This window comes from Tamlana carrageenivorans, assembly GCF_002893765.1.
GTDB classification, from domain to species: Bacteria; Bacteroidota; Bacteroidia; order Flavobacteriales; family Flavobacteriaceae; genus Pseudotamlana; species Pseudotamlana carrageenivorans.
The window spans coordinates 980,417-1,038,087 of the sequence record NZ_CP025938.1 but is presented as its reverse complement, the minus strand read 5'-3'; the positions used below and the strand labels follow the sequence as shown (position 1 = coordinate 1,038,087).

General features: G+C 36.5%; 43 protein-coding genes and 1 tRNA gene (2 of these 44 running past the window's edge). 17 read left to right on the top strand and 27 right to left on the bottom strand.

Features of this window, described 5'->3' with window-relative positions:
- The 3 genes from clpP to C1A40_RS04750 form a co-directional block, all read left to right on the top strand.
- Positions 1-150, top strand: partial view of an ATP-dependent Clp endopeptidase proteolytic subunit ClpP gene (clpP, locus tag C1A40_RS04760; protein ID WP_067145023.1) — the 3' end only. 525 nt of this gene lie to the left of the window's left edge; only the last 150 of its 675 coding nucleotides appear in the window; the start codon falls outside the window, past its left edge; the stop codon is at positions 148-150.
- A 73-nt stretch (positions 151-223) separates the two neighbouring features.
- Positions 224-1,456: an ATP-dependent Clp protease ATP-binding subunit ClpX gene (gene clpX / locus C1A40_RS04755; RefSeq protein ID WP_102994895.1), complete on the top strand. Its 1,233-nt coding sequence runs from the start codon at positions 224-226 to the stop codon at positions 1,454-1,456.
- Positions 1,457-1,631: 175 nt separating this feature from the next.
- On the top strand, positions 1,632-2,027 hold the full coding sequence (locus C1A40_RS04750; RefSeq protein WP_102994894.1) for a hypothetical protein: 396 nt from the start codon (positions 1,632-1,634) through the stop codon (positions 2,025-2,027).
- Between the two features lie 27 nt (positions 2,028-2,054).
- On the opposite strand, the gene C1A40_RS04745 is transcribed toward C1A40_RS04750, so the two are convergent.
- Positions 2,055-3,056 carry an NAD(P)H-dependent glycerol-3-phosphate dehydrogenase gene (locus tag C1A40_RS04745; protein WP_102994893.1) on the bottom strand — a complete coding sequence of 334 codons (1,002 nt, stop codon included), beginning with the start codon at positions 3,054-3,056 and terminating at the stop codon, positions 2,055-2,057.
- 133 nt (positions 3,057-3,189) lie between these two features.
- On the opposite strand from C1A40_RS04745, the gene C1A40_RS04740 reads away from it, so the two are divergent.
- Positions 3,190-4,122, top strand: a complete 933-nt coding sequence (locus tag C1A40_RS04740) for a nicotinic acid mononucleotide adenyltransferase (protein ID WP_102994892.1) — start codon at positions 3,190-3,192, stop codon at positions 4,120-4,122.
- A 128-nt stretch (positions 4,123-4,250) separates the two neighbouring features.
- On the opposite strand, the gene C1A40_RS04735 is transcribed toward C1A40_RS04740, so the two are convergent.
- The 11 genes from C1A40_RS04735 to C1A40_RS04685 all read right to left on the bottom strand — a co-directional run bounded on the left by C1A40_RS04735 (position 4,251) and on the right by C1A40_RS04685 (position 15,505).
- Positions 4,251-4,649, bottom strand: a complete 399-nt coding sequence (locus C1A40_RS04735) for a hypothetical protein (RefSeq protein ID WP_102994891.1) — start codon at positions 4,647-4,649, stop codon at positions 4,251-4,253.
- A gap of 186 nt (positions 4,650-4,835) precedes the next feature.
- A complete protein-coding gene (gene nadD, locus C1A40_RS04730) occupies positions 4,836-5,414 on the bottom strand; it encodes a nicotinate (nicotinamide) nucleotide adenylyltransferase (RefSeq protein WP_102994890.1) in 579 nt (192 codons plus the stop codon).
- Between the two features lie 13 nt (positions 5,415-5,427).
- Positions 5,428-6,018 carry a guanylate kinase gene (gene gmk, locus C1A40_RS04725; RefSeq protein WP_102994889.1) on the bottom strand — a complete coding sequence of 197 codons (591 nt, stop codon included), beginning with the start codon at positions 6,016-6,018 and terminating at the stop codon, positions 5,428-5,430.
- A 39-nt stretch (positions 6,019-6,057) separates the two neighbouring features.
- Positions 6,058-6,915, bottom strand: a complete 858-nt coding sequence (locus tag C1A40_RS04720) for a YicC/YloC family endoribonuclease (RefSeq protein ID WP_199287741.1) — start codon at positions 6,913-6,915, stop codon at positions 6,058-6,060.
- A 93-nt stretch (positions 6,916-7,008) separates the two neighbouring features.
- A complete protein-coding gene (gene mgtE, locus C1A40_RS04715; protein WP_102994887.1) occupies positions 7,009-8,382 on the bottom strand; it encodes a magnesium transporter in 1,374 nt (457 codons plus the stop codon).
- A gap of 20 nt (positions 8,383-8,402) precedes the next feature.
- On the bottom strand, positions 8,403-9,197 hold the full coding sequence (gene rsmA, locus C1A40_RS04710) for a 16S rRNA (adenine(1518)-N(6)/adenine(1519)-N(6))-dimethyltransferase RsmA (protein ID WP_102994886.1): 795 nt from the start codon (positions 9,195-9,197) through the stop codon (positions 8,403-8,405).
- Between the two features lie 55 nt (positions 9,198-9,252).
- Positions 9,253-9,576: a DUF4286 family protein gene (locus C1A40_RS04705; protein WP_102997134.1), complete on the bottom strand. Its 324-nt coding sequence runs from the start codon at positions 9,574-9,576 to the stop codon at positions 9,253-9,255.
- Positions 9,577-9,614: 38 nt separating this feature from the next.
- The gene (locus tag C1A40_RS04700; protein ID WP_102994885.1) at positions 9,615-11,390 is read right to left on the bottom strand and encodes a tetratricopeptide repeat protein; all 1,776 of its coding nucleotides are present in this window, start codon (positions 11,388-11,390) and stop codon (positions 9,615-9,617) included.
- A gap of 531 nt (positions 11,391-11,921) precedes the next feature.
- Entirely contained in the window at positions 11,922-13,193 is a 1,272-nt protein-coding gene (gene serS, locus C1A40_RS04695) for a serine--tRNA ligase (RefSeq protein ID WP_102994884.1), read from the bottom strand.
- Between the two features lie 73 nt (positions 13,194-13,266).
- Positions 13,267-14,577 (bottom strand): HTTM domain-containing protein, encoded by a 1,311-nt coding sequence (locus tag C1A40_RS04690; RefSeq protein ID WP_102994883.1) that lies wholly within the window; start codon positions 14,575-14,577, stop codon positions 13,267-13,269.
- Positions 14,567-15,505, bottom strand: a complete 939-nt coding sequence (locus tag C1A40_RS04685) for a bifunctional riboflavin kinase/FAD synthetase (protein WP_102994882.1) — start codon at positions 15,503-15,505, stop codon at positions 14,567-14,569. The genes C1A40_RS04690 and C1A40_RS04685 overlap by 11 nt, the downstream gene beginning before the upstream one ends.
- Before the next feature lie 72 nt (positions 15,506-15,577).
- On the opposite strand from C1A40_RS04685, the gene C1A40_RS04680 reads away from it, so the two are divergent.
- The 3 genes from C1A40_RS04680 to C1A40_RS04670 are packed head-to-tail and all read left to right on the top strand — an operon-like array spanning position 15,578 to position 19,483.
- Complete coding sequence (locus tag C1A40_RS04680) at positions 15,578-18,274, top strand: zinc-dependent metalloprotease (RefSeq protein ID WP_102994881.1); 2,697 nt, start codon at positions 15,578-15,580, stop codon at positions 18,272-18,274.
- A gap of 17 nt (positions 18,275-18,291) precedes the next feature.
- Positions 18,292-19,173 (top strand): restriction endonuclease, encoded by an 882-nt coding sequence (locus tag C1A40_RS04675; protein ID WP_102994880.1) that lies wholly within the window; start codon positions 18,292-18,294, stop codon positions 19,171-19,173.
- A gap of 7 nt (positions 19,174-19,180) precedes the next feature.
- Positions 19,181-19,483: an HNH endonuclease gene (locus C1A40_RS04670; RefSeq protein WP_102994879.1), complete on the top strand. Its 303-nt coding sequence runs from the start codon at positions 19,181-19,183 to the stop codon at positions 19,481-19,483.
- Between the two features lie 173 nt (positions 19,484-19,656).
- Here the strand turns inward: C1A40_RS04670 and C1A40_RS04665 are convergent, their stop codons facing one another.
- The 4 genes from C1A40_RS04665 to C1A40_RS04650 form a co-directional block, all read right to left on the bottom strand.
- Positions 19,657-20,850: an IS256 family transposase gene (locus C1A40_RS04665; protein ID WP_102994202.1), complete on the bottom strand. Its 1,194-nt coding sequence runs from the start codon at positions 20,848-20,850 to the stop codon at positions 19,657-19,659.
- Between the two features lie 218 nt (positions 20,851-21,068).
- The gene (gene pth, locus C1A40_RS04660; RefSeq protein ID WP_422395601.1) at positions 21,069-21,695 is read right to left on the bottom strand and encodes an aminoacyl-tRNA hydrolase; all 627 of its coding nucleotides are present in this window, start codon (positions 21,693-21,695) and stop codon (positions 21,069-21,071) included.
- Positions 21,696-21,769: 74 nt separating this feature from the next.
- Positions 21,770-22,393, bottom strand: a complete 624-nt coding sequence (locus C1A40_RS04655) for a 50S ribosomal protein L25/general stress protein Ctc (RefSeq protein ID WP_102994878.1) — start codon at positions 22,391-22,393, stop codon at positions 21,770-21,772.
- Between the two features lie 65 nt (positions 22,394-22,458).
- Complete coding sequence (locus C1A40_RS04650) at positions 22,459-23,400, bottom strand: ribose-phosphate pyrophosphokinase (RefSeq protein ID WP_067145000.1); 942 nt, start codon at positions 23,398-23,400, stop codon at positions 22,459-22,461.
- 145 nt (positions 23,401-23,545) lie between these two features.
- On the opposite strand from C1A40_RS04650, the gene C1A40_RS04645 reads away from it, so the two are divergent.
- The 5 genes from C1A40_RS04645 (at position 23,546) to C1A40_RS04625 (ending at position 30,315) form a co-directional block, all read left to right on the top strand.
- A tRNA-Leu gene (locus C1A40_RS04645) sits at positions 23,546-23,625 on the top strand.
- Between the two features lie 97 nt (positions 23,626-23,722).
- On the top strand, positions 23,723-24,343 hold the full coding sequence (locus C1A40_RS04640; RefSeq protein WP_102994877.1) for a hypothetical protein: 621 nt from the start codon (positions 23,723-23,725) through the stop codon (positions 24,341-24,343).
- A gap of 523 nt (positions 24,344-24,866) precedes the next feature.
- On the top strand, positions 24,867-27,080 hold the full coding sequence (locus tag C1A40_RS04635; RefSeq protein ID WP_102994876.1) for a beta-glucosidase: 2,214 nt from the start codon (positions 24,867-24,869) through the stop codon (positions 27,078-27,080).
- 80 nt (positions 27,081-27,160) lie between these two features.
- Entirely contained in the window at positions 27,161-28,057 is an 897-nt protein-coding gene (locus C1A40_RS04630) for an SMP-30/gluconolactonase/LRE family protein (protein ID WP_241910483.1), read from the top strand.
- An 11-nt stretch (positions 28,058-28,068) separates the two neighbouring features.
- Complete coding sequence (locus C1A40_RS04625; RefSeq protein WP_102994874.1) at positions 28,069-30,315, top strand: glycoside hydrolase family 3 N-terminal domain-containing protein; 2,247 nt, start codon at positions 28,069-28,071, stop codon at positions 30,313-30,315.
- Between the two features lie 690 nt (positions 30,316-31,005).
- Here C1A40_RS04625 and C1A40_RS04620 read toward each other — a convergent pair.
- From C1A40_RS04620 to C1A40_RS04610, 3 genes are all read right to left on the bottom strand, one after another.
- Positions 31,006-32,544, bottom strand: a complete 1,539-nt coding sequence (locus C1A40_RS04620; protein ID WP_102994873.1) for a RagB/SusD family nutrient uptake outer membrane protein — start codon at positions 32,542-32,544, stop codon at positions 31,006-31,008.
- A 20-nt stretch (positions 32,545-32,564) separates the two neighbouring features.
- A complete protein-coding gene (locus C1A40_RS04615) occupies positions 32,565-35,591 on the bottom strand; it encodes a SusC/RagA family TonB-linked outer membrane protein (protein ID WP_102994872.1) in 3,027 nt (1,008 codons plus the stop codon).
- 308 nt (positions 35,592-35,899) lie between these two features.
- Positions 35,900-40,072, bottom strand: coding sequence for a hybrid sensor histidine kinase/response regulator transcription factor (locus tag C1A40_RS04610; RefSeq protein ID WP_102994871.1), 4,173 nt, complete (start codon positions 40,070-40,072; stop codon positions 35,900-35,902).
- 299 nt (positions 40,073-40,371) lie between these two features.
- Between C1A40_RS04610 and C1A40_RS04605 the strand changes: the two genes are divergently transcribed.
- Both C1A40_RS04605 and C1A40_RS04600 read left to right on the top strand, forming a co-directional pair.
- Entirely contained in the window at positions 40,372-41,307 is a 936-nt protein-coding gene (locus C1A40_RS04605; RefSeq protein ID WP_102994870.1) for a 2-hydroxyacid dehydrogenase, read from the top strand.
- Between the two features lie 21 nt (positions 41,308-41,328).
- Complete coding sequence (locus tag C1A40_RS04600) at positions 41,329-41,787, top strand: DUF1801 domain-containing protein (protein ID WP_102994869.1); 459 nt, start codon at positions 41,329-41,331, stop codon at positions 41,785-41,787.
- Positions 41,788-41,870: 83 nt separating this feature from the next.
- On the opposite strand, the gene C1A40_RS04595 is transcribed toward C1A40_RS04600, so the two are convergent.
- Positions 41,871-42,875: an IS30 family transposase gene (locus tag C1A40_RS04595; protein WP_102994224.1), complete on the bottom strand. Its 1,005-nt coding sequence runs from the start codon at positions 42,873-42,875 to the stop codon at positions 41,871-41,873.
- A 165-nt stretch (positions 42,876-43,040) separates the two neighbouring features.
- Between C1A40_RS04595 and C1A40_RS04590 the strand changes: the two genes are divergently transcribed.
- Positions 43,041-43,454 carry a TM2 domain-containing protein gene (locus C1A40_RS04590; protein ID WP_102994868.1) on the top strand — a complete coding sequence of 138 codons (414 nt, stop codon included), beginning with the start codon at positions 43,041-43,043 and terminating at the stop codon, positions 43,452-43,454.
- Here C1A40_RS04590 and C1A40_RS04585 read toward each other — a convergent pair.
- From C1A40_RS04585 to C1A40_RS04570, 4 genes are all read right to left on the bottom strand, one after another.
- On the bottom strand, positions 43,383-43,646 hold the full coding sequence (locus tag C1A40_RS04585; protein ID WP_102994867.1) for a DUF805 domain-containing protein: 264 nt from the start codon (positions 43,644-43,646) through the stop codon (positions 43,383-43,385). The genes C1A40_RS04590 and C1A40_RS04585 overlap by 72 nt on opposite strands.
- Positions 43,647-43,901: 255 nt before the next feature.
- Positions 43,902-45,746 (bottom strand): GNAT family N-acyltransferase, encoded by a 1,845-nt coding sequence (locus C1A40_RS04580; RefSeq protein WP_102994866.1) that lies wholly within the window; start codon positions 45,744-45,746, stop codon positions 43,902-43,904.
- Positions 45,747-45,768: 22 nt separating this feature from the next.
- A complete protein-coding gene (locus C1A40_RS04575; protein ID WP_102994865.1) occupies positions 45,769-47,019 on the bottom strand; it encodes an aspartate kinase in 1,251 nt (416 codons plus the stop codon).
- Between the two features lies 1 nt (position 47,020).
- Entirely contained in the window at positions 47,021-47,500 is a 480-nt protein-coding gene (locus tag C1A40_RS04570) for a GNAT family N-acetyltransferase (RefSeq protein WP_102994864.1), read from the bottom strand.
- Between the two features lie 121 nt (positions 47,501-47,621).
- Between C1A40_RS04570 and fbp the strand changes: the two genes are divergently transcribed.
- Entirely contained in the window at positions 47,622-48,635 is a 1,014-nt protein-coding gene (gene fbp, locus C1A40_RS04565) for a class 1 fructose-bisphosphatase (RefSeq protein ID WP_102994863.1), read from the top strand.
- Positions 48,636-48,747: 112 nt separating this feature from the next.
- The gene (locus C1A40_RS04560; RefSeq protein WP_102994338.1) at positions 48,748-49,947 is read left to right on the top strand and encodes an IS4 family transposase; all 1,200 of its coding nucleotides are present in this window, start codon (positions 48,748-48,750) and stop codon (positions 49,945-49,947) included.
- Between the two features lie 177 nt (positions 49,948-50,124).
- Here the strand turns inward: C1A40_RS04560 and C1A40_RS04555 are convergent, their stop codons facing one another.
- From C1A40_RS04555 to gltB, 3 genes are all read right to left on the bottom strand, one after another.
- Positions 50,125-51,852, bottom strand: a complete 1,728-nt coding sequence (locus tag C1A40_RS04555) for a carbohydrate-binding protein (protein ID WP_241910527.1) — start codon at positions 51,850-51,852, stop codon at positions 50,125-50,127.
- A gap of 366 nt (positions 51,853-52,218) precedes the next feature.
- Positions 52,219-53,682, bottom strand: a complete 1,464-nt coding sequence (locus C1A40_RS04550; protein ID WP_067144983.1) for a glutamate synthase subunit beta — start codon at positions 53,680-53,682, stop codon at positions 52,219-52,221.
- A 4-nt stretch (positions 53,683-53,686) separates the two neighbouring features.
- Positions 53,687-57,671, bottom strand: the 3' portion of a protein-coding gene (gltB, locus tag C1A40_RS04545; protein WP_241910482.1) for a glutamate synthase large subunit. The gene runs 530 nt beyond the window's last position; only the last 3,985 of its 4,515 coding nucleotides appear in the window; its start codon lies off the right edge, out of view; the stop codon is at positions 53,687-53,689.

Genomic DNA, 57,671 nt, shown 5'->3' with positions numbered 1-57,671 from the left:
ACCTTAAAAGAGGAACTTTATCAAATTATTAGTAAGCATTCTGGGCAGGATTACGACAAAGTATATCAGGATAGTGATCGCGATTACTGGATGAAAGCCGATAAAGCCAAGGAGTACGGTATGATCGATGAAATTTTAGCTCGAAATTAAATAAAAATTTGTAATTTTAAATAATTGTTATCTAGGGGTTTATGGTATTTGAAATCCTCTCAAAATAAAATTAATGGCAAAAGAAGAATTAGAATGTTCGTTTTGTGGTAGAAAGAAGCCAGAAACAAACCTGCTTATTGCTGGTCTAGATGCGCACATATGTGATCGCTGTATAGAGCAAGCACACGGCATTGTTTTGGAAGAATCTAAGCAAAGTGACAGTAGTGATTTATCTGCAGAATTAAAGCTAAGGAAACCACAACAAATCAAGGATTTCTTAGATGAATATATCATAGGGCAAAATGTGACTAAAAAAGTCATGTCTGTGGCCGTATACAACCATTACAAGCGTTTATTGCAACCGGTTACCAATGATGATATAGAAATCCAAAAGAGTAATATCATGATGGTTGGTCAAACAGGTACAGGAAAAACCTTAATGGCAAAAACCATTGCGAAAATGTTAAACGTGCCTTTGGCTATTGTCGATGCCACAGTTTTAACAGAGGCGGGTTATGTAGGTGAAGATGTAGAAAGTATTTTAACCCGCTTATTACAAGCTGCCGATTATAATCTTGAAAAGGCAGAAAAGGGTATCGTTTTTATTGATGAAATTGATAAAATTGCGAGAAAAAGTGATAACCCTTCCATAACACGTGATGTGTCTGGGGAAGGTGTACAACAAGCTCTTTTAAAACTTTTAGAAGGTACTGTAGTTAACGTGCCACCAAAAGGCGGAAGAAAACACCCAGATCAAAAATTTATTGAAGTAAATACTGAAAATATTTTATTTATCGCTGGTGGTGCTTTTGATGGTATTGATCGGGTTATATCGAAACGCTTAAATATGCAAGCCGTTGGTTATAGTGCATCAATTTCTGATGATGTCGTTGATCATAACCACTTATTGCAGTACATTATTCCAAAAGATTTAAAAGATTTTGGTCTAATTCCAGAAATTATTGGTCGATTACCGGTGCTAACTTATATGGATCCGTTGGATGCAGAAACTTTAAGAGCCATACTTACTCAGCCTAAAAATGCTATTATTAAGCAGTATAAGAAATTGTTTAACATGGACGATATCGATTTCTCTATTACAGACGGAGCACTTGGTTTTATAGTTGATAAGGCCATAGAATATAAATTAGGAGCAAGAGGTTTACGTTCTTTATGTGAAGAAATATTAACCGATGCCATGTTTGAACTGCCAAGCAGTAAAGAAAAAACATTACATGTTACTAAGGCCTATGCCGAAGATAAATTAACAAAGACGACGTTAAAGAAGCTAAAAGCAGTTTCATAATGGTTTAAGTATACACAATCAGTATTTAAAACATAGTTGTAAAAGCAAGTTATTTGAAAGTCTAAATAACTTGCTTTTTTTTATGGATTTAATTTAAATCAGTTCTTTATCTCAATGCTCAATTTTGAAATAGCACTAAATAGGTGTCTATTTAGGAATTTGTTATTTTTGCAAGATGAAAGAAGATATTAAAATCCCTAAAGTCGAATCTGTATACATAGCAGTAGTCAATGAATACAACGACATTTATAAAACTCAAGATTGGAACGCTTACATCATTAATGATAAAGATGTAGATTTGGAGATGGTTCTTATTGTAACCAGTGGGTATTCTGAAGATAAAACAACTTCCGTTTTTAGAAAGAAAATAGATAAGCTACCTAAAAAAAGTTACGCCAAAATAGAACTGATGCAAGAAGAATTATTTGCTTTAAATAACACGTTTAAAGTGACTTTTTTTGAAGGCAACCAAATGTATGATAAAACGTATGTATTCCGTAAAAACAGCATTAATTTAAAAGCTTTACAGCCTGTGCCGCTCATGTCGGTAAAAGGTGTGCTAGTGAAATAACCGATTCCTGCGAAAGCAGGAATCTTGTTAGTCTAATTTTTCTGTGAGTTTCATAAACACGGTCTTCGGATTTTTATTTTCATATAAAATCTCGTAAACAGCATTTATAATAGGCATTTGTGTTTTCTTGGTATTTTTAAGATTGAGTTCATGCGCACTCTTAGTGGCGTAATAACCCTCGGCCACCATGTTCATTTCCATTTGCGCCGATTTTACAGTATAGCCTTTACCAATCATATTGCCAAACATGCGATTGCGTGAAAAAACAGAGTATCCGGTTACCAATAAATCTCCTAAATACGCCGAATTATTAATGTTACGTTTCATTTTATGAACCTTTTTTATGAACCTTTTCATCTCCCGAATGGCATTACTCATAAGAACACTTTGGAAGTTGTCTCCGTAACCTAAACCATGGGCAATTCCGGCAGCGATAGCGTAAATATTTTTAAGCATAACGGCATATTCCACACCAATGACATCATCTGTAATTTTAGTTTTTATATAGTCACTGCTTAAGCTATTGGCAATAGCCGTGGCTTTATTCTGGTCGGCACAAGAAATAGTCAGGTAGGACAAACGTTCTAGAGCCACTTCTTCAGCATGACAAGGACCAGCAATAACCGCTATATTTTCGTAAGGTACTTTATAGATGTCATGAAAATGCTCACCTACCAAAAGCTCGGTTTCAGGCATAATGCCTTTAACTGCCGATACGATAATTTTGTTAGAAATGTCTACTTTCAGTTTTTCTAATTCACTATGAATAAAAGCCGAAGGTATCACGAATATAAGAACATCGGCATATTCTGCAATTTCATTAATGTCATTACTTAATTTAAGTTGTTCTATATGAAACTCTACAGAACTTAAGTAATTGGGGTTGTGCTGCTCGCGTAATAAGTGTTCTTTGGTATAAACACTACGCATGTACCATCCAATTTCATTCAAATTTTCAGAAAGCATCTTTACAATGGCAGTAGCCCAACTTCCTGCTCCGAAAACGGCATATTTTAATGGTTTATCCATGAAATTTCTATCTAATTTCTGTGTCAAAAATACATAAAAAAATAATGATGTGGTTGACTTTTGATGATAAGCCTTTGTGATTTTGGCACGTGTTTTGAAATTGAGTCGATAGAAATCCTTAACTTGTATAGATATGAAAGCGATAAAATTATTTTTAGTAGTGGTATTAAGTGGCGTTTTTTTGACGTCCTGTGATAATTATAGAGAGGATATTGATCCTGGAATTTCTTTAAATCAATTATTAGGGTCTTACGAGTTATGGTACGTTGATATTAATGCTACCTTAGGCTATGGGGAAACCCCGTGGTTACAAAAGGCTTTTACCTTGTCATTTCGTAACGGTGTGCTTTATGCAAATAATAATATTGCTGGTATTGGCGAAACAGGTAATGGTTTTGGTATTGATGTAGGGGTTTATGATGCCTACCAAATGATTTTAGATGTAGATCATGATGTTGATGGGTTTTCTACCTACGATGTTTATCAAATTTCTGCAAACCGCATTGAGTTATACAATCCAGATAACGATACCTCTTATTTTTTAGATGGTTACCAACGCTCTAATTTTGATTATGATTTTATTTTTTACGACAACATTCATTATTTCTTACAGGATTATGAAGCTTGGGAAAAAATATTTACCAGTAACACAGGAGCAACTAATCCCTTTGATGCCGAAAATTATTTGCGCTTTTTAGCTGGAGGAAATGATGAAACCTTCCAGAGCTCACAGGATGCCATTGGATTAAATCCTAATCAAGTTTTTTGGGATTATACAGGTGTTTATGGCGTAGGTGATGTGGCTAACGATTTCTATTTAAAAACTTTAACATTAAATTATGATCAGTACGGCAATGAGTTTTTTGAATTGAGCGTTATAGATGACGAGACCATTTCGCTGTATCAGCCATCGTCTAATACAACTTATGAGTTTGCTGGTAGAGGTTATATCCAATATATAAAAGCGACAGATACCAAAACGGGTAAAACAGTCTTAAAAGAGAAAAAACGTAAATTTAAAAAAGAAAGAAAAGATAACCCACGAGATAGTTCAAGGGTTTTATAAGAGTTTTTTGGTTGGTTATTTAGTTTGAAACCGTTTAAAGTCCATAGCTTTGAGCGGTTTCTTTTTTTTTTTTCTGATTTAAGGGGAGTTTCGGCTACATATAGAAATTTTGTATGTAATAGTCGTATTCACGATTCTATGGAGTACAAAGCAGAATTATTGCCGTGAGTTAAGATATGTTTTAGGTTTTCATATCTGGTAATATGAGTCACAGACCAATAGGTCGTCCATAATACCAAGCAGAAGAAAACGATAGCTCCAATTTTAAAATTAAAAAAAGCAATGATAATGCTTAATATCATACTGCAAACAAGGTTTAGTATAATGGCTTTTCTAATACTCATTTTTAGAACACCAGTTATAAAATTCCACGTTACCAACTGATCTTTGATCGTTATCTTATTCGGATTTTTAAAATCCATAAAAATTCGGTGATTATAAGCCAAGATAATGGTTAAAGTGTTGCCTTGGCGTGTATACTTGTAGTCAAAATTTTCTAAAAATTCGGCCGTTTTTTCTAGATTCATTTAATCTTTTTCTTAGCCTGTCCAAAAGAATTGGAGTCTTAGACCAAATTAATAGAATAAATATATAATGGATACCTAATAGTCAGGTTAACAGTGTGTTAAATGAATGTGGATATTTTAAAAAGATAAAGGCGTCTCTAAATTTTTATGAGTGTTTTGTTTGAATTATGGAATAATTTTTAAGTTTTATCTGTAAAAATTCATTTCATCCATATATTCCCAAACGTGTTCCGGAAGCATGGGTTGGATATTTTTGCCAGCGGCAATAGATTTTCTTATAAAAGAAGAGGACAGTTGCATAATCGGGGCGTTGATATGTATGATTTTCTCGTGTCCATCAAAAGGCGTTTCTATTACGTTTTCAGAAATTCTGGGGTAAACATAAACAAAATGGTTTTCAAGAATAAGTTGGTGGTTTTTCCACTTGTGAAAACTTTTTAGATTGTCTTCTCCCATAATTAAACAAAACTCTTTATTAGGGTACTTTTCCTGTAAATGTACCAAAGTATTTATGGTGTAGTTGGGCTGAGGTAGGTTAAATTCAATATTGCAGGCTTGTAGTTTATCATAGGGTTCTGTAGCTCGATATACCATTTCTAACCGATGATGGTTTGCTAGCAGTGTTTTTTTCTCTTTAAAGGGGTTATGTGGGGTTACAACAAACCATACTTCATCTAAATTACTATATTCTGCGATGTGATTTCCAATAACCATATGTCCAATATGAATGGGGTTAAAAGAACCAAAGTACAATCCAATCTTCATTTACAAAAAAAGACTAAGAGTTAATAAAATCGCTAATTTTTTGATGCGCTTCTTCTAAGGCATGCTCTAGGGTGTCGTTAACCACAATGGTATCAAACAAAGGTGCTGTGGCCAATTCGGCCGAGGCTTTTGCTACGCGCATATTAATTTTATCCTCGGTTTCAGTTTTACGTTTTTTTAAACGAATTTTTAACTCATCAACACTTGGTGGTTTAACAAAAATAGCCAGAGTTTCATCGGGGAACTTGCGTTTAATACGGAGACCTCCAGAAACATCAATATCGAAAATAACATTTTTACCTTTGGACCAAATGCGTTCTACTTCCGATTTTAAAGTGCCATAAAAATTATCGCGATATACTTCTTCCCACTCTAAAAAATCGTCATTTTTAATGTGTTGCTTGAAGTCGTCGGTCGATAAAAAATAATAGTCTTTGCCATCCACTTCGTTACCGCGTTTTGCTCTAGATGTTGCCGATATGGAAAACTCTAAATTTAAAGATTCTTGACCCAGTAAGTGTCTTACAATTGTTGTTTTACCTGAGCCTGATGGTGCAGAAAATACAATAAGTTTACCTTTTTTTGTTTCTTGTTGTGCTGTCAAACCTTGTTGTTTTTTATGGCTAAATACCTCTTTATTTTATTAAAGCACGTTTAATAGTTGTTCTTTAATTTTTTCTAATTCGTCTTTCATTTGAACCACTAACTGTTGCATAGGGGCATAGTTGCTTTTAGAGCCTATGGTGTTAATTTCACGTCCTATTTCCTGACTAATAAAGCCTAATTTTTTACCGTTAGAATCCTTAGAGTTTATGGTTTCAGTAAAATAGTTTAAGTGGTTTTTTAAGCGCACTTTCTCTTCGGTGATATCAAATTTTTCGATATAATAAACCAATTCCTGCTCGAAGCGGTTTTCATCATATTTTTCTTTTAATTCTTCAATACCTTTTAATAAACGTTCACGCACCCCTTCAACACGTTCGGGATCCATGGTGATCACCTTTTCGAGAATGTGATCAATGGTATTAATACGCTGGTTAAAGTCTTTTTCTAAAACTTTACCTTCATTTAAACGGTAGCTGTTTAAATCGTTTATAGCGTTTTCAATATGGGATTCTATAGTTTTCCATTCCGATTCATCAATTTCTTCTCTTACTGTATTTAGAGCGTCGGGAAAACGAACCGCCATTTTAAGTAATTCAACGTCGTTTCCATCTACAATGTTTTTTAACTGAGCCATGTACTGCTTTACTGCAGGAATGTTTATTTGTGTAGAAGTGTCTTCAGCAGTAGTTTCTACATAAATAGAAAAATCTACCTTACCTCTAATCAATTGATCGGCTAAAACTTTTCGAATGGCAAGTTCTTTTTCACGATAAATTGCAGGCATTCTAGCATTTAAATCTAAATTCTTACTGTTTAAAGATTTTAGCTCTATGGTTACTTTTTTAGTAGGTAGTTGCAAAACAGATTTTCCGTAACCCGTCATTGAATATATCATATGCTGAAGTATTAAGTTATGCAAAGGTAATTAAAACCATAGGTATAGGAAACAGATAAATGTAGTAAAAGGGGGTAACTCAATAAATGGAGCTTAAAATCCTAAAATAAGCTTAGCAATTAGAAAGTAAATAAAAATTCCGAAAATATCATTGCTCGTGGTGATGAATGGCCCTGTTGCTACAGCGGCATCTACCCCTTTTTTGTCTAAAAAAATTGGAATAAAAGTTCCAATAAGTGCTGCCATAATAATAACGGTAATTAAAGCGACACAAATAGTTATAGACTCTAGGTAGGAGGTTTGAAAAATAAAATGGCTAATTAGTAAAACAATGGCTGCAATGGCAATACCATTTACAAGGCCTAAGGCAAATTCTTTTAATAATCGGCTAAATATTTTACCATCAATGCTGTTGTTGGCTAGTCCTTGAACAACAATCGCAGAGGATTGTACCCCTACATTTCCCGCGGTAGCTTGAATTAATGGGATAAACATAAGTAATGCAGGGTATTTAAGCATGGCATCACTAAATCCGTTAATAATACTAGCAGCGCCTATACCTCCAAACATACCAATTAATAACCAAGGTAATCGTGCTTTGGTAAGCTCCCAGATGCTATCGTCATGTTCGACATCACTAGTAATACCAGCCGCTAATAGGTAATCTTCTTCGGCTTCTTCTTTCATGACATCTACGATATCATCAATAGTAATGCGGCCTAAAAGGGTGTGGTTGTCGTCTACAACAGGAATGGCTTCCAAATCGTATTTTTGCATGATTTTTACAACCTCTTCGGCATCATCATGAACATTAACAAAGTCTACATTTGAAATATAAATATCGGCTATTTTTTGATCATTTTTGGCAACAATCAAATCTTTTAGGGAAAGCCTGCCAACGAGCTTTTCTTGCTTATCTACCACATAAACCGAGTGCACGCGGGTTACCTCTTCAGCTTGCCCACGAATACGACGTAAACAGCCCGCTACGGTCCACGTATCGTAAACTTTTACCAGCTCTTTCGCCATTAAACCTCCCGCGGTATCTTCATCATAGGCTAAAAGTTCTTTAATTTCGGCACGATGCTCGATGTCTTCAATGTTAGAAATTACTTCTTGCTGGCGCTCTATGGGGAGCTCGGCAATAATATCGGCGGCATCATCGGTGTCAAGTTCTTCAACCTCTTCGGCGATTTCTTTGGCTGAAAGATTTTTTAATACTTTTTCGCGATTGTCTTCATCCAGCTCCATAAGAATATCGGAGGTGGTTTCAGAATCCAGAAGTTTAATTACATACATGGCGTCTTCTAGATTTAATTCATCTAGAATTTCGGCAATATCAGCGTAGTGAAACTCTTTTAAAAGCTTTTGTAGTTCTTTGTTGTTTTGTTGTTCAACAAGATTTTCTACCTGCTCAATAAGGGCGTGGGTTAGTTGAAATTGTATGTTTTCTTTTTCTTCTGCCAAATTAAGGGGTTTTAGGCGGTTTAAACGTCGTTTTCAATCAATTGGGTGAGTGCTATAAAGTCTTCTACACACAATTGTTCTGGTCGTTTGCCAAAGATAGGGTTTGCTTTTAAATTATCGGATATGTTGAATGTTTTTAAACTGTTACGAAGTGTTTTTCGTCGCTGTTGAAAGGCTGTTTTTACCGTTTTAAAAAACAATTTTTCATCACAAGGTAATGTGAAATTTACTTTTCTTTTTAATCTTAACACCCCAGAATCGACTTTTGGGGGCGGATTAAAAACGTTTGGTGGTACGGTAAACAAATATTCAGCATCATAGAAAGCTTGTGTTAACACCGACAAGATACCATACACCTTACTGCCTTCTTTAGAGCAAATACGTTGTGCGACTTCTTTTTGAAACATACCCGAAAACTCTGGAATTTGATCGCGCATTTCAAGCGTTTTAAATACTATTTGCGTAGAAATATTATAAGGGAAGTTTCCAATAATGGCAAAGGGCTCGCCTTTAAAAACATCGTTTAAATCGAACTTTAAAAAATCCTTTTCAATAATGCGCGGAGCAAGATTTAAGTAATTGGCTTGTAAATAGGCTACCGATTCGGTATCAATCTCAATAACATAGGTTGTAAGATCCTTTTTAAGGAGATACTTGGTAAGCACGCCCATGCCTGGTCCAATTTCTAAAACCGTTTTGTAGTGCTCTAAGGTGAGCGTATTGGCAATTTTTTCGGCAACAGATTCATCATTTAGAAAGTGCTGACCTAAATGTTTTTTTGCTTTTACTTGATTTTGGTTTTGATGGTGTGCCACGAATTCGGATTTATTATTAGTAAAAAGCGCTTACAACTTACTATGCAAAGCTACGTTATTTAAAGTTTACGGTATATTCGTCTACAATTTGTAGCTCTGTTTTGAAAGTTAACATTTTATCGGAAAATTTTTTTAATGCTTCTAATTGAAATTTTTCGGCTTCATCGCGATAAAAAGCATCTAAAGCTTCACGGGAATAGCTTCTGTATTGTACCGAATAAGTTTGTCCGCCCAACTCTTCTTCAACCATAACCTTCGTTAAAGTGGCTTTTTCAAACTTTCCGGTCGATAAAACCTTTGGGATGTGTGCTTTTATCCAAACGAGCCATTCATCATGAACGGCATCATCAACATTCATGGTTTCGTTGTATATGTACATGTTGTATATGTTTTTGTAATCGATTTTGTTTTTAAACATTAATTAATGGCATCGCCACGTAATGCCCTAAAACGTTTTCTAGATTCTACGAAAAAAATACTATCGGCGTGATTAAAAATGATTTTTTCGTACAACGCTTTGGCTTTCTCGGGCTGGTTAAGCTTATTTTCATAAATTTTTGCCAGATGAAAATAAGCGTCGTCAATTAATAAGCCGTCTCTATAATTGGTAATAATGGCTTCGTAATTATGCCGTGCCTTGTCGTATTGTTCTTCTATTTCAAACAATTGGGCTTGCTTGTATAAAGCTTGAGCTACGATAGGTTCGGTTTTGTGTTCCTCTAAAATTTTATTTAATAAAGTAATGGCTTCGTCGTTTCTGTTTTGAAAAGCCAACAAATCGGCTTTAGCATAGAGTTTTAAAGCTGTATGAAGGGAATCTTCATATTTATTATCGCTAATAAGTAGTTTTAAATCTAAGGCATCGTTGGCGGTGAGTTGCGAGGTTGAAGATTTTAATATTTTAAGTTGAGATTCGGCCCATTTAAAATCACCTTTGTAATAACTGGCCTTTGCCACTTTAAAACGCGCTTCTTGCGATATGGTGCTGTTTTTTAAATTACGCTGAATTTGTGAATAATAAATTAACGCCTTGTTGAATTTTTCCTGAAGCACCAATACATCACCTAACTTAAGTTTAACTTGTGCCTGTTCTAATTTTGATAAGGGTGCCTTTAAAACATCTTCTAAAAAGCTAACAGCTTCACTGGTTTCATTAAGGTAAAAGGCTAGAAAATTAGCGTATGAAATTTGTAAATCTAGAGTTCTATCATTATTAGGATATTCAGATAAAAGCGTTTGGTAATCAGATTTTATACGATCATAGTCGCCTTTTTTACTATTTTTCACCTCTAATTCTAGCAGATTAAAATGGGCATCTAATTTGGTGTCCTTGCTTGTTGAGGTGTCAATAATATATTGGTAAATATCTTTAGCGATGTCACTATCTTCATCGTTTGCGGCAATTTGAGCCAATTCAAAAATGCGATAAAGACTTTTTTGTTCTCTGTTATAAATAGCTTTTTCTTGAATAAAAGCCTTGTTGTATTCCTTTTGCTGAATAAATAACCAGCTTAGAAGTGCGTTCCATAGTGTTTTTGGATCTTGCTGCATTTTTTTTAACAAGATTTTTTTAAACAGGATGTTGTTTTCGTTTGAAGCATCCTCACTAATAAAATCATTTATAGCGCGTTTAATGTCGCTTATCGCGGAAGGATTGTTTTCGGCATAATTGATATAACTGGTGAACATTTTGTCGAGTAAACCTTGTTCGCCATAAATTTGAGCCAATTGAATACTGAAATTAAAATTCGAGTTTAAGGCCATGGCTTTTTCATAAGCCTGAGCTGCTTGATCCAAAAGGGAATGGGTTTGAAAAGCTCGCGCGATCGCAAATACCTGGGTGGGCTGTTTGTCTAAAGCTAAAAGCGCTTTTTGATAATACGATTCGGCAGTCGTTTGGTCCTTTTTAAGCTGATAATTATAGCCCATTTCAACCAGGAAAGCGGGGTAATGCACCCGTTTCATAATGCTTTCTAAAAAAGCATGGGTTTCATCATACTGTTCCAATTGTTGTTGGGTACTAACAATTTGATTGATGTAATTGATGTTTGAAGGCGATTTGTCGTAAAGCTTTTTATAAGCGATTAGCGCTTTTTCGTATTCCCCATTTTTGTAATATTCCTTAGCTAAAATATCTTCCTGCGCAACTAATGAAGCGCTAAGGAGTAGAAATAAAATTAGGAATGTTCTCATGGCGGTAAAGATAAGCAATGTGCTGTGTTGTATGTATGGGAATTAGCATTTTTTAAGATTTACAGGGCCTAACCGAATGGGGTGAGGTAAAAAAAATGCCCGAATAAAATCCGGGCATTAACCAATCAAAATAATTTGTATTGCTACTATTAAATTAAACACTCGATTGGGGACAGTCTTTAAGCTCTTGTATGCGCAAGAAAGACTATTTTATTAAACTTTGAAAAAAAACACACAATGGTTATAACTTACCAGTAATCTTGGTGGTCTTATTGTTTGATTTTGTAGATTCAAAACCAGATGACAACAATAGACTTGCAAAAACGATGAGGGCAATTAATAACACAAGGCGTATTAAGTTTTTCATGTCTTAGAGATCTAGTAGGTTAGTAAGGCTAACTTGAAGATTTTAATTGTAAAACACAAAAAAACCACACTTTTATCGTTGAATAACGTTTAGAAGGTGTGGTTTGTCGATAATTTATTAAAAATCTTATTTATGCTGTAATCTTTTACTTCTTTTTAATAGGCCTAGTTAATAATTTTAAACCCCGTGTAAGGTTGTAGTACTTCTGGAATGACAATACCTTCTGGAGTTTGACAATTTTCTAAAATACCTGCAAGAACACGTGGCAGAGCTAATGAGCTTCCATTAAGTGTATGCGCTAATTCGTTTTTACCATCGCTGTTTTTAAAACGTAGTTTTAAACGATTGGCTTGAAAAGTTTCAAAGTTTGATACTGAAGAAATTTCTAACCAACGGTCTTGGGCTGTAGAGAACAATTCAAAATCGTAAGTTAGGGCAGAGGTAAATCCTAAATCGGCACCACATAAACGTAAAATACGGTATGGTAATTTAAGGTCTTCTAAAATTGATTTCACATGATTTACCATGCCGTCTAAAGCTTCGTAAGATTTGCTTGGGTGTTCTACACGAATAATTTCAACTTTATCAAATTGGTGTAATCGGTTTAAACCTCTTACATGAGCACCGTAACTTCCTGCTTCACGACGGAAACATGGTGTGTAACCAGTAATTCCGATAGGTAAATCGCTTTCATTTAAAACCACATCTCTAAAAATGTTGGTTCCAGGAACTTCAGCGGTTGGGATTAAATATAAGTTGTCTTCAGTGATGTGGTACATTTGCCCTTCTTTATCTGGCAATTGACCTGTTCCAAAACCTGAAGCTTCATTTACCACGTGTGGTAATTGATATTCTGTATAGCCTGCAGCTGTATTTTTATCTAGAAAGTAAGCAATTAAAGCACGTTGTAAACGCGCGCCTTTTCCTTTATAAACAGGGAAACCTGCACCTGCAATTTTATTTCCTAATTCGAAATCAATAATATCGTATTGCTTTGCTAATTCCCAATGAGGTAAGGCGCCTTCATGTAAAGAAGGAATCTCTCCAGCTTTAAAAACCTCTTCATTGTCGTCTTCAGAGTTTCCTTGAGGTACTAGTTCATTAGGGACATTTGGGATTTTGTACAACAATTCATTTAAAGCATCGGCTTTGGCATTTAGCAATTCCGAAAGTTCTTTAGATGTTTCTTTTAGTAAGCTTGTTTTTGCCTTTAACTCGTTGGCTTTTTCGGCTTGACCAGATTTAAATAAGTTTCCTATTTCTTTGGAAAGGGTGTTGGATTCGGCTAAGGTATTGTCTAATTCTGCTTGCAAACGGCGTCTGTCTTCATCAAAAGTAATAACATCTTCAACCAGTTGAACCGCATTAAGATTTCTCTTTGCTAAACGCTCAACGACCAATTCTTTGTTTTCTCTAATAAAAGGAACTTGTAACATGTTGTAAAAATTTAAGCTGCAAATTTAGGGAATTACGAAGAATTCTAAACGAAAGCACTCACGAATTTTACGATTACTTAGCAGGTAATAGCCAAGGACTGTGTTTAAAGACTTCCCAAGGTTGGTTGGCGATGTCGATATCAGGATTAACAAGGGTTTGGTAAGCTTTGCCATTCACGCTTACTTGGCAATCTACATAAACCCCAATATCCATTCCCGAAGATTTATAATGGGATTTAAGATATTGAGAAAACTGCCAAATAACATCGGGTTTAGCGCTAGCGGTTCGCACTTGTTTTCGTGTTAAATGGTCGCGAAGATTCATTTTTAGTCGTTTGCCATTGGCTTTGTTTTCAATCCAATAGGTGGTTCTTGCACGTTTCGTTCTAAGCATCATTCGCCAGGATAAACGATGACCTTCTTCCGTCCATAGGACATCACTAGCAATAAAATGATGACGAAGCGGCAGGCCTATTTGTATGATGAAATAGATGAAGAAAATGACTAAAAAAATCGGTTTGTAATGGGGTACAACGATTTCCGAGGCATCGTAATGGGGTTTTTTCTTTAAAAATATTTTTTGAATGACTTCTGAAGGAAAAAAGAACAGTGTAAAAGCCAGCGATAAATAAGGGAAAATACCAATTTGAAACACAATCGAATTAAAAAGATGAAATACGATTGAAGCGGCAAAGGCATATTTTCGAGTTGGCTTATAGAGCAGAAGCGGTACAATAAGGCCGTCAAATAAAATACCGCCGTAGGCTAAAAAATACTGCACGCCTTTTTGTTGCAGTAATTTGCCAATTAGCAAATAATTGCGTTTACCACTCATTAAGGTCTCCATGGCCGTTGCATCCAGCCAATCGGGATATAATTTTGCTATAGAAGCATAGGTGTACACAATGAATAACTGTAAAATAATAACAATGCGACACCATTGCGGCATGCTGTTGCTTTTTAGTTTTGGGTTTAGCTTGGCATCTACCGAGGCATAAGTGTTGGCAGGAAGAAACACCATGAGGCTGCTAATAAGGATTAACAAATAATAGTGGTTGTTATACGAGGACTTCTGCATGAGGTAGCTGGCTGTCCACATGAGTGTAAAACAAATCATGCTTAAGCGGTACTTATACCCAACCATAATGAGTAAACCTAAAACCCCCATAATGGCATAGTAATAATACATGCCATCGCCAGGAAGTGGTTGTAGCCACTCGAAACCTATAAAATTAAAAGTAAAACGGGGTTCGACTAAGGTGCGTTTAATCCATCCAGTAAAAATAGCTCCTACGGTTTCTAAAAAACAAAGACCCCCGAAAATTATTCGAAAAACAATTAAAGCCGAGTTGTCTATATGTTTAAAAAACCACTTATTCAGCATGGTTTTCGGCGATGTATTCAAGCGCAGTTTTGCGGTCTTTAATGAGTTGCTGTGTGAGCGCTTCAACCGAATCGAATTTTTCCTCGTCTCTTAATCGGTGTAAAAATTCAATTTTTAAGGTCTCACCATACAGGTTCTTGTCAAAATCGAAAAAGTGGACTTCAACCGATTGTTTTTTGCCGTTTACGGTAGGGTTGGTGCCAATATTCATCATGCCAAAAACCGTTTTTTCGTCTATTGTGGAACGCACAATATAGGAGCCTTGTTTTGGGATGATTTTATAATCGGCCGTCAATTTAAGGTTTGCTGTTGGGAAACTTAATTGTTTTCCTAAGCCTTTACCTTTAATTACTTCGCCCGAAAGCATGAAGGGATATCCTAAATAGGCGTTGGCTTTTACAATATCACCTGCTTCTAAAGCTTTTCTTATTTTAGTTGAGCTTACCGAAACATCGTTAATATCTTGTGCCGATATTTCCTCAACTTCAAATCCATAAGTTTTACCATAAGCTATTAAGTCGTTAATGTCGGCATTTCGGTTTCTACCAAAGCGGTGGTCGTAGCCAATAATAACCTTTTTAGCGTTTATTTTATCTACTAAAATGTCTTTAACAAAGTCTTCGGCAGAAATTCTAGAAAATTCTTTAGTGAATTTTTTAATGATTAAATAATCTAAGCCTAAGGAGTCTAGGATATCATGACGCTCCTCGATGGTGTTTATCAGTTTGATGTTAGCATCTTTTTGTAAAACCATTCTGGGGTGCGGGAAAAAGGTAAGAATAACAGATTTTAAACCTTCTTGTTTACCGGTTGTTATTAAGCGTTTTATTATTTTTTGATGACCGATATGAACGCCGTCAAAAGTACCAATAGTAACAACTGCTGGCTCAACAGAATGGTACGTTTCTATATTTTTAACTTTTCGCATTTAATGAATTAAAACCTAATACTTATAGTTTTTGCTATATTTGAGATTATTATATAGTTCCAAAAATTGTTTATGAGAACAAAACTACATTATGTTTTAACAACCGCAATACTTTTGTGTGCATTTTCGGCAGTAGCTCAAACTAATTTTTTTGTTAAAGTTGCTGATAGTAAATCGTTACATAAGGGTAGTTTATCAAAACACCAAGGAAAAGGGGCGTACTATCAATTCGATTATAAAGCCCTAACAGAAACCTTAGCGGAAACATCTAAAGTTTCGGGTGTATCAAAATCGACAGGGGTTATTTTAAGCTTTCCTGGTAAAAATGGCGGTTTTGAGCGTTTTCAAGTTCAGGAAGCTTCAGTTTTACATCCCGAATTACAAGCCAAATATCCAGAAATTAAATCCTTTGTTGCTCAAAGTTTAGAGCACCCCAATGTACGTATGCGATTTAGTTTGTCGCCGTATAACGGACTTTCAGCCGTGGTTTTTGGTTATGAAAAAACCCTTGTTTATCAGCCAGTAAAAAACAATCCTGATGAAATATTAGTGACTTCAAAGTCTAATATTACTGAAAATGTTTTTTTAAACTGTGATAATTTGGAGCGCGATTTGGCTAAAGTTTCAAAATTAGTAACTCAAAAAGATGCTAACGATGGGGTACACCGTAAATATAGAATCGCCATTTCTGTAACTGGTGAATACGCTCAAGCCAATGGTGGTACTATGGCATCGGTAAACGCAGAAATAAATAGTACGTTAACACATATTAATGCGGTTTTTGAAAATGATTTCAATGTCACCCTGGAGTTAATTGCAGGTAATGATGCGATTGTTTTCTTAAATCCGAATACCGATCCTTACACCGCTTTAGGGCGTTATAATCAGCAATTAGCAAATACTTTGGATGCTGTTATTCAAGAAGCAAATTATGATATCGGACACCTTTTAGGAGGGATAAATGATACCAATGGCAACGGTACTGGTGATGCTGGATGTTTGGGTTGTGTGTGTAATAACGGCGGATCCTATGCTGCAAAAAACCACAAGGGCGCAGGCTTTTCCACCAGTTCGAATCCGAGTGGTGTTAATTTCGCTATTAATTATGTTGCTCACGAGGTAGGGCATCAATTTGGCGCGACCCACACCTGGTCCCACAATGGGAATGAGGGCTATGATTCGCAAATGGAGCCTGGCGGAGGTTCTACCATTATGAGTTATGCTGGTATTACGGGGTCCTACAATTTACAGCGTAATAGCGATCCTTATTTTCATGCGATTTCTATTCAACAGGTTATGAAGTTTGTAAAATCTACCACTTGCGCTATGGAAACTGATACTGGAAATAGCACACCACTTGTTGATGCAGGCGAGGATTTAACCCTTCCTATTGGAACGCCTTTTATGCTTAGAGCTAAAGCTAGTGATGGCGATGGAGATATACTCAGTTATTGTTGGGAGCAATTTAATGAAAATAATGCAGCGACCACCTATCCAGACCCTAGGTCTTCCAATTCTAATAGTATTCTCTTCCGATCGTATTTGCCAAGTGAGGTATCAACGCGTTATTTTCCTAATCTTTCCGATTTAAGATTTGGTTTTAATAGTACCCAATGGGAAAAAGTGCCTACTGTAGCCCGCTCAGCCGATTTTAGATTAACCGTTAGAGATCAAAGGGTTGGTGGCGCCAGTAATAGTCATGATGATATGCGCGTCACTTTTGACGCTAATTATGGGCCTTTTGAAGTTACGTCGCAGAATTCTGAAGGGGTTTCATGGACCTCTGGTACTACCGAAACCATAACATGGCGCGTGAATAATACCAATAACATGAGTGGTGCGTCGCAGGTTAATATTTTATTATCTATCGATGGGGGGATGACTTATAATCAAGTTTTGGCTTCCAATGTACCCAATAACGGGGCGCACACCTTGGTGGTTCCCGATACCCCAGCACCGTATTGTAGGCTCATGATTGTGCCTACAAACCATCACTTTTTTAGCATTAACACGCATGATTTTACTATAAATTACAAAGTGGAAACAACGTGTACCCAATATGCTTCGGGGACTAATTTAGGGATAAATATTACCGATAATGGCAAAGCCTTTACCGAAAGTCATACCATAAATATTGGGGCCTCTAAAACCATTTCTGATGTGAATATTGGTATTAATATTTCCCACGACTATATTGGTGATTTGGAGTTTGTAGTGGTGAGTCCTAGCGGAACAGAAGTGATGCTTAAAAACCACGAAGATTGTAGTGATGAGGTAAATATGTTAGGAGTATATGATGATGAAGCCGAACCTTATAACTGTTTCAATTCGGGAGCAGGTTTATCCTTTAAACCGCCAAATGAATTGTTATCGCAATTTGATGGTAAAAATATTACGGGCGATTGGACGATTTATTTGGGTGATTTTGAAGCTGGCGATGGAGGCACTTTAAATTCGTGGTTTATTGAGGTTTGCGATACCACAGAAACCGCCTTGGATAGCCCAGAAAACCCTAATAAAAATGAGAATTTAGTTGTGTTTCCTAATCCGAGTTATGGCGATTTTATTTTAAAAATGTACAACCCTTCTCAAAACCCTATTGAGATTCGTGTGTTAGATATTAATAACCGTGTGGTGTATAAAGAAACTTTAATAGGATTAGCCAATTTAGAACATGAATTAGATTTAAACCAGTTAAAATCGGGTATGTATTTTCTAACCGTTTCAAATTCGGAAAAAAACTTCACCAAAAAGCTTGTTGTTAGGTAGTTTTAATATTTAGATCTATGGAGATACCAAAATTTCACGAGACTTTCATTCCTATTTTAAAGATTTTAGAGAACGAAGAAACATTACAGACTAGAGAATTGTATCAGAAAGTTATTGATAAATTTTTTTCTAAGCTTTCAAAAGAAAAATTAGATAAAAAAACCAAAAGCGGCGAACTGTTAATTATTAACAGAATTGCCTGGGGGAAATCCTATTTAAAAAAAGGAGGTTATATTGAATTCCCTAAAAGAGGATTTGTGAAAATCACCGATAAAGGTAAAAAGCATAATTCTAATACTCTTACACTAAAACAGGTTGAAAGTTCGGATAATTTTTTAGAATTTTATAGTGAAGAAAATCCAAAAGAAAATTTAACACCAATAAAGACTTCAAATGCTTCGCCTCAAGATTTAATTGACGAAGGGTTTAACTCAATTGATGTACAGGTTAAAGATGAACTTCTCGAAAAGTTAAAAACCATAGATCCTTTTTATTTTGAAAAGGTTATACTAATTCTGTTAAAAAAAATGGGGTATGGTGATTTTGTCGAGACAGCTAAAACTGGAGACGGAGGAATTGATGGGATAATTAATGAAGATAAACTAGGTCTGGATAAGATATATATTCAAGCAAAAAGATACGGAGAAAATAAAGTTCGGGAAAAAGATATAAGAAATTTTATTGGAGCTATGAGTGGAGATACTCAAAAGGGAGTATTTGTTACAACTTCAACTTTTGATAAAGGAGCTGTAAAGAAAGCAAATGATGCTCATCATACAATAATATTAATTGATGGTTCGAAATTGGTTGATTTGATGCATCAGTATGGAGTTGGTGTTCAGATCAAAATAATTTACGAAGTCAAAGAGCTTGATAATGATTTTTTTGATAGTGAATAACTGAGATATGGCTAATAAATGGGGGATTCCTAAAGATGTTGAAGAACTGGTTTTATTGAGAGATAAATCCTGTGTTTACTGTGGAGTAGCTTTTACTAAAAATGATACTTCTAGAAAAACAAAACAATCGTGGGAACATATTGTAAATGATATTAGAATAAATCAAGCTAATAATATCGCTCTCTGTTGTGTATCATGTAATGCTAGTAAGGGCGCAAAATTATTGGAAGATTGGTTGAATACCAATTACTGTAAAAACAAAGGAATCATTAAGCTGTCAGTGAGTTTATCCAAAATTTTGTGTTTTTGAAAAATAATTTCAAAATTCATAGGTTAAAATAATATAGATTATAACCTGTTTGGAAAACAAATATACAATTGATTGTAAATTTGGCCCCATTTAAATCGTGTTTTCTTGAGTTTATCCAAAATTTTGTGTTTTTGAAAAATAATTTCAAAATTCATAGGTTAAAATAATATAGATTATAACCTGTTTGGAAAACAAATATACAATTGATTGTAAATTTGGCCCCATTTAAATCGTGTTTTCTTCCATTTTTTGCTGATGCTTTGAGCTGCTAAATATATGGATTTCAGTGCTGCATCATCATGAGGAAAGACTTTTTTGTTGCGTGTATATTTTCTTAAACTGGCATTAAAACTCTCAATGATATTGGTAGTATATATAAGTTTTCTAATCTCTTTTGGGTAGTTTAAAAACGCGGTCAAATTATCCCAATTGTTTTCCCAAGACTGTACGGCAGAGAGGTATTTATCTTCCCAATTTTGTTTAAAGACTTCGAAAGCCTCTAAAGCGAATTTCTCATTATCGGCTTGATAAATAGCTTTAATATCGACCATTATTGATTTACGGTCCTTATAGCTCACATATTTTAAAGAGTTTCTAATTTGATGTACGATACATATTTGACGTATACTACCTGGAAAAATAGCTTCTACAGCTTTATCTAATCCAGAGAGGTTATCCGAACACAGAAAGAAGATATCTTTTACGCCTCTAGAGCGCAGATCGTCTAAAATGGACATCCAAGCAGCTGCCTTTTCTGTCTCCACAATACTCATGCTCAAAATATCTTGTTGCCCTTCGGTATTCACCCCTAAAACTATCATACAGGCTTTAGATATTACCTTGCCTTCTTGACGTATTTTATAATGAATAGCATCTATCCAGACAATGGGATATACGTCTTCTAAAGGTCTATTCTGCCATTGTTTGATGTCTTCCAATAATTGATTGGTGATAATGGATACCTGTGATGTGGAATACTGCACTCCATAGGTACTTTCAATAAAATCAATAATATCGCTATTGCTCATACCTTTGGCGTAAAGCAGTTGAATACAATCTTCTAATTCTTGACTAATCGATTGATGTTTGGGGACAATAACAGGCTCAAAGCTCGCTTGACGATCTCTGGGGATTTTGATGCGTTGTTCGCCGTTATGAGTCTTGATAGTTTTCTCTGAGAAACCATTGCGCTGGTTGTTCTCAATTACAGAACCTCCTTTTTGAAACCCTAAGTGGGCAGTCATTTCTGCTTTTAAAAGTGATTCAATACCACGTTTAAGCAACTGTTCCTTGACCTGGTCAAAGTCCTCCTTGTTGCTGATTTTGCCGATCAAGGCGTCTAATTGTTTTTCTAAGTCTGAGTTCATAAAATAAAAATTTAAAAGTAAATTTTTTGCCTATGAATTTCAAAATCATTTTTAAACTAACTAACAGCAAAAACACAAAATAGTTTACAGTCCCTATTGGAAGATTGGTTGAATACCAATTACTGTAAAAACAAAGGAATCATTAAGCTGTCAGTAGCCCCTGTTGTAAGAGAGGCGATTGACAACCCTCCTAAATTGAAATAATACCTTTTAAAGGTTTATTTCCCGTTAAAACTATTCATAGTATTATTAATACCTGCTAATCCGAAAGATTTAATAAGTTCTACAGACTTTTCTAAACGTTCTTTCAATTGGTTACTTTCTTCAGGTGTCCATTCGCCAAGAACATAATCAACTTGACTCCCTTTAGAAAAAGTATCGCTTATACCAAATCGGAAGCGGTTGTATTTTGTGGTGTTTAACTTGTCCTGAGTATCTTTTAATCCGTTGTGTCCACCATCACTGCCCTTAGTTTTTACACGAATGCTACCAAAGGGTAGGTTTAAATCGTCTGTAATCACTAAAAGGTTTTCTAAGGGAATTTTTTCTTTTGTGAGCCAGTATAAAATGGCTTTTCCGCTTAAATTCATGTAGGTATTAGGTTTCAGAAAAATAAAGGTTCTTCCTTTTAGCTTATACGTGCAGATATCGCCTAGTTTTTGAGTTTCAAAAGTTAAAGCTTCTTTATCAGCAAAGAAATCTAAAATTTTAAAGCCAATATTATGGCGTGTATTTTCGTATTTATCACCTATGTTTCCTAAACCAACGATTAAAAATTTTTTCATGGGATCTGTTTCTTCTATAAGGGTGTTATTCTTAATAAAGTATTTTAAAAACGGCCACATAAACGTTTTTATGTAAAAATAAAAAAAGCATCCTGATGTATCAGAATGCTTTTAAATAAGTTATAGAATAAAATTTATTCTTGAGTTGCTTCAGCAGCTGCTTCAGCACCTTCTTCAACATCTTCATTCTCATCATCAACATCTGCAACAGCAGTTCTAGATGTTCTAACTTGACAAACTACAGTGTTGTTAGTATGTAAGAATGTGTAATCATCGTTTAATAGATCACTTACAGATACTTTATCACCAATTTTAAGTGGTGTAATATCGATTTCGATAAAATCTGGTAAGTTAGCAGGAAGTGCTTTAATACGTAATTTACGGTTGTTTCTTCTTAAAACACCACCGTTTTTAACACCTCTAGAGTTACCTACTAATTGTACAGGAATGTTAAGCGCGATTTCTTTATCTTCAAATAATTGGTAGAAATCGATGTGTAAAATTCTGTCTGTTACAGGGTGAAATTGAATGTCTTGTAAAACAGCGTTTAAAGTTTCACCGTTGTCTAAATTAATCACAACTGTATGCGCATTAGGCGTGTATACAAGTTTAGAGAAAGCTAATTCTGGTGCAGAGAAATGCACTGGTTTATCTCCTCCGTATAATACGCAAGGAACCTGACCAGCATTACGTAAGGCTTTTGTTGCTTTTTTGCCTACGCTTTCTCTTTGAGATCCGTCGATTGTAATTGATTTCATTTGTTATATATATTAATTAAAAAATTCTTTTTTGGGGTTCTGGTCTCTTTGTGGTGATAGAACCTTTACATTACAAAATTTGAACTGATAGATTGGTTGTTGTGAACCTTTTCCATAACCTGAGCAAATAAATTAGCACAGCTTAAAACTCTAATCTTGTCGCTTAAAGGCTTTACAGGAATAGAATCGGTTACTATTAATTCTTCTAATTTTGAGTTGTTAATATTATCGTAAGCTGGACCCGATAAAATAGGGTGCGTACAAATAGCTCTAACGCTTAATGCACCACGCTCCATCATTAAATCGGCTGCTTTAGTTAAAGTTCCAGCGGTATCTACCATATCATCTACTAAAACAACATTTTTACCAGTAACATCACCAATAAGCTCCATGTGAGAAATCACATTAGCTTTAGCACGTTGCTTGTAGCAAATAACCACATCGCTCGATAAAGCTTTAGAGTATGCATAAGCACGTTTAGAGCCTCCCATATCTGGAGAAGCAATAGTTAGGTTTGGTAAATTTAATTCTTGTAAGTATGGTAAAAAAATAGTCGATGCAAATAAGTGGTCTACCGGTTTTTCGAAGAACCCTTGAATTTGATCGGCGTGTAAATCCATGGTAATAATACGTGTAGCTCCTGCAGCTTCCAACATTTTAGCCACTAATTTAGCTGCAATTGGAACACGAGGTTTGTCTTTTCTATCCTGTCTTGCCCAACCGAAATAAGGTAAAACAGCGGTAATGTGTCTTGCCGATGCGCGTTTTGCAGCGTCAATCATTAATAACATTTCCATTAAGTTTTCGGCACCAGGATTGGTAGAACCAATAATGAAAATCCTTGTGCCACGAATAGACTCTTCGTATGACGGTTGAAACTCACCATCGCTATAAGTAGACGTTATAACATTTCCTAATTCTGCTCCAAAGGCTTTAGCAATGTTTTCTCCTAAAGCTTTACTTTGGGTACATGCAAAAATTTTTGCTTCTGTGATTACAATTGGCATAGTTAACTTGTTGTTTTAGAGTGTTTAAACGCTACCTGTTTTTTAACGAGGTGCAAATTTATGGATTTATTTTTACCTAAAAAGCATATTGAACGGTATTTTTATGATTAATTATGGAAAAAATATATATTTTTGCAGTCCATTTGCTCAAGTGGTGGAATTGGTAGACACGTCGGATTCAAAATCCGATTCTTCGGAGTGCGGGTTCGATTCCCGCCTTGAGTACAATTTTAACCGTAATAGCCTTTGTTGTTACGGTTTTTTTTGTGCCTTACTATTTGGTATAGCGCATCAATAAGATTAACCAATTTAACTTACCATAATGAGAATTATTAAAATGACCTTCATGGTTTTTGTTGTATCCATGCTAACCAATTGTGCTTCGGGATACAAGGACATTCAGTTAAAATCCCTTAACTATATTTCTAAAAATGAGCAATCAGACATTATTTTAGAGTATAAATATGATTTACTGGATAAAAAATATGCTAAAAAAGAAGTAAAAAGAGGTGTAAAACTTGTTGCCGTTAGAATAACCAACAACTCCAATGAAGATATTATTTTCGGTAGAGATGTTAAGTTAGGCTATGTTAACGGACAAGAACTTTACGTTTTAGATAACGATAAAGTTTATAAAACACTCAAGCAAAGCCCTGCTTCTTATTTATGGTATTTATTGTTATCGCCAATAAATCTTTATACGTATGAGACCAATGGTTATGGCGGACAAGAAACAACCAATTCTTTCCCTATAGGTCTTATTTTAGGTCCTGGAATTGCTGGTGGTAACATGATTGCTGCTGGAAACGCTAATAAAAAGTTTAAAACCCAAATGTTAGATTACAATTTATACGGAACCGTTATTAAGTCTGGTGAAGTTAAACACGGCCTGATTGGTATTGAGGCTGATTCCTATGAGGCGTTAACTCTAACAGTGGAATAGATACAAAAGCCTACCTCAGTTTAATTAATGTATAAAGAGGTTGCATTAAAAGTCGATTTACGTCAATCTGAATTTATTTCAGATCCTCATAACCATGGAACTTCAATGTTATGAGGTTCTGTGCCGAGCAGAGTATGAGGATTGTTTCAACTTTTAATTCAGCCTCTTTTTTTTGCTTTTAATGCATTCAACTTTGGATTTTACATTTTAATTATTGAGTTGATCGGCTTCTTAATTTTTTGGAATTAAATCTGAATCACAAAAAAATCAACCTTATAATCCCTTCCAAACTTCAATAAATTCATGCTGCAAATTTGGGGCATGCAACAGATTTTCTCCACATAATTGTTATTCACACTTAGCGAAAGCCTTTCCTAGTCTAGTAAAACTGGCATTTGCAACAAATGTTTTACAAGGTGCTGTATTTGTTTTAAAGATATTTTCTATTTCTAGATAGTTTTATTTTCTCAAACCAACTCAAAAATTGCGTTCTGCATTTTGGCTTAAAAAGTTTAACTATTTTATGAAAAAGAAATTTCCATGCCTCTTGATATTAGGAATTGTGCTGCTCCTAGCTTCCTGTAATAACACAAAAGAGAAAGAAGAGAGTCCTACAACAAACGCTAATCAAGACATAGAAGCTAAAATCGATAGTATTTTACCACTGTTAACCTTAGAAGAGAAGGTCGATTTATGTCATGCGCAATCGAAATTCAGTACTAAAGGTGTCGCCCGATTAGGGATTCCAGAAATCTGGATGTCTGATGGTCCGCATGGTGTTCGTGCCGAAATTAGTTGGGATTCCTGGGACTATGCCGGTTGGACAAACGATTCCATCACCGCTTTTCCTGCATTAACTTGTTTGGCAGCGACTTTTAACCCTGATTTGGCAGGTGAATTTGGTTTCAATTTAGGAGAAGAAGCCAGATACCGCAAAAAAGATGTCTTATTAGGTCCGGGAGTAAACATTTACCGAACGCCGTTTAACGGAAGGAACTTTGAATATTTGGGTGAAGATCCCTTTTTAGCATCGACCATGGTGGTACCATATATTCAAGGGGTGCAAAAAAATGGCGTGGCCGCCTGTGTGAAGCATTTTGCTTTAAATAACCAAGAACATTGGCGCGATGTCGTGAATGTAGAAGTGAGCGACAGAGCGCTTTATGAAATCTATTTACCCGCTTTTAAAGCGGCCGTTCAAGAGGGGAACTCTTGGGCCATAATGGGTGCCTACAATAAATTTAGAGGACAATACACTACGCATCACGAATTGCTAACCAACAAAATATTGAAACGCGATTGGGGATTTGATGGGGTGGTTATTAGCGATTGGAGTTCTGCACACAGCACACTAGAAGCCGCAAACAATGGTCTGGATATTGAGATGGGAACGGGCACCGATGGTTTGGGAACCACAACTGAAAATCATTATCAGCATTATTATCTGGCCAATCCTTTTTTAGAGAAACTAAAAAGTGGTGAAATATCTGAAGCGGTTTTAAACGATAAAGTAAAACGTGTTTTAAGATTACGGTTTAGAACCAATATGAAAGATGATCGCCCTCTAGGAAGTTTAAACACTCCGGAACATCACGAAGTGGCTCGTAAAGTGGCAACCGAAGGGATTGTGTTACTTAAAAACCAAAATAATTTCTTTCCTATAGAAGATAAAGCAGGACTTACCATAGCTGTTATTGGTGAAAATGCCACACGCTCCATGACTGCTGGTGGAGGATCTTCGGAGCTGAAACCGCAATTTGAAATTTCACCCTTGGAGGGGCTAAAAGCACGGTTCAAAAAAGCTAAAGTGCTTCATTCGATGGGTTACGAAACGGGTGTTTCTGAATATGATGTGGTTCATCCACCAAAATTAAATCAAGATTCGCTTAAAGCGGAAGCCATCAAAATAGCAAAAACGGCCGATGTGGTGTTGTTTGTGGGCGGACTAAATAAAAGCCATTTACAAGATAGTGAAGGGGACGACCGACAACAATACGGTTTGCCTTTTGGGCAAGAAGCCCTAATTAATGATCTCAGTCATGTGAATGAAAATCTTGGATTTATCCTGTTAACAGGAAATGCCGTGGCCATGCCTTGGTTAGGCCAAGTGAAGGGTTTGATAGAGTCTTGGTATTTGGGGAGTATGGCGGGCCATGCCATTGCTGACGTGGTAAGTGGTGATGTCAACCCATCCGGGAAATTGCCGTTTTCTTTTCCGAAGCAATTGGAGGATAATGCGGCACATGCCTTTGGAGAAACCTCATATCCTGGTGTAGATATGACTCAGCATTACAAAGAAGATATTTTAGTAGGGTACCGATGGCATGACACGAAAAATATCGAGCCGCTTTACGCCTTTGGTTTTGGCTTGTCGTACACCAATTTTACTTTAGAAAATATATCTTCCGATAAGGAAAATTACACGAAAAACGATCTTATTAAAATAAATGCAGCAGTTAACAATACAGGAGATTTGGCTGGTGCCGAAGTGGTACAAGTGTATGTTGGTAAAGCGGATTCGAAAGTAGACCGCGCTTTAAAAGAATTGAAAGGTTTTACTAAGGTGTTCCTCGATAAAGGTGAAAACAAATCGGTAACTATAGAAATTCCTGTTGAAAAACTAGCTTTTTATAATGAAGAGCAATCCGATTGGGAAATTGAAACTGGTGATTACCAAGTTTATGTTGGGAACGCTTCTAATGATATTTCGGAAACTTTAAAAATCACTGTGAAGTAATGCTAAACATTCTGAAGCCGCTCGTGTATTTGTTGGTTTGTTTTTGTGTTTTTGGTTGTAATACAGAAAAAAATAAGGATTTGGATATTAACCTTAAAGCGGATTTGGTATATAACATCCATGCGCAATTGGGTGAAGGGGCGCTTTGGAATTACAAAACCCAAGAATTGTATTGGGTGGATATCGAAAACAAGACCTTGAACATTTACAACCCAAAAACGAAAACGAATACAGTTTTTAAAACCAAATCACGTATAGGAACCGTCGTTCCAGTATCTGAAAAAGAAGTTTTAGTAGCGCTAGAAGACGGGGTCTACAGTTTGAATTTAAATTCCGGTACCACTAATAGGTTTGTTAACATGGAAAATGAATTAATAGGTAGCCGATTAAACGACGGGAAATGTGATCCTTCCGGACGCTTTTGGGTGGGGTCTATGCACTTAAATCAAGAGACTGGAAAGGCTAATTTATATTGTATAGATGGTCGTGGCGAACTTGATAAAAAATTGACTAATAGAACCATTTCTAATGGTATTGTTTGGACTTCAAACAAGAAAACCATGTATTACATTGATACGCCAACTTCACAAATTAAAGCTTATGATTACGACGATGCTACCGAAGCGATTTCTAACGAACGTGTTGTTGTTGAAATTCCGGTAGATTTTGGTTTTCCCGATGGGATGACCATCGATGAAGAAGACATGCTTTGGGTGGGAATGTGGAATGGTAATGGCGTGATACGCTTCAATCCTAAAACAGGAAAAGCAATTCAAAAAATAGAAGTGCCCGCTCATAATGTCACTTCCTGCGCTTTTGGAGGTGAAAACTTAGATGTGCTATATATCACAACCGCTTCGGTAGATATGACTGCCGAGGAAATACAAAAATATCCGCACGCAGGTTCCTTGTTTTCGGTGGTTCCTGGAGTAAAAGGCGTGCGCGCTAATTTTTTTAATAAACCCACTAATCACTAATCTCAAAACTTATGAAAAAGATAGTTTTTCTTTTATGCATACTAAGTGTCTTTTTGTTTTCTTATACCAACAAAACGTCGAATAATAGCAACGATGAAGATCGCTTTGTAAACGACTTGTTGGCTAAAATGACCTTAGAAGAAAAAATTGGACAAACCAATTTAAGAGGTACTTCGAGTATGACAAAAGCCTTACCTGAAGACCTAAAAAGAGCCGTTAGAAACGGGGAAATTGGAGCGTTTTTAAATATCTCTAATTTAGATTATGTTGATGAGCTACAACGTATTGCCGTAGAAGAGAGTCCGAATAAAATTCCATTAATTTTTAGTCGCGATGTGATTCATGGTTTTAAAACTGTTTTTCCTATTCCTTTAGGTATTGCGGCCTCTTGGGATACCGAAGTGGCTAAAAAATCTTCCGAAATTGCGGCTTTTGAAGCCTCGGCTATGGGTATACGTTGGACTTTTGCTCCTATGTTAGATATTGCCAGAGATAGTCGTTGGGGACGTATTGCAGAATCACCAGGGGAAGACCCGTACTTAGCGAGTCTTTTAGGAAAAGCTTATGTGGAAGGTTTTCAAGGTGATGATTTAAGTAGTCCTACAAGTATTGCGGCTTGTGCTAAGCACTATATTGCTTATGGAGCAGCCATTGGTGGTAGAGATTACAACACCGTAAATCTTAGTGAACCTTTGCTGCGTAACGTGTATTTACCACCTTTTGAAGCCGCTATCGATGCTGGAGCGGCAACGGTAATGTCGTCCTTTAATGAGATTAACGGGATACCGGCCTCAGGAAATGCCTTTTTACTAAAAGAGGTGCTTCGTGACGAATTAAAGTTTGATGGTTTTGTGGTGAGTGATTGGGATTCTACTGAAGAAATGATCGCTCACGGCTTTGCAAGAGATAAAAAGCACGCCGCAGAACTTTCTGCCAATGCGGGGATGGACATGGAGATGAATAGCACCTGTTATGCTGATAATTTGAAGCAACTTATTAAGGAAGGTAAATTTTCTGAAGCAGAACTAAATACCTTCGTGAAAAACATTCTTCGTATTAAATACCGATTGGGTTTGTTTGAAAAGCCGTATCGTGATAAGTCGCATACAGGAAATTATTATGCCGAAGCGCATATGGAAGAGGCTAAAAAGGCAGCTATAAAAAGCTCGGTTTTATTAAAAAATGATGGCGTTTTACCTTTAGATAAAAATACGAAAGTCGCTTTAATTGGCCCTCTAGCCCATGCGCCACATGAGCAATTAGGTACTTGGACTTTTGATGGCGAAAAGGAACACACCATCACACCGGTAAATGCTTTTAAATCCGCCAAGGTAAATGTCAATTTTGCAGCGGGTTTTACGCACAGTAGAGATCGATCAGATAAGGGGTTTAAGGAAGCGATTCAGGCCGCAAAAGCTTCCGATGTGATTTTGTTTTTTGGGGGTGAGGAGGCTATTCTTAGTGGGGAAGCTCATAGCCGTGCTTACATCAATCTGCCTGGCGCTCAAGAGGCTTTAATCCACGAATTAGCAAAACTTAATAAGCCTATTGTTTTAGTGATTATGGCAGGAAGACCCATTTCAGTGTCTAATATTATGTATAAAACTGATGCGATTTTAATGGCATGGCACCCCGGAACTATGGGGGGCGAAGCGCTTTATGATATGATTTATGGAGTTGCCGAACCTCAAGGACGTTTGCCAGTGTCCTGGCCTAAAACCGCTGGACAACTACCGTACTTTTACAATCATAAAAACACAGGAAGGCCTGCAACAGCCGAAGAATTTATTGAAATGGATTCTATCCCTATTCACGCGTGGCAAAGCTCGCTGGGTAATGATTCACATTATTTAGATGTTGGCTTTACGCCACAGTATCCTTTTGGTTATGGTCTGGGGTATTCCAAATTTCGTTATGAAGACTTGTCAATTTCTAAGGATACCATTGACTTTAATGAAAAAATCACCATCAAAGCAAGAATCACCAATGTTGGGAAAAGGGCAAGTACCGAATTGGTGCAATTATATATTCAAGATGTGGTTGGGAGTATTACAAGACCTGTTAGAGAGTTGAAACGCTTTGAACATGTGTATTTAAAACCTGGTGAATCTAAAGAGGTTCGTTTTTCAATAAGTTCTAAAGACCTAGAGTTCGTAAATCATAAGATGGTTAAAGCTGCCGAAGCAGGGCGTTTTAATGTGTGGATTGGTGAAAATGCAGCTTCTGGGCTTAAAACAGCATTCTATTTAAAGGAGTAGTTATATTTTACTCAAAAAAAGGGTAAGTTTATTTGTTTTTTTTAGTTTATGAGATTAAGGTGGGGTTAAACCTGCCTTAATTTTTTTTTGTCTTTTAGTTCGAGGAGAAAGGCATTATTTTGCTTTCATTTCGTATTACATGATGCGTGGTCTATTATGGTTTAAGGCGTTATGCTGGAAGTACTTTCTTCTTTATAAATACATAGTTAGTAGGCGCGTGATTTTGCTTAGGGTTTTTAGGTGGTAGATTTTTTTGGTTTAAAACATGTTGGTTAAAATGATTGATGTACTGAATTTTTGTCGATTAAATCGTCTTGAAGATTGGTTTTAGATCGATTCTCTTGTTGGTTGTGCTTTTACCTGTGGTTGTTTGGTTGTTTTCTTCAACGGCTTCCAGAGACCAAAATATTACGGATTAAAAGGGGGATTTCTGCTGAATAATTAGCTTTCTTTTGCTTAATCAAGCGTCCTTTATTTGATGCAGATGTTTCTTATTGATGGGTGAAAAAGAGGGCTTAATATAGAGTCATTTCAAATCCAAATATCACTTAAAAATTTATTAAGGCTTTTATGCAAAAGAATTTTAACGTGTAATAAGCAAAGTGAAGGGTAAAAAAATAAGGCAGCAAGGAAAGTATTCCAGCTGCCTTATTTAACAAACAAACTAAACCAATTAATTATGTTTTTATATTAGTAACCCGGGTTTTGGTCACTTTCATCTAATTCTGAATTTTTATCTATTTCTGTAATCGGAATGGGGAATAAGTCGTTTTTCGAAGAATATCCTGTTCCTGCTAATTCTGTTGCGGCTAAATCCCAACGCACCAAATCCCAAAAGCGTTGACCTTCAAAAGCGAGTTCTAGGTATTTTTCGTTAACAATCGCATCAAACAATGCATCTCCTGATACAGAAGGGTCGATATCGCCTAATCCAGCTCTATTTCTTACTTTGTTTAACTCTGTTCTAGCTGCAGCATCTTGCCCAAGTTTTTGATAGGCTTCTGCTGTTAGTAATAAGACTTCCGCGTAGCGCAATAATCTATAGTTGGTGCTGTAATTTAATTCTCTAACACCGTCTGGGCTAGTATCTTCTGCTTTAGTGGCGTATTTAATTCTAATGGCCCCTTCATAATCCCAAATTTTACCTCCTGTAGCGGCATCAGCGTTTACTCCACCACCAGCAGCAATAAGTTCGGCTTCTGTCATGAGTGAAGCTGCTTTTCTTTTAGTGTCTCCAGCTTTCTCAAAAGCATCGGCTAGTTTGGCTGTTGGCAGGTTAAAGCCCCAACCATTAATTAATTCGGTGCCCGTGAGATCAAAAATGCCGTCACCACGAGGGCCCATCAATTGGATGTGTATATTACTTTCGTTTCTTCCGCCCCAGTTAAAATTACCCCAGTCTCTTTGTGAAGTCGATATAAATCCTAATTCAAATAAGGACTCGATACCAAACTCGTGGTCTATGCTCCAAACATCTTCTGGGTTAGGTTCTAAGTCGTGTGCAGGATTAGAAATAACACTGCTGAAGAACGGAATAGCCTCGGTATATTTTTCTTGGAAAACTAAAACCTTGCCCATTAAGGCTTGTGCTGTTCCTTTTGAAACTCTGAAATTTTCGGTAGCCGATTTGTCTGGAAGCGAGGCTATGGCATCGTTTAAATCGGATTCTATTTGTGTATAAATTTCTTGGCGTGATGATTTTGGAATCCCAAATTCATCGGCTTCCGAAGGAATAGTTAATCGTAAAGGCACATCACCAAACATGGTAGTTAATTCGAAATAGCACCAAGCTCTCATGAATTTTGCTTCGGCTAAGGCTTTATCTTTATTACTTAAGCTACTGTCTTTAATGTTTTCAATAACCAGATTAGACAGTGCAATGGTACGGTAATATAGATCCCAAATACTGGTAATGGATGCGTTAGACGATGATACGTCGGAATAGTCATCAATATCCTGTAATTGCTGCTGGTCACCAGAGTTTCCTCCTGCAGCGTTAGAATCGTCGCCAGGTAGTAATTTTACAAAAAATGCGCTACTCCAGTCCTTGCTGTAGTTGTGTTGCATTAAATCGTAAATACCTATAATAGCTGTTTCTACATTCTCTTCTTCAAGAAAATAGGTGTCGAGGTCTTCTACATTTAATCTCGGATTGGTTGTAAAATCATCGCTACATGAGATCATTCCAATACAGATTACTGCTATAAGAGTTATAATTGTTTTTTTCATAAAATGTTAATTTTTTAGTATTAAAAGTTTAGCGATAATCCGAAAAGTGCTTTGGCAGCAGTTGGATAAAAACCTCTATCTACACCTATAGAATCGTAATTGAAGTTTCCAATTTCTGGATCTAAACCACTATAATCTGTAAAGGTGAAATAATCGTCTAATGAGATATATAGTCTCAGGTGTTTAATTTTCAACTGACTTAAAAAGGCCTCAGGAAGGGTGTAGCCCAGTTGAATTTGTTTGATTCGCATATACGACCCATCTTCTACCACTAAATCAGAATCATATGAATCGATAACATTAGCGGCTCCAGGATAACTGGCGTTATCACCAGGTTGTTGCCATCTGTTTTCGTAAAAATGCACGGGTTTATTAGTGATTGGTCTAGACGGTTGGTGATATACCGATACGATATCGTTACCTGCAGTACCTTGAAATTGTAAATTGAAATCGAAAGCTTTGTACGCTAAGTTGATGTTTCCACCGTAAAGCAAATCTGGATGCGGTGAACCAATCATGGTTTTATCTGAATCGGTAATGTTTCCATCATTATTTTTGTCCACTTTAATAACCTCACCCGTTGCCGAATCAATCCCTGCTGTTTCATATCCGTAGAAATACCACGACGGTAAGCCTTCAGTAAAACGGGTAATGCCATCTGCGTTTTGAGGGGCTCCAGCTCCTACAAGTGAGGCGCCATCTGGTACGAATAAAATTTCTGTCACTTCATTTTTAAGGGTCGATAGGTTCGCATTTATACTGTAGCTAAATCCACCTTTGGTGGTGTCGTTAAAACCAAGTTCAAATTCAAAACCAGAATTCTCAATGGTTCCTGCATTAAATTCATTGGATAGAAACCCTGCAGATCCTGGTGTAATTAACGATCCATCTTCTACAATCGCATCTCTGGTGGTTTTTTTGTAGTAGTCGGCCGTGAAAGAAAGTTTACTATTTAAAGCTCTAAAGTCGATACCAACATCAAATTGTTCGGAGGTTTCCCATACTAAATTCGGATTAGCATATCCGGTGATTTCTGCACCTTGATTGCCTTCATATATAATAGGAAGTCCGTTAACGATGTTGGTAATATAGGTTTTATCTGAATTACCTTTTAAGTTCGTTCGGCTACCATTTTGGCCCCAACTTGCTCTAAATTTAAGATAGTTGAAACCTGCCTGGGTATTCCAGAAGTTTTCGTTAGAAATGATCCAACCGGCAGAGAAAGATGGGAAAACCCCTGTTTTGTTGTCTGTTGGGAATTTATCTGATTTATCCGACCTTACAGAGGCTTCAAAGAGGTATTTGTCGGCATAATCGTAAGAGAATCTGCTGTAAATAGACACCATGTTATCATAGTATGGATCTACAATATCTTGTTGTGTGTTAAAACCTGGTAAATTATAATCCCATTCTGTAAAATCTGCAATAGCTATCGAACCACTATTTTTTGTTGGGGTTAAAACTTCTTGATCTTCGGCAGAGTATCCTGCCATTAATTTGAGGTTATGAGACCCAAAAGATTTTTCATAGGTTAGGAAGTTTTCCCATAACCACCTGGTGCGCTCTACTTTTTCGCGTGAACCGGTATAGGTGGTGTTTGCAGCTTCTGAAGATACATAATAGGGAATGACGCGGGTTGTAGTTTCGGTGTCTTCTTGGTCGATACCAAATCTTGACGTTACCGATAAGCCTTCAGCTAAATTTAATTTTAAGTAAATGGAAGCTAAAAGTTGTTCGCCGTCATAATTGGTTTTATCAATTTCATTAGCATAGGCAACCGGATTGATAACTTCCCCTGTTGAAAACGCTGGGTAGCCGTAAACGTTTCCGGCGCCATCGGTTAATAAAGGCACGCCATTATTGTTGGCATTGTCGATAACCGATTGTGGTACCTGTCCATCTGGATAGGTTACTGGGGTTAATGGATCGATGATTAACATGTTTTGAATAACCCCTCTAGTGTCGCTATTTTCTTGAATCCCATTTCTATCGGTTAGGGAATAAGTTGCGTTAAGTCCGATTTCAACAACCTTACCCAATTTGCTTTTTAAATTGGTACGAAAAGTGGTTCTTTTAAAGTTGGAGTTTGATCTTCCAACCACCCCATCTTGATCTAAGTGAGAGGCCGAAGCATAATACATGAATTTCTCACTACCACCAGAGATATTAAAATCGTAACGTTGTAGCATAGCCGTAGAGAAGGTTTCATCAATCCAATTGGTATTATAGCCGTTATCGGAAACCGTTCCAATTCCCGCTTCGTTCATATAGTTTACAAATTGTGAAGCATCCATTAATTCCATGCCTGTATTTACAAACTGGACACCTGTTTGGCTGTTAAACGACACTCTAAAATCGCCAGCACGCCCACTTTTTGTGTTTATAATAATAACCCCGTTAGCACCTTCGGTACCGTAAATAGAGGAGGAAGCCGCATCTTTTAAAATTTCAATATTCGCGATGTCTGAGGGGGCGATATCTTCTATCGATGAGGTTTTCATGCCATCAACAATATAAAGGGGCTCAGAATTACCACTGGAACCAGCGCCACGAATTCTAATTTTCGCACCAGAACCGGGTGCTCCTGAAGATGAAGATACCGTTACACCAGAGGTACGACCTTGAATAACTTGCTCGACTCTTTGGTTAGAAGAGGAGCCAATACGCTCACTGTCTATACTAGAAATGGCGCCTGTAACCAAGCTCTTTTTCTTTGTACCATAACCAACAACTACAACTTCATCTAGTACCGAAGTATCCTCGGCCAAGGTGACGTTTATTGTGGGTTGTCCCGTAAATTTAATTTTTTGTGATTGATAACCCACGAAGGAAAATACTAGAGTACTTCCTGCAGTGGTGTTTAATTCATAATTTCCGTCAAAATCTGTTACAGTTCCAATGGATGTTCCTTCAACGACAACATTCACTCCTGGTATAGGAAGTCCTGTTTTGTCGGAAACGGTTCCTGAAACTGATTGTGCATAAATGATACTGCCAAGAAATAAAAAGGCTGGAAGTATCAATTTTTTAAGTAATCTGTTTTTCATAAAGTTTAGCTAGTTTTTAAGTTATTACTATACTTGTTTTGTTTTAAAACACATAGACAATGATGAAAAGAAGCAATGCAATAATGCATAGTATTAAAAGCACTTCTCCTATTTTTTTGTATCTATTGGTTTTAAACATATCTCAAATGTTAAAAAATTATTAAATAAAATATGTAACCTTTAAAGCATGTATTAGAAATTTTGTAGCAAAAGCCCTTCGTAATGGGGGTTTGCGACATTTGAATCAAATGGTGCAACAATTTTACTAGCAGTGTGTTAAGGGCTATGTTTAACTTCTTAATAATTTTTCACGAAGCTGTTTTAGTCTTAACTTCCGTAGGTAAAAAGCCAAAGTAATTTTTAAAGCATTTGGTAAAATAGGAATGGGATGAAAAACCGGTAGCGTAACAAACTTTGCTAATATTGGTTTCTCCCATTTCTAAAATTTGTTTGGCTTTTTGCAGTCTAATGTTTCTTAAAAACTCACTAGCTGTTTGATTAGTAAGCGCTTTAATTTTACGGTAAAACTGACTTCTACTTAAATTGAGTTGGGTGGCTAAGGATTCTACGTTCAGGTTCGGGTCGCCAATATTTTTGTTAATGTGGTTTAATACGTTTTCAATAAATTCTTTATCTAAAGGGGTGCTGTTTACATCCTGTGGGACTTCGCTAATCACACTAAAGTATTTATTGAAAATAAGTTGTCTGCTGGTAATAAGCTGAGCCAGTCTTAGTTTAAGTAAGCGTATATTGAAAGGTTTTACTAAATAAGCATCGGCTCCGGTTTCTATACCTTCAATACGGTCTTCTACTTTTGCCTTAGCGGTAAGCATTAACACGGGAATGTGACTGGTACTTAAATCCTTTTTTAAATGTTTACAAAACTCCATACCGTCCATTTCGGGCATCACCACATCGGTAAGCACCACATCTGGAAAGGTTTCTTTAGCAATTTTTAATCCGTCGACACCATTATTAGCAACGAGCACTTTATACAACTTGCTTAACTCAAGTTTTAAATAAGTTCTAAGTTCTTGGTTGTCTTCAATAATTAATAAGGTGTGTTTTTGAGAAGCCACGACTTCTAAATGTTCTTCGGTTTCTTCTTCTAAGGTTACTGTTGGTACATAGGAGAAGTCATCATCGTTAAGAAATTCGGAGGCATCATCAAAAACAATTTGATTTTCTTCGAAGTGATTATAACCTGTGGGTAGTAGTATTTTAAAGGTGGTGCCTACACCAACTTTACTGCTTACTTCAATATTGCCTTTGTGTAATTTTACAAAACTCTGTACAACTTCAAGGCCAATGCCTGTACCTCCAAAATAGGTTTTACTTTGGTTTTCCACCTGATAAAACCGTTCAAAGATTTTATCGGCCTCTTCGGGGTTTAGTCCAGGTCCTGTATCTGAAATAATGATTTCTACGGCTTGCACGTCTTCATCTTTATTGGCCAAAGGCAAATGGTATAATTGCTCGGTGGCTAATAAGTCAATGTTTATAGCGCCACCTTCAGGAGTAATTTTTATAGCGTTGGATAGTAAGTTGAATATGATTTTTTCTAACATTTTTACATCGGCCCAAACGGTTGCATTGGGGTTGTCGGAATCGACACTTAATAAAATGTTTTTATTGTTAGCTTCTTCTTTAAAATAGCTTACGATATTTTTTGTGAAATCAAGAAGGTTTATTGCTCTCGCTTTTACATGAAGTTTATGCATTTCCAGTTTTCTAAAGTCCATGAGTTCATTAATAAGGCGGTATAAGCGATCGGCATTTTTATTAATAATGGCATGTTTGTTTTTTACATGGTGTGGTAGGTCTAACTTCGTGTCGTGAATGAGATCTTTTAGAGGATTCATGATTAAAGTTAGTGGCGTACGAAACTCGTGGGAGATATTGGTGAAAAACTGAATTTTATTCTGATTTAGTTCCTCTTGTTGTATGCGCTGCATGCGTTCATTTCTAATAAGCTCTTTTTCTTTTATTCTGCTCTGGGTAAGGTGGTTGAGGTAATAGAGGCTAATTAAGAACAGGATGATGTATAGGATAATGGCCCAGTTAGATTTCCACCATGGTGGTAGAATTTCTATGCTTAGTTCTAAAGGGGTTTCGGTCCAAACGCCATCATTGTTTGATGCTTTTAATTTAAAAGTATAGTTGCCCTGATCCAGATTGGTATAGGTGGCACTGCGTTTTTGTCCTACATAATTCCAGGAATCTTCATATCCTTCTAAATAATAGGCATAGTTGTTTTTTTCGGGTCTAGTAAAGTTTATACCAGTGTATTCAATAGTGAATACCGATTGGTTGCTGTTTAGGGTAATGCTTTGTGTTTCAGAAATGGTTTTATTTAATGGCGAGTCTTCTTGGTTAGGGGTTACCTTTTCATTAAACAATTTTAAATCGGTTAAATGCAAAATAGGAACCTTAGCATTGGTTTTTAAATTGTTGGGATGAAAATAATCGAGACCTTTTAAATTGCCAAAGTAGAGCACACCCTGGCTGTCTTTTAAAACGGCACCAGAATTAAAATCGTTAGAAAGTAAACCATCGTTAATGGAATAATTGGTATACGCTAAGGGGTTTAATGTTATTTTTGTTAAGCCCGAATTACCGCTAACCCATATGTTGTTGTCGGCATCTTCGATTATGGCAGCAACGTTATCTTCGTCTAAACCATTTGATTTATTAAACCATTCAAATTGCTTATTGGATGGGTCGTATTTATAAAGACCTGTACCTCGTGTACCCACCCAGATATTAGCTTTAGAATCTTCGTAAATGCTTAGTATGTAATTGGTGTTGGCCGAACTGTTGAATGTTTTGTTTATTTTATCTGAAAAAGCATATATTTTATTGATATGCATGCCATCTTTTTCAATTTTAAAAAGCCCGTCTACAGAGCCAAGCCATAAATTATCGTTGGTGTCTATAAGTACTTTTGAAACGTCGGTAGTGTTTAGTCGATGCCTTACAAAAGCTTCCGAATTGAAATGTGTGAAATCTTGTGTTTGCGGATTGAAGGCATGAAGGCCCTGAAAGGAAGTGCCTACCCAAATAACCCCTTCAGCATCTTCGGTAATACTTCTAATGGTGTTGGATTGTAATTCTTTGGCATTCTCGGTCGTGTAGCAAATAAATTTTCGGCTTCCTTTTTTTAAAAAAAACAAACCATGATCCCAACTACCGGCCCAAATGTTTCCTTTAGAATCTTTAAACAAAGACATGATATGGTTAGAGGCTAATCCAGAATACACACTTTGGTCCTCGGTGTTTATATGTGTAATTTTATTAGTTTTAGTGTTTAATACATCAATACCTCCGCCGTCGGTAGCCATCCAAAGATTTTCGTTTTCATCTTTTATAATAGCCATAATAGAGGTGATTTTAAGAGAATTGTCTTTGTTTGGAGAACTTTTAATATCTTCAAACTTATCGTATAAAGCGTCGCTAATGGCTACACCGCTATTAAAGTATCCCATCCAAATGCGACCATCGTTGTCTACATATAATTTCCAAATGGAATTGTGTAATAAGCTGTTTTCATCCTCTTTACTATAAATGTAATTTTTAACTATAGCATCGTTTTGATCTAAATGAAAAAGACCATCGTTTTCGGTGCCAACCATCATGGTGTCATCGGGTAATTGGGCTAGAGTGATTATTTTTTTTGTTGTTAGCGGTATTTGTTTAACATTAATAATGCTGTAGTTTTGATTTTTATTCAGGGTGCATTTATATACCCCTTGGTTGGCTTGTGTACCAATCCAGAGTTGGTTGTTTCGATCTACCATAAGGGTAGCAATTTCGGTTTCAAAGCTGGTTTTGTCTTTCGTGTAAAAATTAGCGTGTACCAGTTTGTTTTCAGCAACATCAATTTCTTTTAAACCATAATTTGTAGCCACGTATAATTTGTTGTTGCCCACATGTTCCATGCAGTTGATGTTTATGCGGTGCGATTGGTCGTGAAAGGTCGAATTTGCTACTTTTTCAACTTTAAAGGTGTTAATGTTCAGTTTGTAAATGCCATTACCATAGGTGCCTATATATAAATTATTTGAGGCGTCTTCGGTAATGGTTGTAATTTTATCGTTGTTTGGATTGCTAGCATCAAGAACCAAGCGCTGAAATTGATCTAAGGCACAGTTGTATAAGTCTAAGCCGTTTTCGGTGCCAACCCAAAGTCTTTGTTTACTATCAATAAAGGTGCAGTCTACACGACTACTACTTAAGGAGGTCGAGTCGTTTAAAACATGTTTATAGGAGGTGTAATTAATACCATCAAACTTGTACAGGCCAGTGGCAGTCGTAGCAATCCAAATGAAGCCTTTGTGGTCTTGTACGATATCTGGAATGCCAACTTTAGGAATGCCTTCCTTGATACTTACAAAGTCATATTCTTTTTGGAGGTTCTGTCCCCAAGAACTGAAGTAAAAAACCCATATTAAAAGTAGGGGTAAACATATAGTTTTTTTCATAAGTAAAGTGGTTAGTTGGATCTGTATTTAAAGATAAAGATAATTTTTAAGAAAATTGAGCACTGAAATTAAAGTAGCATACCTTGTAAATTATGTTGCATATAGGCTGTAAATGTTGCAATATTAAGGGTTTGTAGGTGTGTTGGGTTGAGGTAATAGGTGTGCGAAATCTTTAATGAGGGAGCTTTTGTTAACATTTTATGCGGTTTACGAGCATGATAGTTGTGTTTGCTTTTTCAAGTTTTGACTAAGCTGCAGTATATTAAAACTTCGTAAATTTGAAATCGAAATCCAGATTTATGAAAGTCCTCCATTTAGATACCAATCACGAATTGTTAATTGATCAATTAAACGCTTTAGGTTTTGAGAATCATGAAGATTATACCGCTTCCAAAACCGACATTGAAGCTAAAATTCATGAGTACGATGGTATTATATTAAGAAGTCGTTTTACGATTGATAAAACCTTTTTAGACGCCGCAAGCCATTTAAAGTTTATAGGGCGTGTTGGTGCTGGATTGGAAAATATTGATTGCGATTACGCCGAATCTAAGGGCGTATTTTTAGCGTCGGCCCCAGAAGGGAATCGTAATGCAGTTGGCGAACATGTACTAGGGATGTTATTGTCGTTATTTAATAAATTGAATAAAGCTGACGCCGAAGTGAGAGCCGGGAAATGGTTACGAGAGGCCAACCGCGGGGTTGAGTTGGATGGCCGAACCGTAGGACTTATTGGTTACGGAAACATGGGCAAGGCCTTTGCCAAGAAATTACGTGGTTTCGATGTGGAGGTGCTTTGTTACGATATAAAGAACGGAGTTGGTGATGATAATGCGAAGCAGGTTTCACTCGCGGAGTTTCAGGAAAAAGTAGATGTTATTAGTCTGCACACCCCACAAACCCCACTAACTTTAAACATGATTGATAGTCACTTTATTAATCAGGTAAAAAAGCCCTTTTGGTTCATAAATACTGCGCGCGGAAAAAGCGTGGTGACTCAAGATTTGGTTTCAGCCTTGCAATCAGAGAAAATTTTAGGTGCCGGATTAGATGTTTTGGAATACGAAAAAGCCTCTTTCGAAACCTTATTTTCTAACGAACTCCCACAAGCTTTTAAATATTTAATTGAAGCCGAAAATGTATTGCTCACTCCGCACGTGGCCGGTTGGACCGTTGAAAGTAAAGAAAAACTAGCTCAAACCATTGTAGATAAGATTAAAGCGAAATTTTGTTAATTTTAGTAAAAACAAAATAGCATGCAGTACAAAGCAACTTCACCAGAGGATTATATTAGTCAGTTGCCAGAAGATCGGGTAGTGCCCATTAAAAAGTTAAGAGCAACTATTGTAAAGCATTTACCCGAAGGTTTTGAAGAAGGCATTCAGTATGGCATGATAGGGTATTTTGTGTCGCACAGCCTATATCCAGGTGGCTACCACTGCAAGCCCGAAGAGCCTTTGCCGTTTATGAGTTTTGCTTCTCAAAAGAATTCCATAAATCTTTACCATAGCGGCATTTATGCCATTCCAGAATTGTACGATTGGTTTGTTGCCGAATATCCTAAACACAGTAAATACAAATTGGATATGGGAAAAAGCTGCATCCGGTTTAAAAAAGTAGAAGCTATTCCTTACCAGTTAATTGGAGAGTTGGTGTGTAAACTAAGTGTTGCCGATTGGATTTCGGTTTATGAAAAAGCTATTAAAAGAAATTGATGTTTCGCTTTCGCGGAAAAACAAGTAGGATGGGGCTGCATTCAAGGTTCTAACGCAACAAACGTTGCTTTTTTTGTATGAGTCTAAGCTACAATTTTTAGTTCTTTTATCATAACTTCATTAGGGGTTTTAAATCCAATAATTTTACGAGGTCTATTGTTTAATTTTTCTTGAATTTCGATGAATGTATTTAAGTCAATTTTGTTAAAATCTGTTCCTTTTGGGAGGTACCTTCTGATGAGTCCGTTAGTGTTTTCATTGGTACCTCTTTCCCAAGAAGAATAGGGGTGTGCAAAGTAAATTTTCATACCTGTTTTCTTGGTAATTGTTTCGTGTCTTGCCATTTCAATTCCATTATCGTAGGTCATAGATTTTTTGAATATGGGATCTAGTTTGTTAAGTTCTTTAGAAAACATTTTAGCAATTTCCTTAGAGTTCCTGGCTTTTAGTTTGATAATTAATGTATATCTAGATTTGCGTTCTACGATAGTTCCAATAGCCGATTTTTGATCCTTCCCAATCATTAAATCTCCTTCCCAGTGTCCGATTTCATTTCTTAGGTTAATATGCTCGGGCCTTAGGTCTATACTGACTTGGTTTAATATTTTAGATCCTGTTCTGCGTCTTTTTTTAGAGGGTCTACGTCTTGTTTTTTTGCGTACGAGGAGTTTAATTAGTTTTTTATTTAAACTAGCTTGAGGCTTTGCATATATGTACCTATAAATTGATTCGTGAGAAATAGACATTATAGGATCATTTGGGAATTCTTCTTTTAGTCTTCCAGCAATTTGTTCAGGAGTCCATTGTGATAATAAGCCCCTATAGACATAAATTCGAAGTCTAGGGTACTTAGATATTTTATCAATATTTCTTTTGTTTAGGTAATCATCTTTGGCGCACCAATGAGCTAGTTCTGCTGAGTATTTATCTCTATCTGTTTGCACCCATTTATTAACTTCTCTTGTAACCGTAGATCGAGCTCTGTTAATGGTTATAGCGATGTATGATTTATTCTTTTTTTCAGTTAAAAGAGTCTCAATCTGTATTCTTTCTTTAAGGGTAAGTCTACCTGTTTTTTTTCGTACCATAATTACAAATCTATTAATTTAGATTTGTTGCGTTAAGTTCTTGAATACGGAGGGTAAAGGGTGAATTTATCAAGACGGTATTATGTAACTATAATTTTTAAGTTTGGACTTTTTTAAAGACACTTTTTATGTAATTTCGAACGGATTTAGAAATGCAATTTTACTATGACTGAAGAAAATAATAAGAATCAGGACTTTAATGATTCTTTTGAATCGGCTAAAGAAAAAGCAAAAGGCTTTGCGGAAGAAGCTAAAGAAACCGCTACAGAGTTTGCCGAAAACGCGAAACAGACCTTTAGTACTAACGATAATCAAAAATTATTAGCTGGAATTTTGGCACTGTTGTTCGGGTCCTTTGGGCTCCATAAATTTATATTAGGATATACCAAAGAAGGAGCCACGCTTTTAGGGATAACCATTTTAGGCGTGTTATTATCTTGTTTCGGAATAGGAGCTCTATTTGTTTGGGTGTCTACGGTTATTGGCTTTGTTGAAGGTGTTATTTATTTAACCAAATCTGATGCCGCTTTTTCCAATGTCGTGCAAACGACGAACGGCAACAGCCAAACCAGGGATTAAAACAGCTAAACCATATATTAATGAAATAGGTCCGGTGCCATTATCGTTATAAGCAAGCCCTAATATATTGTCTATGGCCGCGGCAATAAAAGCAAAGATGAAGTTAAATAAAACAAACATCCAAAATTCTTGACGTCTGGAGCGTCCTTTAAAATCTGTGTATTGTGATAATACTTTTTTATACCATTTCATAAGTTGAGGTTGGTTTTTGTGGTTAATGCTCTTAAATATAGTTGTTTATTGTTAAATGGGGAAGTGGAGGGATGGTTTTTGGGTTATTAGTTAATGGTTATTAGTTTTATGTTTGGTTTTTTAATTTTGTCAATAGTCAATAGTCAATAGTCAATAGTCAATAGTCAATAGTCAACGGTCAACATTAGATATAAAATAAGTTTAAACTGGAAACTGGGGTTTAAACATTGATGGTTTTTGATCAATAATCGATAATCAATTCTCTTCCTCTTCCTCTTTTTTTCCGTTTTGAATTTTACTCTCAAGTTCAGCTTGAAATTCTTCCATAACAGGACGTACGGTACTTTCAGGAAGGTCGGCGATTTTAATATACATTAGGCCATCAACCGAATTATTAAATAAAGGATCGACATTAAAAGCTACTAAACGTGCATTTTGTTTGATGTATTTTTTTAGTAAAACAGGAAGTCTTAAAGCTCCAGGTTCGATTTCATCAATAAAACGATCAAATTTATTTAAATCGGCTTCGGTTTCATCAAAAACAAAATCTTTATCGGCGTCCTTAAGTTTTACCTTAAATTCTTTTTTCGGACGCACGTATTGGGCGATATAAGGGTCGTAGTAATGCGATTTCATAAATTCAATCATCAATGATTTTGAGAAATTTGAAAACTGATTACTAATACTCACCCCGCCAATAAGGTAATTGTGTTCTGGAAAACGTAATGTGGTATGTACAATGCCTTTCCAAAGCAGGAATAAAGGCATAGGTTTTTGTTGGTATGCTTTAATGATGAAAGCACGACCCATTTCAATAGATTCGCTCATCATTTTATACAGTTCGGGTTCAAACCTAAAAAGGTCTTGCAAATAAAAACCATCGATACCATAGGTTTTGAATATTTGGGAGCCAAGGCCCATGCGGTAAGCTCCAGCTAAAACATCTTTTTCATTATCCCAAAGGAACATATGGTGGTAATAGTTGTCGAAGGGATCTAAATCAATGGCTTCATTGGTGCCTTCTCCAATTTCTCTAAAGGTAATTTCTCTAAGGCGGCCTATTTCCCTAAGGATGTTAGGTATTTTTTGAGGTTCGGCTAAGAATACCTCGTAATTTTTACTTTCAAGAAGTCGGGAGCCGTCTTCCCTAACAGTTTTAAGCTCTTCTAACATTAAGAGTCGGTCCACCGGTGTCACGATTTTTTTTGGTGGTTTGGCTGTTTTAAAATTGGAGGTGATGTTGCTGGTTAACTTTGATGCTTCTTCAAATGAATTGGAAAGCAAATATGTTTTTCGTCTTAAGAAATCACTAAAATCTTGTAAAGATGGGTATTCCTTTTGGTCGTCGACAGAAATAGGTTTTCCTATTCTAACCTTTATAACGCGTTTTTTCTGAGTGAGTAGTTCGGACGGTAATTTTGCCGTTCTAAAGGTGTCGCTAATTTTAGAAAGTTTATAAAAAAGCGGACTGTTTTTGGCATGAAAATATATAGGTACTACAGGCACTCTAGCTTTTTGAATAAGCTTCATGGCTGTCTCTTCCCAAGGTCGATCTACCACCAATTTCCCATCGTGGTATGTAGAAACTTCCCCGGCAGGGAAAATACCTAAAGGGTGACCCGATCTAATATGTAAAATGGCGTTTTTAAACCCAGCTACACTCGATTTAACATCTTTTCGGTCTTCGAAAGGATTTACAGGCATGATAAAGGGCTTCATAGGCTCAATACGATGCAGTAAAAAATTGGCTATAATTTTAAAATCACTACGCTGTTCTAGCATGAGTTTAAGTAACAAAATACCATCGATACCTCCAAGCGGATGGTTGGAAATGGTAATGTATGCGCCATCTTTAGGTAAACGCTTTAAATCTTCTTCAGGAATCTCGAATTTAATTTGAAAGTCTTCTAAAATACCATCTAGAAAAGGTAAGTCACTCAGGTGTTTATTACGCTTATAAATTTTATTGAGCGTAGATATTTTTAAAACTTTCATTAAAATCCACCCCGTAAAAGTACCCAGAAAACCATATTTATCTAACTGGATGGCTTTTGCAACTTCTTTAGCGGAAACGAGTCCTAAATCTTGCGGTTTACTCATAGCTGTAAAGGTACTAAATTGTTTATTTAGTTACTACTTGGGTTGTTTCTTGGGTTAATTGTTTTAATAACACGGTTTTACTGGCTTCAATTTGATGAATGGAAGCCTCGTTATAGTGCCTTATCGTGTATAGGGAAACATTTTCATGGCAAGTTACTTTAAATTTTGCTTTTAAGTGATGTAAAAGTTTTTCAAGATTGTCATAAATGTTGTCAATACACACGGAAAAGCTAATGGCAGAATTCTGAATGACATTAACCTTCATTTTGTAGGTGGCTAGTAAACTAAAAATCTCACTGATGTTTTCTTCAACGATATAGGAAAAATCTAAAGACGATAAAGCGATAAGTGCTTGATTTTTTTTAACGATAAAACAAGGGATTTTAGGTTCTAAATCCTCGTTTTTTCCTATTTGTGTTCCGGGGGCTTCTGGATTTAGAAACGATTTTACAAATAAAGGAATTTCCTTGCGTTGTAGCGGTTGTAAGGTTTTAGGGTGAATTACTGAAGCGCCGTAAAAGGCCAGTTCTATAGCTTCACGATATGATATTTTGTTCAGTAATTTGGCATTTTCAAAGTAACGCGGATCGGCATTTAAAACCCCAGGCACATCTTTCCAAATGGTAACGCTTTCGGCATTTAAACAGTAGGCGTAAATCGCCGCTGTGTAATCGCTGCCTTCGCGTCCTAAGGTGGTGGTGAAATTGTGCGAATCACTAGCTAAAAAACCTTGGGTAATGTTTAATGTGTTAGCGTCGTAATTCTGATTTATAAGGCGCTGGGTGCTATCCCAATCGACATTGGCACGTCTAAAATAACTATCGGTTTTAATCTGTTCGCGAACATCAATCCAGTTATTTTTGATATTTATACTATTTAAATAAGCGCTAACAATACTTGTTGAAACTAGTTCGCCATAACCAATTACTTGGTCGTAAACATAACTGTAATCTGGCGATTTGTTTATTTTAAAAAAGATATTAAGCTCTTCGAAAAACTGGTTTATTTTTTGAAAAACAGGGTGATTCTCATTATCAAATAAATCGAGTAGAATGGCATTATGATATTTTCTAATATCTTGAATAGAGCTTTGTAACTCACTTTTGTTTTCAAAGTAATTTTTGATCACCACTTCTAGGGCATTGGTTGTTTTTCCCATAGCCGAAATAACAATAAGTGTATGGTCGTAGCCTGTTTTCTGTAAAACTGAAGCGACATTTTTCACCCCATGAGCATCTTTAACCGAGGCACCGCCAAATTTATAGATGCGCATATTATAAATTTGTTAAGTAGTTATTAATGCCCGTTTCATCCAAATGAACCACATTCCAGTCTCTTAAAACTTTAGCACCTTTTTTTTCATATAAGGCAATGGCGCCTTCATTCCAATCGAGTACCTCCCAATTAATACGTTTTACTCCTAATTGGTGGCTGTATTTTATAACTTCATCTAAAAGTGCCGTTCCTATACCCTTTCCACGCATGGCTTTGCTAACAATTAAATCTTCTAAATGAATAATTTTACCTTTCCAAGTCGAATAGCGGTTGTATATTAAAGCAATCCCTTCAACTTGGTTATTCACTTCAGCAACAAAACAATGAAACGCGGGCTGGTCTCCAAAACCATCGTTTTCTAAGTCACTCAGAGTGACTTCTACAGCTTCTGGTTCTTCCTCAAAAATGGCGAGCTCGTTTATTAATTGAAGCACCCGAGGCATGTCGGTTTTTTTAGCATCTCTAATAGTGTAGTTCATTCTAAATATTATTGAAGGTCAAATATAGTTTAAAGTTGAATATTTTCGGTGTATTACCTTTTCGAAATCGTTGTAGTTTATGAAAATTTATAGATATTTGTCTAAACTAATAACCATACCTATGTCGCATAAAAAACAAACCCTAGGAGAATTTATCATTGAAAATCAATCAGCTTTTAAATACTCCTCAGGAGAGTTGTCTAGTTTGCTAAATTCCATCCGATTGGCCGCAAAAGTTGTAAATCACGAAGTAAATAAGGCCGGATTGGTCGATATTATTGGTGCTGCGGGAGATATGAATATTCAAGGAGAAGATCAGCAAAAGTTAGATGTTTATGCTAACGAAAAGTTTATACAAACCATGACCAAGCGTAATATTGTTTGTGGTATTGCTAGTGAAGAGGAAGATGATTTTATTTCTATTAATAGCCAAGATGAAAACAATGGAAACAAATACGTGGTATTGATAGATCCCTTAGATGGGTCGTCAAACATTGATGTGAATGTTTCGGTTGGAACTATTTTTTCAATTTATAGAAGGGTAACTCCAGTAGGAACCCCGGTTCAATTAAAGGATTTTTTACAAAAAGGACGTGAGCAGGTTGCGGCTGGTTATGTGGTTTATGGGACTTCTACCATGATTGTTTATACCACTGGAGCTGGCGTAAACGGATTTACTTTAAATCCTGCGATTGGCTCTTTTTACTTATCGCACCCCGATATGACCTTTCCTGAAGATGGTCATATCTACTCGGTAAACGAAGGGAATTATATACACTTTCCGCAAGGAATAAAAAACTATATAAAATATTGTCAGCAAGAGGAAGACGATCGCCCTTATACGTCTAGGTACATAGGCTCTTTGGTGTCGGACTTCCATAGAAATATGATTAAAGGTGGTATTTATTTATATCCACAAAGTTCTAAAAATCCAAAAGGGAAATTGCGTTTATTATACGAATGTAATCCTATAGCGTTTTTAGCCGAACAAGCAAACGGAAAGGCTAGCGACGGATTTACGAGAACGTTAGATGTGGAACCTAGCGAATTACACGAGCGTGTGCCATTTATTTGTGGAAGTAAAAATATGGTTGAAAAAGCTGAAGAATTTATGCGCTTAGCTCAAGTGAAATAAGCACTTCAATAATTATAAATCATTAGTGTCCGATAAAAGATTTTAAAAGCGGGATTTCCAAGATAGGATTTCCCGCTTATTTTGTATCTTGAAGTTATCACACATCCAAGATATGAATAAAAGTAAAAACTTTAGCGGACAACCCATAATCAAACAGGTATTAAATTTCATTTTGCCCAAAGATGTTCATCGGACAGCCAAAAAGCACAACAGCGATCGCTATACCAAAAAGTTTACCACCTATGAGCATTTGGCCACTATGGTATTTACCGTGATCAGTGGCTGTAGCTCACTTCGTGAGGTTTCCAGTATTATGCTTGCCTGCGAGGGAAAGATCAACCATCTAGGACTCACGGACTTTCCAAAACGCAGTACCTTGTCAGATGCTAACAGGAGAAGAAGCTCTGAAGTATTTGCCGATATTTATCATTTACTCTACAAACGTTACCATCGCTTTTTATCGGACAGCAGACCCTTAGAACCTGCAGTGAAGAACCTTAAAATCGTTGATTCCTCGACCATCCCCCTATTTAGTGACATTCTTAAAGGTGTAGGAAGGAACCCGCTCAACGGCAAAAAGAAAGGAGGTATCAAGATGCATACTATGATAAACGCCATGGAAGACGTTCCTTGTCTGATTAAGTTTTCAAGCGCGGCCACGCACGACCACACCTTTTTAAAAGACCTGGAACTCAAGAAGGGCTCTTATGTGGTTTTTGACAAAGGGTATGTGGATTATGAGCAATACCAAAAATGGACACTGGAAGATGTTTACTTTGTGACTCGGCAAAAGGACAATGCTCGCTATACAAGCCTTGAAGAGTTTGATATCTCCAATAAAGTGGACGATGCTGTCCTAAAGGACGAAAAAATAGGGCTTACGGACAAAAACGGCAACGCTTTTTCCCTGAGGAGAATCGCTTTTTGGCACGAAAAGCACCAAAAAGTTTATGAGTTCATCACTAATAATTATGATCTTGATGCAGACAAAATAGCCGACATCTATAAAAATAGGTGGCAGATTGAGACGATGTTCAAGCGGCTTAAACAGAACTTTCCGCTAAAGTATTTTTTGGGAGACAATCAAAATGCCATCGAAATACAAATCTGGGTCAGTTTGATAATCCAGCTCATTATGCTTGTGATCCAAAGAAAAGCCCAAAGAAACTGGGCTTATTCCAATATGATGTCCGTCATACGATACCATTTGATGACATATATCGATTTGTTCAAATTCCTGAAAAACCCAGAAGCTAATTGGGAAGAGATTACAACCAAAAACATTGGGCAATTAAGCCTTTTTGACCCATAAGGAGGTTCTGTTTTCAAAATAAAGAGTGCGATCAATAAAAAAGGCCAACACCAAAGCTTTTTTAGCTAATTCTGTTTTTTATCGGACAACAATAATTATAAATATAAAAATGCGAACGGTTACCGTTCGCATTTTTTTGTTTTACACACCTGTTAAAGGTTATATGTAGATGTTGGTTTAATGAGCTACAAAGTAGTCGTAAACAATAACCTCGCCGTAGTTATTTGATTTTCCAGTTTCACTACCTTCTTGTTCCGCATTACTTTGTGTATAGTTTCCTATTTTAAAGTACGCTTCGCCATAAGATTTATCCATTAAAATGGTGCTAGAGCCATCTTTTACAAGGTAAGAAGAGGCATTACCATTGGCGTAAGCATTTTTAAGGTTGCCGTCTTCACTGTAGTAGCAGTAATGTTTACCGTCTTTAACTTCAAAAATCACTTCATGTACGGTACCTAAAGAATAGTTGGTTTTAATGGTTAAATCATCTCTTAATTTATTGCCATTAAAGCTTAAGAAAAGGTGATTTCCTTCAAGTCTTAATACCATAGCATCATCAATACCTTCATCTTTATTGCCGTGAATTTGTGTGGCTACCAGATGATCTTTAACAATAGGTAAATGCGTAATGGCTTGTTTAACATAAACCACGTGGGTTCCAGAAGTGGTCCAGTAAATGTCTGAACTACCATCTTCTTTTCTTTCTCTAAGTTCAGAACGCACATAATCAGAGTTAGGGGTTGTGCCGTTATTACTTCTAATTGGTGCACGGAAAACCATACCATTTTTGTCGCTATTTACATAGAAGTATTCATTATTAGCCTCACCACATAAGGTTTTATCTTCTTCTCCATCTGGATAGGTAATTTTCCATTGGTTGCAGTTGCTCATTAAATCTGAAGGAATGCTAGCGTTCCCTGGGCTAGGCGTTTCTGGGTCAGTTGGGTCTGTAGGATCTGTGGTTCCGCTACCCGTAGAAAATACTTGTACTTCGGCTAAAGAAAGGGCGTTGGTGCCTTTTAATTTAATACGTACACGTGAACCAGTTACGCCGCCTGTATTTATGGTAACTGATGGATTTGGAGAATCTGCAATCGTTGTTTTATAAGCTAAATCGCCATTTTCTTTATAAACAAAAACATCAAAATTACTTAGTCTGGCTTTACAACAGCTATCGGTACGGCCCCAAATTTTTATAGAACCTATTTCGTAATCTTGACCTAACCGTACTTGCCACCATGGTTGGGCTGTGTTTAAGGTGTGGGTTACGCTACCGTTTGCCCATACACCAGCAGTATTACCGTCTACCGCTCTACTTGGAACACCGCCATGAGATACCGAAGATTGTTCAGCTGTTTTACCTAATGCTAAATTTTCAGAAGCGCTTTCATCGACATCAATTGGTGTGATTTTAATCCAATTAATATTCCAGCCTCCGCCTGTAGCGAGAAGTTTTAAAGTGCTACTGCCGGCTTCTAAGTCAACTGTTTTAGAAGTGGTAACCCAAGTTTGCCAGTTGCCAGTTGCTGTTTTGTTTACATTGTTAAGTTTTGTGCCGTCTTGATAAAAATCAAATTTAGACGTGTTGGTTTTAGAAGCTACTCTAAATTCAAATTTGTAGCTTCCCGATGCTGGAACATCGATATCGTATTCAAGGTAATCGCCGGTGTCTATCCAACCTACATTAAGTCCGCCACCAGAATCGGCAGTGTTTTCAGTTTTTATTCCGCTCATGCTATCATAAGCTTCAGCTTGAATGGTTACAGCAGATTTGGCTGATAGGGTCGATTTGGATAGGGCAGTGGCAGACAAGTTTGTGTCTTCGGTTGCTGTATCTTCTTCTAAAATCTCTTCATTAGAGCATGCGTAAAATACTAGGGTGAGGGCTAATGTTGCAAAGCTCACTGATGTCAACTTTACAAATTTTAAAAATCTGTTTTTCATGTTTAATACATTTAAATTAGTTTAGTAAAAGATTAATTTTTAGCTGGTTAACTAATGTGGTAAACCAAAATGGTTTTCCAAATGTAAATGAATAACTAGAATTTCCAAATTTTAGCGCATAAAAAGTGAGAATTTTATAAAAAATATGTTAAAAAATTACCGTTTGTCGGATAATTTGTGAATTATCACGCTAAAAGTGTTGGTTGTTAGATGTTTATGTGATTGCGATATTCGTAATGAGATTTCTGTTTTTAGCTCAAATTGAAACAAAAAAAATGCGAATCTTTAAGATTCGCATTTTTTAATATTACACTAATTTTATTTTAACTACAGGGCAACAAGATCACCAGTCATGTCTTTAGATGGTAAATTCGATTTACCCATTAAAAAGATATCCACTTGTCTTGCAGCTTCTCTACCTTCGGAAATGGCCCAAACAATTAATGATTGTCCGCGACGCATATCACCTGCAGTAAAGATGTGAGGTATATTAGTTTGATATTTGCCATATTCTGCTTTGTAGTTAGAACGGGCATCTTTTTCAATACCTAATTTATCGGCTAAGTTGCCTTCAGGACCTGTAAAACCTAAAGCTAATAAAGCAAGGTCACAAGGCCATGTTTTTTCTGTTCCAGCGATTTCAATAAGTTGCGGACGCTCACCAGGAACCATTTTCCACTCCACATTGACTGTTTTCAGAGCGATTAGCTTGCCACTGTCATCCTTTACAAATTCTTTGGTATTAATTAACCAGTTTCTTTCAACGCCCTCTTCATGAGAAGAAGATGTTTTTAATTGTAAAGGCCAGAATGGCCAAGGTGTTGTTGGCGAACGGTGTCCAGGTGGTTTCGGCATAATTTCGAAATTAACAACCGATTTAGCACCTTGACGGTTAGAGGTTCCAACACAGTCAGATCCCGTATCACCACCACCAATAACAATAACGTTTTTGTCGGTAGCCAATACTTGGTCTTTTATGTCTTGACCAAATACGACTTTAGTTTGTTGTGTTAAGAAATCCATAGCTTGTACAACACCATCAGCATCGATGCCAGGCGTCGGTAAGCTTCTTCTTTCTGTAGCACCGCCACAAAGTACAACCGAATCAAAGGCTTTTAAGTCTTTAACATCATAATTAACCCCTACATTTACGTTGGTTTTAAAAGTGATGCCTTCAGCTTCTAAAATAGCCACACGACGGTCAATGATACCTTTTTCCATTTTGAAGTTAGGAATACCATAACGAAGTAGGCCTCCGATAGCATCGTCACGTTCAAAAACGGTTACGGTGTGTCCCGCTCTATTTAATTGTTGTGCTGCAGCTAATCCAGCAGGTCCAGAACCTACAACGGCTACAGTTTTACCTGTTCTTGTTTTTGGAGGTTGAGGTTTAATCCATCCTTCCTTAAAAGCGCGTTCAACAATATTTTTTTCTATTTCTTCAATAGCTACAGGGTCTTCAATAATACCTAATACACATGATTTTTCACATGGTGCAGGACAAAGTCTTCCTGTAAATTCAGGGAAGTTGTTTGTTGAATGTAATAACCATGAAGCTTTTTGCCATTCACCTTGGTGTACCATGTGGTTGAAGTCAGGGATTAAATTCCCTAACGGGCATCCACTGTGGCAAAATGGAATCCCACAATCCATACAACGGGAACCTTGTTTTACTTGGTCTTCTTCACTTAATGGAATCGTAAATTCATTATAATTCTTTACACGTTCCTTTACAGGAACGTTTTGTTCATCTTGTCTTTCAAATTCTTTAAATCCAGTTACTTTTCCCATGACACTATGCTATTGTTAATTCTTCTACCATTGGTTCTTCGTTCTCTAAACGTTCTAAGGCACGTTTGTATTCTATTGGCATAACTTTTACAAAGTTGCCTAAACTAGTTTCCCAATTGTCTAATATGGTTTTTCCTTTGTTACTATCGGTGTATAATACGTGTTTTTCGATAGCTGATTTTAATTCGTTGGCATCTTCGGTAGTGATGTCTTCAAACTCGATAGTTTCTGTATTACATAAACCATTAACAAATTTGTTTTCTGGATCGTATACATAAGCGATACCTCCACTCATACCTGCGGCAAAATTTCTACCTGTAGAACCTAATACAATGACACGTCCTCCAGTCATGTACTCACAACAGTGATCACCAACACCTTCAACTACAGCTGTAGCTCCAGAGTTTCTTACTGCAAAACGTTCTCCTGCGATACCGTTAATGTAAGCTTGGCCTTCAACAGCACCAAATAAACAAACGTTACCTACGATAATATTGTTTTCAGCAATAAAGTCGGCTTTAGCAGGTTTTTTGATGATTAATTTAGCTCCAGATAAACCTTTACCTAAATAATCATTGGTGTTTCCATCTACTGTAAAAGTTAAACCGTGCGCACCAAATGCTCCGAAACTTTGACCAGCAGAACCAGTGAAGTTGATGTTTAGAGTATCTTCCGGTAGACCTAAGTGACCGTAAATTTTAGAAATTTCATTACTTACAATCGCACCAACCGTACGGTTAATGTTGTTGATAGGGTATGATAGATTTGTTTTTTCTTTTCTATATAATGCACGGTGTGAATCTTTCAGAATAGTAAAATCTAAAACTTTTTCTAAGTTATGATCCTGTGTTTCTGTATTTCTTACCGTTAATTGTCTGTATGCACTTGGGCGGTGTAAAATGCTAGATAAATCTAAGCCTTTAGCTTTATAGTGCTTAATGGCTTTATTAGCATTAATTTTATGTGTTTGCCCAACCATCTCGGCAATGGTTCTAAAACCTAGTTGCGCCATGATAGCTCTTAATTCTTCAGCGATATAGTAGAAGAAATTGATAACGTGCTCTGGCGTTCCTTTAAAGTTTTTACGTAACTCTTTATCTTGAGTTGCGATTCCAACAGGACAAGTATTTAAATGACATTTACGCATCATAATACATCCTGAAGCCACAAGTGGTGCGGTAGCAAATCCAAATTCTTCAGCACCTAAAAGGGCAGCTATGGCAACGTCACGACCTGTTTTTAACTGGCCATCACATTCTACTACAATACGACTTCTTAAATTGTTTAATACTAAAGTTTGTTGTGCTTCCGATAAACCAAGCTCCCAAGGAAGGCCTGCGTGCTTTAAAGAGGTAAGTGGCGAAGCTCCTGTACCACCATCGTATCCTGAGATAAGTACCACATCGGCTTTTGCTTTTGCTACACCAGCAGCAATGGTACCAACACCAACTTCAGAAACTAGTTTTACATTAACTCTAGCCTCGCGGTTTGCATTTTTTAAATCGAATATTAATTGTGCTAAATCCTCAATCGAATATATATCGTGATGTGGTGGTGGTGAAATTAACCCTACGAAAGGTGTCGAGTTTCTAGCAGCAGCAATCCATGGTAATACTTTTTCTCCAGGCAATTGTCCGCCTTCACCAGGTTTAGCCCCTTGAGCCATTTTAATTTGAATTTCCTTAGCATTAGTTAAGTAATGCGAAGTCACTCCAAAACGACCTGAAGCTACTTGTTTAATAGCAGAGTTTCTGCTATCACCATTGATATCCTTTTGGAAACGTCTTCTGTCTTCTCCACCTTCACCAGAATTGGATTTACCACCAATACGGTTCATGGCGATGGCTAAATTTTCGTGAGCTTCACGTGAAATAGAACCATAGGACATCGCTCCGGTTTTAAAGCGCTTAACGATTTCAGTCCATGGTTCCACTTCTTCTAGTGGAATAGGATCTAGGTTATCAAACTCAAATAATCCACGGATGGTCATTAAGTTTTCCGACTGTTCGTTTATGGCTTTCGAGTAAACATCATAACTTTTTTGATCACTTAAACGTACCGCTTGTTGCAATTTAGCAACGGTGGTAGGGTTGAATAAGTGACGCTCACCGTTACGTCTCCATCTGTAATCGCCTCCGATGTTTAGACCTAAACGTTTGTCGATTAAGTTGTCTGGATACGCTTGTTTATAACGTTCGTTAATTTCTTTTTCAATTTCATATAATCCGATACCTTCTACACGAGAAGCGGTGTATGGGAAATATTTCTCAACAAATTGTGAGTTGAAACCAACGATTTCGAAAATTTGAGAACCTCTATACGAGTGTAATGTTGAGATTCCAATTTTGTTCATGATTTTTAAAATACCTTTTCCAATGGCTTTATTAAAGTTATCAACGGCTTTTTGCTCGTCCATACCTTCAATGAACCCTTCTTTTACCTGCATTCTAATAATTTCGTTAACCATATATGGGTTGATCGCACTTGCGCCATAACCAAATAAGGTAGCAAAATGATGTGGTTCACGAGGTTCTGCCGATTCGATAATGATATCGAAATAAGAACGCTTACGTAAACGGTTTAACTGATGGTTTACATAAGAACAGGCTAATAAAGCTGGGATTGGTGCGAATTCTTGATTTACACCGCGATCAGAAAGAATAATAATATTCGTTTTTCTTTCAATAGCTTTTTCAATTTGAACCACGATATCTTCTAAAGCATCTTCTAGTCCGTTTAAACCTTGCGCTTTAGGGTATAATATCTCAATGGTTTCAGCTTTAAAACTCTCGATAGAAATACTTCTGATTTTTTCTAAATCGGCATTCGAAATTACTGGATTTTGAATGCGTAGTTTTCTACATTGTCTTTCGGTAATACTGAATATATTTCTGTCCTTACCAAGGTTTAAGCTGATATCTGTTACAATTTCTTCACGAATACCATCCAAAGGTGGGTTGGTAACCTGTGCGAATAATTGTTTGAAGTAGTTTGAAATAAGTTGAGGTCTGTCTGATAACACCGCCAAAGGCGTATCGATACCCATAGAACCTAAGGCTTCTTTTCCTGCTATAGCCATTGGAGTAATCACTTCTTGGATATCCTCAAACGTATAGTTGAATAAGCGTTGTCTGGTTTTGATGTCGATGGTTTCAATCGGACAAGTTTCACTAGTATAAGGAACGTCTTTTAAGTGTAATCTTGTTTTGTCTAACCATTCTTTATATGGTCTTTCAGAAACAATTTTACTTTTAATTTCTTCATCACCTATAATACGGCCTTCGTTCATGTCTACCAAGAACATTTTTCCTGGCTCTAATCTACCGTGTTCTTTAACATCTTCTGGAGCAACTTCAACCACACCAATTTCTGAAGACATGATTAGTTTTCCGCTTTTAGTTACGGTATAACGTGAAGGTCTTAAACCATTTCTATCTAATAAAGCACCTACGTAATCACCATCTGTAAATGGCACCGAAGCTGGTCCATCCCAAGGCTCCATAATACAGGCGTTGTATTCGTAAAATGCTTTACGTTCTTCCGACATGGTTTTGTGTTTTTCCCATGCTTCAGGAATCATCATCATCATGATTTCTGGAAGCGAACGTCCTGTATGTGTTAATAATTCCACAACCATATCCATGGAAGCAGAATCTGATTTTCCAGGAAGGATTATTGGGAATAATTTGTCGATTTGCGGACCGAACACGTCACTTTTCATGATTTCCTCACGAACACGCATACGGCTTACGTTACCTCGAAGGGTATTGATTTCACCATTCTGACACATAAAACGGAACGGCTGTGCTAGTTCCCACGTAGGCATGGTATTGGTAGAGAAACGCTGGTGTACTAAAGCCAAACGTGTTACCAAATCGATTTGTTGTAAATCGGTGTAATATGGGCCAATATCTTCGGGCATAATAATACCTTTATAGATAATGGTAGTGTTAGATAAACTTGGTACGTAAAAATAGGTGCTTTCAGAG

What these genes read in the sequence shown, in the direction of transcription:
- clpX (WP_102994895.1), top strand. Translation starts at nt 224, where the DNA reads ATGGCAAAAGAAGAATTAGAATGTTCGTTTTGTGGTAGAAAGAAGCCA.
- C1A40_RS04750 (WP_102994894.1), top strand. Translation starts at nt 1,632, where the DNA reads ATGAAAGAAGATATTAAAATCCCTAAAGTCGAATCTGTATACATAGCA.
- C1A40_RS04745 (WP_102994893.1), bottom strand. Translation starts at nt 3,056, where the DNA reads ATGGATAAACCATTAAAATATGCCGTTTTCGGAGCAGGAAGTTGGGCT.
- C1A40_RS04740 (WP_102994892.1), top strand. Translation starts at nt 3,190, where the DNA reads ATGAAAGCGATAAAATTATTTTTAGTAGTGGTATTAAGTGGCGTTTTT.
- C1A40_RS04735 (WP_102994891.1), bottom strand. Translation starts at nt 4,649, where the DNA reads ATGAATCTAGAAAAAACGGCCGAATTTTTAGAAAATTTTGACTACAAG.
- nadD (WP_102994890.1), bottom strand. Translation starts at nt 5,414, where the DNA reads ATGAAGATTGGATTGTACTTTGGTTCTTTTAACCCCATTCATATTGGA.
- C1A40_RS04720 (WP_199287741.1), bottom strand. Translation starts at nt 6,915, where the DNA reads ATGATATATTCAATGACGGGTTACGGAAAATCTGTTTTGCAACTACCT.
- C1A40_RS04705 (WP_102997134.1), bottom strand. Translation starts at nt 9,576, where the DNA reads ATGTACATATACAACGAAACCATGAATGTTGATGATGCCGTTCATGAT.
- C1A40_RS04700 (WP_102994885.1), bottom strand. Translation starts at nt 11,390, where the DNA reads ATGAGAACATTCCTAATTTTATTTCTACTCCTTAGCGCTTCATTAGTT.
- serS (WP_102994884.1), bottom strand. Translation starts at nt 13,193, where the DNA reads ATGTTACAAGTTCCTTTTATTAGAGAAAACAAAGAATTGGTCGTTGAG.
- C1A40_RS04690 (WP_102994883.1), bottom strand. Translation starts at nt 14,577, where the DNA reads ATGCTGAATAAGTGGTTTTTTAAACATATAGACAACTCGGCTTTAATT.
- C1A40_RS04685 (WP_102994882.1), bottom strand. Translation starts at nt 15,505, where the DNA reads ATGCGAAAAGTTAAAAATATAGAAACGTACCATTCTGTTGAGCCAGCA.
- C1A40_RS04680 (WP_102994881.1), top strand. Translation starts at nt 15,578, where the DNA reads ATGAGAACAAAACTACATTATGTTTTAACAACCGCAATACTTTTGTGT.
- C1A40_RS04675 (WP_102994880.1), top strand. Translation starts at nt 18,292, where the DNA reads ATGGAGATACCAAAATTTCACGAGACTTTCATTCCTATTTTAAAGATT.
- C1A40_RS04670 (WP_102994879.1), top strand. Translation starts at nt 19,181, where the DNA reads ATGGCTAATAAATGGGGGATTCCTAAAGATGTTGAAGAACTGGTTTTA.
- C1A40_RS04665 (WP_102994202.1), bottom strand. Translation starts at nt 20,850, where the DNA reads ATGAACTCAGACTTAGAAAAACAATTAGACGCCTTGATCGGCAAAATC.
- pth (WP_422395601.1), bottom strand. Translation starts at nt 21,695, where the DNA reads ATGTGGCCGTTTTTAAAATACTTTATTAAGAATAACACCCTTATAGAA.
- C1A40_RS04655 (WP_102994878.1), bottom strand. Translation starts at nt 22,393, where the DNA reads ATGAAATCAATTACAATCGACGGATCTCAAAGAGAAAGCGTAGGCAAA.
- C1A40_RS04650 (WP_067145000.1), bottom strand. Translation starts at nt 23,400, where the DNA reads ATGCCAATTGTAATCACAGAAGCAAAAATTTTTGCATGTACCCAAAGT.
- C1A40_RS04640 (WP_102994877.1), top strand. Translation starts at nt 23,723, where the DNA reads ATGAGAATTATTAAAATGACCTTCATGGTTTTTGTTGTATCCATGCTA.
- C1A40_RS04635 (WP_102994876.1), top strand. Translation starts at nt 24,867, where the DNA reads ATGAAAAAGAAATTTCCATGCCTCTTGATATTAGGAATTGTGCTGCTC.
- C1A40_RS04625 (WP_102994874.1), top strand. Translation starts at nt 28,069, where the DNA reads ATGAAAAAGATAGTTTTTCTTTTATGCATACTAAGTGTCTTTTTGTTT.
- C1A40_RS04620 (WP_102994873.1), bottom strand. Translation starts at nt 32,544, where the DNA reads ATGAAAAAAACAATTATAACTCTTATAGCAGTAATCTGTATTGGAATG.
- C1A40_RS04615 (WP_102994872.1), bottom strand. Translation starts at nt 35,591, where the DNA reads ATGAAAAACAGATTACTTAAAAAATTGATACTTCCAGCCTTTTTATTT.
- C1A40_RS04610 (WP_102994871.1), bottom strand. Translation starts at nt 40,072, where the DNA reads ATGAAAAAAACTATATGTTTACCCCTACTTTTAATATGGGTTTTTTAC.
- C1A40_RS04605 (WP_102994870.1), top strand. Translation starts at nt 40,372, where the DNA reads ATGAAAGTCCTCCATTTAGATACCAATCACGAATTGTTAATTGATCAA.
- C1A40_RS04600 (WP_102994869.1), top strand. Translation starts at nt 41,329, where the DNA reads ATGCAGTACAAAGCAACTTCACCAGAGGATTATATTAGTCAGTTGCCA.
- C1A40_RS04595 (WP_102994224.1), bottom strand. Translation starts at nt 42,875, where the DNA reads ATGGTACGAAAAAAAACAGGTAGACTTACCCTTAAAGAAAGAATACAG.
- C1A40_RS04590 (WP_102994868.1), top strand. Translation starts at nt 43,041, where the DNA reads ATGACTGAAGAAAATAATAAGAATCAGGACTTTAATGATTCTTTTGAA.
- C1A40_RS04585 (WP_102994867.1), bottom strand. Translation starts at nt 43,646, where the DNA reads ATGAAATGGTATAAAAAAGTATTATCACAATACACAGATTTTAAAGGA.
- C1A40_RS04580 (WP_102994866.1), bottom strand. Translation starts at nt 45,746, where the DNA reads ATGAGTAAACCGCAAGATTTAGGACTCGTTTCCGCTAAAGAAGTTGCA.
- C1A40_RS04575 (WP_102994865.1), bottom strand. Translation starts at nt 47,019, where the DNA reads ATGCGCATCTATAAATTTGGCGGTGCCTCGGTTAAAGATGCTCATGGG.
- C1A40_RS04570 (WP_102994864.1), bottom strand. Translation starts at nt 47,500, where the DNA reads ATGAACTACACTATTAGAGATGCTAAAAAAACCGACATGCCTCGGGTG.
- fbp (WP_102994863.1), top strand. Translation starts at nt 47,622, where the DNA reads ATGTCGCATAAAAAACAAACCCTAGGAGAATTTATCATTGAAAATCAA.
- C1A40_RS04560 (WP_102994338.1), top strand. Translation starts at nt 48,748, where the DNA reads ATGAATAAAAGTAAAAACTTTAGCGGACAACCCATAATCAAACAGGTA.
- C1A40_RS04550 (WP_067144983.1), bottom strand. Translation starts at nt 53,682, where the DNA reads ATGGGAAAAGTAACTGGATTTAAAGAATTTGAAAGACAAGATGAACAA.